The sequence below is a fragment of the Streptomyces sp. NPDC048516 genome (assembly GCF_043199875.1).
GTDB lineage: Bacteria > Actinomycetota > Actinomycetes > Streptomycetales > Streptomycetaceae > Streptomyces.
Map to the genome: position 1 here is coordinate 54,903 of NZ_JBICWS010000011.1, position 57,671 is coordinate 112,573.

At 70.3% G+C, this 57,671-nt stretch carries 48 protein-coding genes (2 of these 48 cut by a window edge); 14 read left to right on the forward strand and 34 right to left on the reverse strand.

The window, feature by feature from the left end; all coding sequences use genetic code 11:
- On the reverse strand, positions 1-1,001 hold the 5' portion of the coding sequence (gene mycP, locus ACGFR7_RS22340; protein ID WP_393321917.1) for a type VII secretion-associated serine protease mycosin. 172 nt of this gene lie to the left of the window's left edge; the window shows 1,001 of its 1,173 coding nt (coding positions 1-1,001); the start codon lies at positions 999-1,001; the stop codon falls past the left edge of the window.
- Positions 998-2,278, reverse strand: coding sequence for a hypothetical protein (locus ACGFR7_RS22345; protein ID WP_393321920.1), 1,281 nt, complete (start codon positions 2,276-2,278; stop codon positions 998-1,000). The genes mycP and ACGFR7_RS22345 overlap by 4 nt, the downstream gene beginning before the upstream one ends.
- A 235-nt stretch (positions 2,279-2,513) precedes the next feature.
- Between ACGFR7_RS22345 and ACGFR7_RS22350 the strand changes: the two genes are divergently transcribed.
- Positions 2,514-3,767, forward strand: a complete 1,254-nt coding sequence (locus ACGFR7_RS22350; protein ID WP_393321922.1) for an amino acid deaminase/aldolase — start codon at positions 2,514-2,516, stop codon at positions 3,765-3,767.
- A gap of 92 nt (positions 3,768-3,859) precedes the next feature.
- On the opposite strand, the gene ACGFR7_RS22355 is transcribed toward ACGFR7_RS22350, so the two are convergent.
- The 4 genes from ACGFR7_RS22355 to ACGFR7_RS22370 form a co-directional block, all read right to left on the reverse strand.
- A complete protein-coding gene (locus ACGFR7_RS22355) occupies positions 3,860-5,170 on the reverse strand; it encodes a haloacid dehalogenase-like hydrolase (protein WP_393321925.1) in 1,311 nt (436 codons plus the stop codon).
- Positions 5,171-5,292: 122 nt separating this feature from the next.
- Positions 5,293-6,078 carry a 3-oxoacyl-ACP reductase gene (locus tag ACGFR7_RS22360; protein WP_392377498.1) on the reverse strand — a complete coding sequence of 262 codons (786 nt, stop codon included), beginning with the start codon at positions 6,076-6,078 and terminating at the stop codon, positions 5,293-5,295.
- A complete protein-coding gene (locus ACGFR7_RS22365; protein ID WP_393321928.1) occupies positions 6,075-7,445 on the reverse strand; it encodes an aldehyde dehydrogenase family protein in 1,371 nt (456 codons plus the stop codon). Before ACGFR7_RS22365 ends, ACGFR7_RS22360 begins: the two co-directional genes overlap by 4 nt.
- A gap of 10 nt (positions 7,446-7,455) precedes the next feature.
- Entirely contained in the window at positions 7,456-8,823 is a 1,368-nt protein-coding gene (locus tag ACGFR7_RS22370; RefSeq protein WP_393321931.1) for a glutamine synthetase family protein, read from the reverse strand.
- Positions 8,824-8,896: 73 nt separating this feature from the next.
- Here ACGFR7_RS22370 and ACGFR7_RS22375 point away from each other — a divergent pair, with 73 nt between their 5' ends.
- The 3 genes from ACGFR7_RS22375 (at position 8,897) to ACGFR7_RS22385 (ending at position 12,057) form a co-directional block, all read left to right on the forward strand.
- On the forward strand, positions 8,897-9,628 hold the full coding sequence (locus ACGFR7_RS22375) for a FadR/GntR family transcriptional regulator (RefSeq protein WP_393321934.1): 732 nt from the start codon (positions 8,897-8,899) through the stop codon (positions 9,626-9,628).
- 132 nt (positions 9,629-9,760) lie between these two features.
- Positions 9,761-11,248 (forward strand): ethanolamine permease, encoded by a 1,488-nt coding sequence (gene eat / locus ACGFR7_RS22380; protein ID WP_393321937.1) that lies wholly within the window; start codon positions 9,761-9,763, stop codon positions 11,246-11,248.
- 110 nt (positions 11,249-11,358) lie between these two features.
- On the forward strand, positions 11,359-12,057 hold the full coding sequence (locus ACGFR7_RS22385; RefSeq protein ID WP_350249975.1) for a gamma-glutamyl-gamma-aminobutyrate hydrolase family protein: 699 nt from the start codon (positions 11,359-11,361) through the stop codon (positions 12,055-12,057).
- A gap of 78 nt (positions 12,058-12,135) precedes the next feature.
- Here the strand turns inward: ACGFR7_RS22385 and ACGFR7_RS22390 are convergent, their stop codons facing one another.
- A complete protein-coding gene (locus ACGFR7_RS22390; RefSeq protein ID WP_393321940.1) occupies positions 12,136-13,065 on the reverse strand; it encodes a LysR family transcriptional regulator in 930 nt (309 codons plus the stop codon).
- 86 nt (positions 13,066-13,151) lie between these two features.
- On the opposite strand from ACGFR7_RS22390, the gene ACGFR7_RS22395 reads away from it, so the two are divergent.
- Positions 13,152-14,366, forward strand: a complete 1,215-nt coding sequence (locus ACGFR7_RS22395; protein WP_393321943.1) for a TDT family transporter — start codon at positions 13,152-13,154, stop codon at positions 14,364-14,366.
- Positions 14,367-14,384: 18 nt separating this feature from the next.
- Here the strand turns inward: ACGFR7_RS22395 and ACGFR7_RS22400 are convergent, their stop codons facing one another.
- The 3 genes from ACGFR7_RS22400 to ACGFR7_RS22410 all read right to left on the reverse strand — a co-directional run bounded on the left by ACGFR7_RS22400 (position 14,385) and on the right by ACGFR7_RS22410 (position 19,064).
- Positions 14,385-15,122 carry a helical backbone metal receptor gene (locus tag ACGFR7_RS22400; RefSeq protein WP_393321946.1) on the reverse strand — a complete coding sequence of 246 codons (738 nt, stop codon included), beginning with the start codon at positions 15,120-15,122 and terminating at the stop codon, positions 14,385-14,387.
- 92 nt (positions 15,123-15,214) lie between these two features.
- The gene (locus ACGFR7_RS22405) at positions 15,215-17,824 is read right to left on the reverse strand and encodes an ABC transporter permease/substrate binding protein (RefSeq protein ID WP_393321949.1); all 2,610 of its coding nucleotides are present in this window, start codon (positions 17,822-17,824) and stop codon (positions 15,215-15,217) included.
- Positions 17,817-19,064, reverse strand: a complete 1,248-nt coding sequence (locus ACGFR7_RS22410; RefSeq protein ID WP_393321952.1) for a betaine/proline/choline family ABC transporter ATP-binding protein — start codon at positions 19,062-19,064, stop codon at positions 17,817-17,819. The genes ACGFR7_RS22405 and ACGFR7_RS22410 overlap by 8 nt, the downstream gene beginning before the upstream one ends.
- A gap of 227 nt (positions 19,065-19,291) precedes the next feature.
- On the opposite strand from ACGFR7_RS22410, the gene ACGFR7_RS22415 reads away from it, so the two are divergent.
- Both ACGFR7_RS22415 and ACGFR7_RS22420 read left to right on the forward strand, forming a co-directional pair.
- Positions 19,292-20,206 (forward strand): 5'-3' exonuclease H3TH domain-containing protein, encoded by a 915-nt coding sequence (locus ACGFR7_RS22415; RefSeq protein ID WP_393322390.1) that lies wholly within the window; start codon positions 19,292-19,294, stop codon positions 20,204-20,206.
- 48 nt (positions 20,207-20,254) lie between these two features.
- On the forward strand, positions 20,255-21,112 hold the full coding sequence (locus ACGFR7_RS22420; RefSeq protein WP_393321954.1) for a siderophore-interacting protein: 858 nt from the start codon (positions 20,255-20,257) through the stop codon (positions 21,110-21,112).
- Positions 21,113-21,392: 280 nt separating this feature from the next.
- On the opposite strand, the gene ACGFR7_RS22425 is transcribed toward ACGFR7_RS22420, so the two are convergent.
- The 11 genes from ACGFR7_RS22425 to ACGFR7_RS22475 all read right to left on the reverse strand — a co-directional run bounded on the left by ACGFR7_RS22425 (position 21,393) and on the right by ACGFR7_RS22475 (position 32,944).
- A complete protein-coding gene (locus tag ACGFR7_RS22425; RefSeq protein WP_393321957.1) occupies positions 21,393-24,209 on the reverse strand; it encodes a DEAD/DEAH box helicase in 2,817 nt (938 codons plus the stop codon).
- A 352-nt stretch (positions 24,210-24,561) separates the two neighbouring features.
- Positions 24,562-25,524: a twin-arginine translocase subunit TatC gene (gene tatC, locus ACGFR7_RS22430; RefSeq protein ID WP_393321960.1), complete on the reverse strand. Its 963-nt coding sequence runs from the start codon at positions 25,522-25,524 to the stop codon at positions 24,562-24,564.
- A gap of 62 nt (positions 25,525-25,586) precedes the next feature.
- Complete coding sequence (tatA, locus tag ACGFR7_RS22435) at positions 25,587-25,874, reverse strand: Sec-independent protein translocase subunit TatA (RefSeq protein WP_393322393.1); 288 nt, start codon at positions 25,872-25,874, stop codon at positions 25,587-25,589.
- Positions 25,875-26,090: 216 nt separating this feature from the next.
- Positions 26,091-26,294 carry a hypothetical protein gene (locus ACGFR7_RS22440; RefSeq protein ID WP_381646287.1) on the reverse strand — a complete coding sequence of 68 codons (204 nt, stop codon included), beginning with the start codon at positions 26,292-26,294 and terminating at the stop codon, positions 26,091-26,093.
- A gap of 17 nt (positions 26,295-26,311) precedes the next feature.
- The gene (locus ACGFR7_RS22445) at positions 26,312-26,572 is read right to left on the reverse strand and encodes a hypothetical protein (protein WP_393321963.1); all 261 of its coding nucleotides are present in this window, start codon (positions 26,570-26,572) and stop codon (positions 26,312-26,314) included.
- 58 nt (positions 26,573-26,630) lie between these two features.
- Entirely contained in the window at positions 26,631-27,581 is a 951-nt protein-coding gene (locus tag ACGFR7_RS22450) for a helix-turn-helix transcriptional regulator (protein WP_393321965.1), read from the reverse strand.
- Between the two features lie 16 nt (positions 27,582-27,597).
- Entirely contained in the window at positions 27,598-28,566 is a 969-nt protein-coding gene (locus ACGFR7_RS22455; protein ID WP_393321967.1) for a helix-turn-helix transcriptional regulator, read from the reverse strand.
- A 166-nt stretch (positions 28,567-28,732) separates the two neighbouring features.
- Positions 28,733-29,107, reverse strand: a complete 375-nt coding sequence (locus ACGFR7_RS22460) for an FKBP-type peptidyl-prolyl cis-trans isomerase (RefSeq protein WP_018087767.1) — start codon at positions 29,105-29,107, stop codon at positions 28,733-28,735.
- Positions 29,108-29,164: 57 nt separating this feature from the next.
- Positions 29,165-30,073: an FKBP-type peptidyl-prolyl cis-trans isomerase gene (locus ACGFR7_RS22465; RefSeq protein ID WP_393321970.1), complete on the reverse strand. Its 909-nt coding sequence runs from the start codon at positions 30,071-30,073 to the stop codon at positions 29,165-29,167.
- 237 nt (positions 30,074-30,310) lie between these two features.
- Positions 30,311-31,672: a Pup--protein ligase gene (pafA, locus tag ACGFR7_RS22470; protein ID WP_129297219.1), complete on the reverse strand. Its 1,362-nt coding sequence runs from the start codon at positions 31,670-31,672 to the stop codon at positions 30,311-30,313.
- Positions 31,673-31,681: 9 nt separating this feature from the next.
- The gene (locus tag ACGFR7_RS22475; RefSeq protein ID WP_393321973.1) at positions 31,682-32,944 is read right to left on the reverse strand and encodes an MFS transporter; all 1,263 of its coding nucleotides are present in this window, start codon (positions 32,942-32,944) and stop codon (positions 31,682-31,684) included.
- Between the two features lie 121 nt (positions 32,945-33,065).
- On the opposite strand from ACGFR7_RS22475, the gene ACGFR7_RS22480 reads away from it, so the two are divergent.
- Entirely contained in the window at positions 33,066-34,115 is a 1,050-nt protein-coding gene (locus ACGFR7_RS22480; protein WP_393321976.1) for a LacI family DNA-binding transcriptional regulator, read from the forward strand.
- A 70-nt stretch (positions 34,116-34,185) separates the two neighbouring features.
- Here ACGFR7_RS22480 and prcA read toward each other — a convergent pair whose 3' ends face one another.
- The 6 genes from prcA to arc all read right to left on the reverse strand — a co-directional run bounded on the left by prcA (position 34,186) and on the right by arc (position 40,325).
- Complete coding sequence (gene prcA, locus ACGFR7_RS22485; protein ID WP_393321979.1) at positions 34,186-35,058, reverse strand: proteasome subunit alpha; 873 nt, start codon at positions 35,056-35,058, stop codon at positions 34,186-34,188.
- 69 nt (positions 35,059-35,127) lie between these two features.
- Positions 35,128-35,973 carry a proteasome subunit beta gene (gene prcB / locus ACGFR7_RS22490; RefSeq protein ID WP_393321982.1) on the reverse strand — a complete coding sequence of 282 codons (846 nt, stop codon included), beginning with the start codon at positions 35,971-35,973 and terminating at the stop codon, positions 35,128-35,130.
- Complete coding sequence (locus ACGFR7_RS22495) at positions 35,925-36,227, reverse strand: endonuclease domain-containing protein (RefSeq protein WP_393321985.1); 303 nt, start codon at positions 36,225-36,227, stop codon at positions 35,925-35,927. The genes prcB and ACGFR7_RS22495 overlap by 49 nt, the downstream gene beginning before the upstream one ends.
- Before the next feature lie 135 nt (positions 36,228-36,362).
- Positions 36,363-36,581 (reverse strand): ubiquitin-like protein Pup, encoded by a 219-nt coding sequence (locus ACGFR7_RS22500; protein ID WP_088796879.1) that lies wholly within the window; start codon positions 36,579-36,581, stop codon positions 36,363-36,365.
- A gap of 189 nt (positions 36,582-36,770) precedes the next feature.
- The gene (gene dop / locus ACGFR7_RS22505; RefSeq protein ID WP_393321988.1) at positions 36,771-38,282 is read right to left on the reverse strand and encodes a depupylase/deamidase Dop; all 1,512 of its coding nucleotides are present in this window, start codon (positions 38,280-38,282) and stop codon (positions 36,771-36,773) included.
- Positions 38,283-38,558: 276 nt separating this feature from the next.
- Positions 38,559-40,325: a proteasome ATPase gene (gene arc, locus ACGFR7_RS22510; RefSeq protein WP_088796881.1), complete on the reverse strand. Its 1,767-nt coding sequence runs from the start codon at positions 40,323-40,325 to the stop codon at positions 38,559-38,561.
- Between the two features lie 249 nt (positions 40,326-40,574).
- Between arc and ACGFR7_RS22515 the strand changes: the two genes are divergently transcribed.
- Positions 40,575-40,868, forward strand: a complete 294-nt coding sequence (locus ACGFR7_RS22515; RefSeq protein WP_088796882.1) for a ferredoxin — start codon at positions 40,575-40,577, stop codon at positions 40,866-40,868.
- A 45-nt stretch (positions 40,869-40,913) separates the two neighbouring features.
- On the opposite strand, the gene ACGFR7_RS22520 is transcribed toward ACGFR7_RS22515, so the two are convergent.
- The 3 genes from ACGFR7_RS22520 to ACGFR7_RS22530 all read right to left on the reverse strand — a co-directional run bounded on the left by ACGFR7_RS22520 (position 40,914) and on the right by ACGFR7_RS22530 (position 43,950).
- A complete protein-coding gene (locus ACGFR7_RS22520) occupies positions 40,914-41,489 on the reverse strand; it encodes a hypothetical protein (RefSeq protein WP_393322395.1) in 576 nt (191 codons plus the stop codon).
- Positions 41,490-41,693: 204 nt separating this feature from the next.
- Entirely contained in the window at positions 41,694-42,620 is a 927-nt protein-coding gene (locus ACGFR7_RS22525; protein WP_393321992.1) for a tRNA (adenine-N1)-methyltransferase, read from the reverse strand.
- A 67-nt stretch (positions 42,621-42,687) separates the two neighbouring features.
- Entirely contained in the window at positions 42,688-43,950 is a 1,263-nt protein-coding gene (locus ACGFR7_RS22530) for a site-2 protease family protein (RefSeq protein WP_393321995.1), read from the reverse strand.
- Between the two features lie 174 nt (positions 43,951-44,124).
- On the opposite strand from ACGFR7_RS22530, the gene ACGFR7_RS22535 reads away from it, so the two are divergent.
- A complete protein-coding gene (locus ACGFR7_RS22535) occupies positions 44,125-45,099 on the forward strand; it encodes a RecB family exonuclease (protein ID WP_393321997.1) in 975 nt (324 codons plus the stop codon).
- Between the two features lie 55 nt (positions 45,100-45,154).
- The gene (locus tag ACGFR7_RS22540) at positions 45,155-45,826 is read left to right on the forward strand and encodes a response regulator (RefSeq protein WP_393322000.1); all 672 of its coding nucleotides are present in this window, start codon (positions 45,155-45,157) and stop codon (positions 45,824-45,826) included.
- A gap of 92 nt (positions 45,827-45,918) precedes the next feature.
- Here ACGFR7_RS22540 and ACGFR7_RS22545 read toward each other — a convergent pair whose 3' ends face one another.
- The 4 genes from ACGFR7_RS22545 to metH form a co-directional block, all read right to left on the reverse strand.
- Positions 45,919-47,517, reverse strand: coding sequence for an ABC transporter substrate-binding protein (locus ACGFR7_RS22545; RefSeq protein ID WP_393322002.1), 1,599 nt, complete (start codon positions 47,515-47,517; stop codon positions 45,919-45,921).
- 89 nt (positions 47,518-47,606) lie between these two features.
- A complete protein-coding gene (locus ACGFR7_RS22550) occupies positions 47,607-49,214 on the reverse strand; it encodes an ABC transporter substrate-binding protein (protein ID WP_393322005.1) in 1,608 nt (535 codons plus the stop codon).
- Between the two features lie 363 nt (positions 49,215-49,577).
- Positions 49,578-50,291 (reverse strand): HAD family hydrolase, encoded by a 714-nt coding sequence (locus ACGFR7_RS22555; protein WP_393322007.1) that lies wholly within the window; start codon positions 50,289-50,291, stop codon positions 49,578-49,580.
- A gap of 258 nt (positions 50,292-50,549) precedes the next feature.
- A complete protein-coding gene (metH, locus tag ACGFR7_RS22560; RefSeq protein ID WP_393322010.1) occupies positions 50,550-54,059 on the reverse strand; it encodes a methionine synthase in 3,510 nt (1,169 codons plus the stop codon).
- A 270-nt stretch (positions 54,060-54,329) separates the two neighbouring features.
- Between metH and ACGFR7_RS22565 the strand changes: the two genes are divergently transcribed.
- From ACGFR7_RS22565 to glpK, 3 genes are all read left to right on the forward strand, one after another.
- Positions 54,330-55,094, forward strand: coding sequence for an IclR family transcriptional regulator (locus ACGFR7_RS22565; RefSeq protein WP_393322013.1), 765 nt, complete (start codon positions 54,330-54,332; stop codon positions 55,092-55,094).
- A 229-nt stretch (positions 55,095-55,323) separates the two neighbouring features.
- Entirely contained in the window at positions 55,324-56,112 is a 789-nt protein-coding gene (locus tag ACGFR7_RS22570) for an MIP/aquaporin family protein (RefSeq protein ID WP_393322016.1), read from the forward strand.
- Between the two features lie 49 nt (positions 56,113-56,161).
- On the forward strand, positions 56,162-57,671 hold the 5' portion of the coding sequence (gene glpK / locus ACGFR7_RS22575; protein WP_311626713.1) for a glycerol kinase GlpK. 41 nt of this gene lie beyond the right edge of the window; the window shows 1,510 of its 1,551 coding nt (coding positions 1-1,510); the start codon lies at positions 56,162-56,164; its stop codon lies beyond the right edge, outside the window.

The window sequence follows — 57,671 nt, forward strand, 5'->3', positions numbered from 1 at the left end:
GGGGTGGGCTTGAGGTCCGCCGCGGCGTCGAGGGCGGCGGCGGGGTCGATCAGGCCGGCGCCGTAGTCGTCGTCACGGCCGCCCTCGGGGCTGTCCTGGGCGGTGGAGGTCAGCAGCCGGCGGATCTGGTCCGGGCTCAGGCCGGGATGTGCCGAGCGGATCAGGGCGACGGCCGCGGAGACGAAGGCGGCGGCGGGGCTGGTGCCCCAGCCCGAGAGGTAGCCGTCGTCGTTGTCGGCCATGACGATGTCGAAGCCGGGCGCGCTGACCGTGGCGTACCAGTGCCGGGTGGAGAACCGGGCCCGGCCGCCCAGATGGGTGACGGCGGTGGCGGCGATGACGCCCGGGTAGGCGGCGGGGTAGGAGACGTGGTTGCCCTTCTCGCCGCCGTTGCCCGCGGAGGCCACGACGGGGATGCCCTTGCCGAGGGCGTACTGGATGGCGGCGTCCTCGCGTGGTTCGGGGTGCGCGGATTCGCTGTCGTCGCCCAGCGACATATTGATCACGTCGGCGCCGTGGTCGGCGGCCCAGCGGATGCCGTCGGCGAGCGCCCCCGCCTTCTCGGTGCGGGCCCGCTCGCGCTGGGTGTCTTTGTCTTCGAGGATCACCCGGACCGGCAGGATCCTGGCGGCCGGGGCGAGCCCGAGCACGCCGTTGTCGCGGCCGCCCGCGCCGTGGCCGTGACCGGCGATGATGCTGGCCATACCGGTGCCGTGCCGGGCCCAGGCGGAGTCGCCCGGCCCGGCGCCGAAGCCGACCAGGTCCTGCTCGGGCAGCACCTGTCCCGCCAGGTCGGGGTGGTTGGCATCCACGCCGGTGTCCAGGACGGCGACGGTGATGCCCGCGCCCTTGGTGGTGCGCCAGGCCTGCTGGGCGTGGACGGCTTCGAGGGCCCACTCCTGGGCGCGGACGGCGTCGGCCCTGGCCGGGACGGCGGGCAGTACGGCGAGCACCGCCGAGGCCAGCGCGAGGGCGGTGCCGCGCCGCACGGACTTCGTCATGACGAGGCCTGCCTTGTCGGTGTCGGGCTGCCGGCCGCCTTGCGGAAGTCCGCCTCGATACGGTCCGCCAGGTCCTTCGCGTCGTGGCCCAGACCGGATTCGGCCGGGGCGGTGGTGGTGCCGGGCCGGACCGCGGCCTCGGCGGGCTGCGGCTCGGTGAACGTGCGGCCGTCGGCGAAACCGGAGACGGCGTAGACGACGGCCGGGATGTCGGTGAGCACCCGGACGGTCCAGCTGGCCCGCTGAGCGCGCCCGAAGTCCTCGGCCACGGTGCCCTTGGCCGCGTACGGCAGCGGCATCAGGTCCGTGCGGGTGCTCAGGTTCTTGCTGCTGAAGCGGGTGTTGAGGGCCATCATCGCGGCCGGGCCGGCCTTGGTGGTCTGCGCGCCGACCGTGATGACGGCGCTGCGGGTGGCATCGGCGTAGGTGGCGCGCAGCAGCCGGACACAGCCTGCCGGGGCGAGCGCGGCGGCGAGCTTGGAGTCGTAGGCGCCGGTGCAGCCGGCGTCGGGGGCGACGGCGATCCGGGTCCAGGCCCGGTCGGCGCCGCCGGGGCCGGCGCCCAGGCCTTTGACGGTGCGGGGGAAGAGCGTGTCGACGGGGGTGTCGTGCCAGACGTCACGGCCCTTGGCGAAGACGGCCTCGGCCGTGGGGGCGGCGCCGGAGGTGTCCTCGGTGAGCCAGCTGCCCGCCGCCGCACCGCCGATGAGCCCGATGCCGAGGATCAGGCAGGCCGCGGCGGCGAGCACCCGCGCGCCGGGGCGGCGGAAGGGGGCGGCCGGTGCACCGGTCCCGTGCGCGACTCCCTGGCGAGGGAGCGGAGTACGGGGCCACGGCACCGGTGACGGGCGCCCGGCGGTGCGTGCACCGGGGCCGCTCCACAGGTCCTGACTGCGGGCCAGGTGGAAGGCGGCGGTGTCACGGAAGGCGGTGGTGTCGCGGAAGGCGGTGGGCTGCGAGGGGCCGGGGGCGGCCGGTCCGGTGGGGGCCGGGGAGCCGGGGGCGCGGTCCGGGCGGGGCGGCAGCGGCGCGCCGGCGGCGGGTGGCTGCGCGCGGGGCGGGGCGGCAGGCCGGGGCGGTACGGGGTGCGGGCCGGTGGCGGCCGGGGCGGCGGGCGCGGACGGCGGCATGGGCGGCTCGGGCGGCACCCGGCGCAGCACGGCCGTCTGCGGGTCCTCGGCCGGCCCCGGTGCCGCGGCCGCGGCGGGCCGCCGGGGTGGCTGCGGGGGTATGGGCGGGACGGGTTGCGCATCGGCGAATTCCGCGTCGGTGCTCACCCGCGCTCCCCCTCGCGCCGCTGACCTCCGGGCCCGATCCGCAATCGGGGCACGGTGGTTCGTATCCGGACAACACTCCGCTGACCTGCTGGTTGCGGTGTTCGAGTCACTGTAAGCGCTGACGCCGTCGGTGCTCCAACCCATGTCCGCTCTGTCGCACAACTCCCCTCTACCCAGTGGTAGGGGCACCTCCCACGCCCTTTTGGCAGCGGGGAAGGTCTGGCAGGCTGCGGCCATGCCCCCGCACACAGTCGATACATATGGCGACAAGGCCCCTCCCCAGGCTCTCCACCCGGCCGGGGAGACCCCGTTCGACCGGGCCACCGCCCCTCTCGACGCGCCGCTGGCCGTCATCGACCTGCAGGCCTTCGATGCCAACGCCGCCGATCTGGTGCGCCGCTCCAAGGGCAAGCCGATCCGGGTGGCGAGCAAGTCGGTGCGCTGCCGGGCGCTGTTGGAGCGGGTGCTGGCGCGGGACGGCTTCGCGGGGGTCATGAGTTTCACGCTCGCCGAGTCGCTGTGGCTGGCGCGCTCGGGCTTCACGGACATCCTGCTGGCCTATCCGTCGGCGGACCGGGCGGGCTTCGCCGAGCTGACCGGCGACGCGCGGCTCGCGGCCGCGGTGACGGTGATGGTCGACGACCCGGCGCAGCTGGATCTGATCGATGCGGCCCGGCCGGCCGGCGGGGCGGGCGAGGAGGTGCGGGTGTGCCTGGAACTCGACACCTCCTACCGGCTGATGGGCGGGAAGGTGCGGGTCGGTGCCCGCCGTTCACCGCTGCGGACGCCCGACCGGCTGGCCGCGCTGGCCCGGGCGGTGGTGCGCCGCCCCGGTTTCCGGCTGGTGGGGCTGATGGCGTACGAGGGGCATGTGGCCGGTGTGGGCGACGACGTCGCCGGTAAGCCGGTGTTCTCGCGGGCGATCCGGATGATGCAGGCGGCGGCGCGCAAGGAGCTGGCGCAGCGCCGCTGGGAGGCGGTACGGGCGGTGCGGGCGGTGGCACCGCGCCTGGAGTTCGTCAACGGCGGCGGGACCGGCAGTGTCCAGCACACCGCGGCGGAGGCGGCGGTCACCGAGGTCGCGGCCGGTTCGGGGCTGTACGTGCCGCGGCTGTTCGACAACTTCCGTTCGTTCAGCGGGCGTCCGGCGGCGCTGTTCGCCCAGCCCGTGGTGCGCCGCCCGGGTCCCGGGGTGGTCACGGTGCTGGGCGGCGGCTATCCGGCGTCGGGGGCGGCGGGGCCCGACCGGCTGCCGGTGCCGTACCTGCCGGCCGGGCTGCGCTACGACCCGCAGGAGGGCCCCGGCGAGGTGCAGACGCCGCTGCTGGGTCCGGCCGCCGACGGGCTGCGGATCGGCGACAAGGTGTGGTTCCGGCACGCCAAGGCCGGTGAGCTGTGCGAGCGGTTCGACCAGCTGCAGTTGATCGACGGGGAGCGGGTGGTGGGGACGGTGCCGACGTACCGGGGAGAGGGGCACACCTTCCTGTAGGCGGCCTGTGCCGGTCACCGCGGCGAGGGCGCCCGGGGAGCCCGTCCGGCGGACCCCGTCCGGGAAATGCTCCCGGACGGGGTCCGTGCGCGTCAGCCGTGAATGCGGTCCTGCTGGTCGGGCACCGCGCTCCCGTCGGGGCGGCGGAGCGGCCCGAAGCTGCCGTCGGGGTTGTTGCGGCCCTCGGTGGCGCAGGGGTAGGCGCCGGACTTGCGGGGCAGCGGGTCGATGAACATCGGGTTCACCACCCAGCGGCCGTCGGCGTTGTCGTAGCCGCGGCACATCAGCTCGCTCTTGTTGCGGTTGATGGCCAGGTGTGCGCCGGTCGCGTCGTTCACGAAGGTCACGTCGGTGTCGGCGTCGCCGCCGCCGAGCGCGATGCGGTGCGCCGGGTCCTGCTGTCGCCAGGCCTTGGCGCCCTTGATCTTGAAGATCTCCTGGTTGATCCAGCAGCGCTTGCCGTCGATGTAGGGAATGACCTCGCCATGGCCGTCCTTGACATCGCCGCAGCCGCGGATGCCGGTGGTGAACCTGCCGTGGTGGACCATGCTGCGGACGCCGAGGGTGTGCGCGGCGTCCAGGCCGACGCCGCCGGACCAGGCCTCGGCCACGGTCTCCGCGGAGGCGGAGACGATATAGACGTCGAAGCCGGCCGCCTTCAGCGTGCGGATCAGGTCCTTCTGCTGGTCGTAGTAGCGGATGTAGCCGGCCAGCTTGTGGGTGCCGACGGTCTGCCGGGTGCCGACCGGTGCGGCAAGGTTCTCGGCGCGGGCCTTCTTCGCGTACGAGGTGAGCTGGGCGGGCCGCAGACCGGCGAACAGCTGGGGCACCCAGGCGTATTCGGGGACGGTACGGCGGTGGTTCCAGTGTCCGGCGAAGGCCTCGGCGCCGCTCATGGTCTTCGCCTCGCCGCGGATCTCCATGATCTCGTCGGTGCAGGCGGTGTTCTTCGCGGTGGGCAGCGGACGTCCGGCCGGGACGCCGGTGCCGCAGGCCTTGGTCAGCGCGCGGCCGGCGGCCGGGGTCAGCCAGGGGCTGGTGTCCCGCCAGCTCTTGGGCTGCAGGATCTTGTCGTGCCGCAGCGCCCAGGCGAGGGTGGCGTCGGAGATGTCGTTCTTGACGACGGTGTTGTCCCAGTCGAAGGCGGCGACCGGGCGGTGCGTGAACCGGCCGTCCGGGTGCGAGCAGAGCCCGCGCTCGTCGATCATCTTCTGCAGCTCGGCGCGGTTGTGGCCGTACCACGTGAGGTGCGTGGAGAGCTGGGGACAGGTGGCGCGTGCCGGGGCCTTGGCGGGGGCGGCAGCGGCAGCGGTGGCGGGCGCGGTGGCCGTGAGCGCCGAGAGGGTGGCGGCCCCGGCCAGTCCCAGGGCGAGGGCGTACCTCTTGGAGCCTGTGGTACCCATATGTCCTCCGTGATCAGGGGCGGGAAGCACGCCGGGACCGGCACGCGGTGGTGCCGGTCCCGGTGTGGAGGTCGGACTTTACCTGCGGTTCCCGCCCGTTCCCGAGGGGCGGGAGGTACGCGTCAGACGGGAGTGACGTAGGCGCCCGCGATACCGCCGTCGACCAGGAATTCGGCGGCGTTGACGAACGAGGAGTCGTCGCTGGCGAGGAAGGCGACGGCGGAGGCGATCTCCTCGGGCTCGGCGAACCGGCCGACGGGGACGTGCACCAGGCGGCGCGCGGCGCGCTCCGGGTCCTTGGCGAACAGCTCCTGCAGCAGCGGGGTGTTGACCGGTCCGGGGCACAGGGCGTTGACCCGGATGCCCTCGCGGGCGAACTGCACGCCCAGTTCACGGGACATGGACAGCACGCCGCCCTTGGAGGCGGTGTAGCTGATCTGCGAGGTGGCGGCGCCCATCACGGCCACGAAGGACGCGGTGTTGATGATGGAGCCGCGGCGCTGGTCGCGCATGTAGGGCAGCGCGTGCTTGCAGCAGAGGTAGACCGAGGTGAGGTTGACCTCCTGGACGCGCTTCCAGGCGTCCAGGCCGGTGGTGAGGATCGAGTCGTCGTCGTCCGGGGAGATCCCGGCGTTGTTGAAGGCGATGTCGACCGAGCCGTAGGTGTCGAAGGCGGTCTTGTAGAGCGCCTCGACCTGGTCGGAGTCGGTCACGTCGACCTGGACGAAGAGGCCGCCGACCTCGGCTGCGGCGGCCTTGCCCGCCGTCTCGTCGATGTCGGCACAGACGACGTTGGCGCCTTCGGAGGCCAGTCGGCGGGCGGTGGCCAGGCCGATGCCGCTGCCGGCACCGGTGATCACGGCGGTACGGCCGACGAGGCGGCGGCACACTGCGGTCTGCTCGGTCACTTGGTCTCCTCGGTGCTGATGAAGATGTTCTTGGTCTCGGTGAAGGCGGACAGGGCGTCCGGGCCCAGCTCCCGGCCGAGGCCGGACTGCTTGAACCCGCCGAAGGGGGTCCAGTAGCGCACGGCGCTGTGGGAGTTGACGGAGAGGTTGCCGGCCGCGACGCCGCGCGAGACCCGCAGGGCGCGGCCGACGTCACGGGTCCACAGCGAGCCGGCCAGGCCGTAGTCGCCGGCGTTGGCGAGCCGGACGGCGTGGGCCTCGTCGTCGAAGGGGAGGACGACAGCGACCGGGCCGAAGATCTCCTCGACGGCCGTACGGTCCTCGGGCCGGCCCTCCAGGACGGTGGCCGGGTACCAGAAGCCCTTCCCGGCAGGTGCCTCGCCGCGGATGGCGGCCGGGGCGTCCTCGGCGACGAAGGAGCGCACCCGCTCGCGCTGCGCGGCGGAGATCAGCGGCCCCATCTGGGTGGCGGGGTCCGCCGGGTCGCCGGCGGTGAACGCCTTGACGGCCGGTTCCAGCAGCTCCATGAAGCGGTCGTAGACGGAGCGCTGGACGAGGATGCGGCTGCGGGCGCAGCAGTCCTGGCCGGTGTTGTCGAGGAAGGAGCCGGGGGCGGCGGCCGCGGCGGCCTCGAGGTCGGCGTCGGCGAAGACGATGTTGGGGCTCTTGCCGCCGAGTTCGAGGGTGAGCCGCTTGGTCTGCGCCGCGCAGCGGGCGGCGATCTGCCGCCCGGTGGTGGTGGAGCCGGTGAAGACGACCTTGGCGACGCCGGGGTGGTCGACCAGCGCGGTGCCGGTGACCGGCCCCTCGCCGGGCAGCACCTGGAACAGGCCCTCGGGGAGCCCGGCCTCCAGGGCGAGTTCGCCGAGCCGGAGTGCGGTGAGCGGGGTGGTCTCGGCGGGCTTGAGGAGAACGGCGTTGCCGGCCGCGAGCGCGGGGGCGGTGCCCCAGGCGGCGATCGGCATCGGGAAGTTCCAGGGGGCGATGACGGCGACCACGCCCAGCGGCTCCTGGACGGTGAGGTTCAGGCCGCCGGCGACCGGGATCTGGGTGCCGGTCAGGCGCTCCACTCCCCCGGCCGCGTAGTGCAGCAGATCGCGGACGTTGCCCGCTTCCCACCGGGCGTTGCCCAGCGGGTGGCCGGCCTCCTTCAGTTCGAGGGCGGCGAGCGGTTCGATGTGCGCGTCGACGACGTCGGCGAAGCGGCGCAGGATGCGGGCCCGGTCGCCGGGTGCCACCGCCGCCCAGGACTCCTGGGCGGCCGCGGCACGGCGGACCGCCGCGTCGACCTCTTCGGGAGAGGTGGTGGGGACGGTGGCCACCACCTCCTCGGTCGCCGGGTTGAGAATCTTCAGCTCGTGCAACACGTGTGGTTCCTTACATGCGCTCGAAGGAGCGGAAGCGCTCCCAGTCCGTGACGGCGGCGTCGTAGGCGTCCTGCTCGACGCGGGCCATGTGGCGGTAGTGGTCGACGACCTCGTCGCCGAACGCCGCCCGGGCGATCGGGCTGTGCTCCCACAGCTCGGCGGCCTCGCGCAGGGTGGTGGGGACATGGGCGGCATCGCCGGTGTAGGCGTTGCCGGTGGTCGCCTCGGGGAGTTCCAGCTCGTGCTCTATGCCGTAGAGACCGGCCGCGACCATGCCGGCGACCGCGAGGTAGGGGTTCACATCGCCGCCGGGCAGGCGGTTCTCCAGCCGGTGCGCCCGGCCGTGGCCGACCACCCGCAGGGCGCAGGTGCGGTTGTCGGGTCCCCAGGCGACGGCGGTGGGCGCGAAGGAGCCGGGGCGGAACCGCTTGTAGGAGTTGATGTTGGGCGCGTAGAGGAGCGTGAAGTCACGCATCGCCGCGACCTGGCCCGCCAGGAAGTGCTGCATGGTCTTCGACATGCCGTACGGGCCGTCGTCGTCGGCCAGCACCGGGCGGCCGTCGGCGTCCTGCAGCGAGAGGTGGATATGACAGGAGTTGCCCTCGCGCTCGTCGTACTTCGCCATGAAGGTGAGCGACATGCCCTCCTGGGCGGCGATCTCCTTGGCCCCGGTCTTGTAGATGGCGTGCTGGTCGCAGGTGGTGAGCGCCTCGTCGTAGACGAACACGATCTCGTGCTGGCCGAGGTTGCACTCGCCCTTGGCGGACTCGACGGTCATGCCGGCCGCGCCCATCTCGTTGCGGATCCGGCGCAGTACGGGCTCGACCCGGCCGGTGCCGAGGACGGAGTAGTCGCCGTTCCACTGGTTGGCGGGGTTCATGTCGCGGTAGCCGCGGGACCAGCCGTCCTCGTAGGAGTCCTTGAAGAGCATGAACTCCAGCTCGGTGCCGGCGTAGGCGCTCCAGCCGTGCTCGGCGAGCCGGTCGAGCTGGCGGCGCAGGATCTGCCGGGGCGAGGCGGCGACCGGGGAGCGGTCGTGCCAGGCGAGGTCGGCGGTGATCAGGGCGGTGCCGGCGTTCCAGGGGGTGCGGCGCAGGGTGGCGGGGTCGCCGTGCATGGCGAAGTCGCCGTAGCCGCGCTCCCACGAGGACATCGCGTAGCCCTCGACGGTGTTGAGGTCGACGTCCACGGCGAGGAGGTAGTTGCAGCCCTCCGTGCCGTGGTCGAGGACGGTGTCGAGAAAGTATCGGGCCGCGAACCGCTTGCCCTGGAGCCTGCCTTGCATATCGGTGAAGGCGAGGACGACAGTGTCGATCTCCCCGGCGTCGACGAGGACCCTGAGCTCCTCGACGGAGAGTGGGGGCGTGCGGTCTGCCACGGTGTTGCCTCCTGTCACTGCATCCGGAGGTCATAAGGTAGGCACACGAACCATTGATTGGGAAGGGGTATCGATGGACGGTGCGGCGGACCGGCTGGCACCCGTACTGCGACCGGTGCGGGCGGGCAACGGTTTCGAGGAGGCGCTGGAGCAGATACTCCAGGTCGTCCGGCTCGGCCTGGTACCCCAGGGCGAACGGCTGCCCGCCGAGCGCGAGTTGGCCGAGCGGCTGCAGATCAGCCGGGTCACCCTGCGCGAGGTGCTGAAGGTGCTGCAGGACGAGGGCCTGGTGGAGAGCCGGCGCGGGCGCTACGGCGGCACGTTCGTCCGGGTGCGCTCGGAGAACCACGGCGAGGCCGAGCTGCGGCGCCGGATCGAGAAGGTCGACGTCGAGGACACGCTGCGCTTCCGTGAGGTGCTGGAGGTGGGCGCGGCCGGGCTGTGCGCGACCCACGGACTCTCCGACGAGCAGAGCGGCCGGCTACGCGAAGCGCTCGCCGCGACCCAGGACGCACCGCTCGCCGACTACCGCCGGCGCGACACCCTGCTGCATCTCACCCTCGCGGAGCTGTCCGGATCCGCGTCGCTGGCGGCGCAGTACGCGGCGGTGCGGGCGCGGGTGAACGATCTCCTGGACTGCATTCCGCTGCTGGTCAGGAACCTGGAGCACTCCCAGACCCAGCACACCGCACTGGTGGAGGCGGTGCTGGAGGGCGATGCGGACGGTGCGCGCGAGGTGATGCGCGAGCACTGCTGCGGGACCGCGGCGCTGCTGCGGGGATTCCTGACCGCACCGTCACCCTGAGCGCCCGCCCGGGGACCGTGCGCGCGTGTTCACCATTCTTTTACGCACAGGTCTTGCGCCGAGGCGACCTGCCAGCAAAGGTATGCGGCTAAACCTTTGCTCGTTATCCCCTCGGCGAGGCAGGAGCGGCTCATGGCCGACAGCACGGAATCGCAGACCGCACCGCCCACCGCGTCCCCGGGCGGCAGCTCCCCGGACGGCGGCGCATCATCCGACGAGAGCTATCTGGAGCGGCGCACGCTGCGCCGCGGCAGCGCGGGCCCCCTGCTGCTGACCGGCCTGGGCGTCGCCTATGTCGTCTCCGGTGACTTCTCGGGATGGAACAACGGTCTGGCACAGGGCGGCTTCGGCGGCCTGGCGATCGCCGCCGTCCTGATGGGCCTGATGTACACCTGTCTGGTCTTCGCGCTGGCGGAGCTGGCCTCGATCCTGCCGACCGCCGGCGGCGGCTACGGCTTCGCCCGGCGCGCCCTGGGCACCTGGGGCGGCTTTCTGACCGGCACCGCGATCCTGATCGAATATGTGCTGGCGCCCGCCGCGATCTCCATCTTCATCGGCGACTACGTCGAATCGCTCGGCCTGTTCGGTCTGCACTCCAGCTGGCCGGTCTATCTCGCCTGCTTTGCGGTCTTCATCGGGATCCATCTGTGGGGCGTGGGCGAGGCGCTGCGCTTCAGCCTGATCGTCACCGCCATAGCGGTCGCCGCGGTCGTCGTCTTCGCGATCGCCGCCCTGACCGACTTCCATGTGGACACGCTCAACGACATCCCCGTGAAGGCCGGCGCGTTCGGGGCCAACTCCTGGCTGCCGTTCGGCATCCTGGGGATCTGGGCGGCCTTCCCGTTCGGCATGTGGTTCTTCCTCGGCGTCGAGGGGGTACCGCTGGCGGCCGAGGAGACCAAGGACCCGGCCCGGTCGCTGCCCAAGGCGATGGCCGCGGCGATGGGCATCCTGCTGGTGCTGGCGCTGATCACCTTTGTCGCCGCCACCGGGGCACGCGGCTCGGCGGCGATCCAGTCGGTGGGCGACCCGCTGGTCCAGGCGCTGCAGCCGCACGGCACGCCGACCACCGTCAGCCGGATCGTCAACTACGCCGGTCTCGCGGGCCTGGTGGCCTCCTTCTTCTCCCTCATCTTCGCCGGCTCCCGCCAGCTCTTCGCCCTCTCCCGGGCCGGCTACCTGCCCCGTTTCCTCTCCCTGACCAGCCGCCGCAAGGCCCCCTACCTGGGGCTGCTGGTGCCCGGGGCGCTGGGCTTCGCGCTCGCCGCGGCCACCGGCGACGGCGCCCGGATGCTCAATGTCGCGGTCTTCGGCGCCACCATCTCCTATGCGCTGATGGCGCTCTCGCACCTCGTGCTGCGCCGCCGCGAGCCCGGGCTGCCCCGCCCCTACCGCACCCCCGGCGGCATGCTGACCTCGTCCGTCGCGTTCGTCCTGGCCTGCTCGGCGCTGGTGGCGACGTTCCTGGTCGACAAGGAAGCCGCCTTCATCGCCCTGGGCGTCTACGTCGTCGCGCTCGCCTACTTCGCCTTCTACTCCCGCCACCGGCTGGTGGCCGCGGCCCCCGAGGAGGAGTTCGCGGCGCTGGCGGCGGCGGAGGCGGAGCTCGAACGCGGCTGACCGGCACCCCCGGGACGCAGCCATGGCCGGCCGGGCATCCCCGGCCGGCGCCGTCCGTCCCCGCACTCACTCGGCCGAACCCACCCACACCCCACGGAGGACCGCACCCCATGTCCCAGCCCCTCATCGGCATCAGCACGTACCAGGAAGAGGCCCGGTGGGGGGTGTGGGCCCTGCCCGCCGCGCTGGTGCCCGCCGGTTATCCGAAGCTGGTGCAACGCTCGGGCGGGCTGGCCGCGCTGCTGCCACCGGGCGATCCGGACACGGCGGCCGCGGCCGTGTCCCGCCTGGACGGGCTGGTGATCGCCGGCGGCGCGGATGTGCAGCCGGCGCGCTACGGCGCGGAGCCGCACCCCAGGACCGGTCCGCCCGCCCTGGACCGGGACGCCTGGGAACTGGCCCTGATCGAGGCCGCGTTGGCGGGCGGCGTACCGCTGCTGGGCATCTGCCGCGGGCTGCAGCTGCTGAACGTGGTGCTGGGCGGCACCCTCGTCCAGCACCTCGACGGGCATGCCGGAGCCCCCGGAGTCTTCGACCGGCACGACATCAAGCCGGTCCCCGGGACGCTGCTGGGCCGGGCGCTGCCCGAGCCGGTCTCCGTGCCGACCTACCACCACCAGGCCGTGGACCGGATCGGCCGCGGGCTGGTGCCGTCCGCCTACGCGGAGGACGGCACCATCGAGGCACTGGAGCTGCCGGGCGCGTACGGCTTCACCCTGGCGGTGCAGTGGCATCCCGAGGCCGGGGAGGACACCCGGGTGATGGAGGCCCTGGTGGCGGCGGCACGCGAGGCATCCGCCGCCAAGTGACGGGGACGGGCCGGGCCGCCGACGGCCCGCACGCCCGGCGCCCTCAGGACGCCCCGGAAGGTCCCGGGCCCGCCACCCTCAGGACGCCCCGCGGGTCAGCCCCAGCAGCTCGCGGGCCGGGCCCGCGGGCCGCTGACCGGCGGGCCACACGGCCCGCAGCTCGCGGCCGAGCCGCAGCTCACGCACCGGAATCTCGACCAGCCGACGCGCGGTCAGCTCCTCGCCGATCGCGAGTTCGCTGAGGACGGACGGTGCCGCCTCGCTCACCACGGCCGCCTTCACGGCAGTGGTCGAGGCGAGTTCGAGGAGCGGTTCGGCCAGCCCGCCGTGCCCGGCGAGCGCCGCATCCAGCACCTGGCGGGTCCCTGAGCCCCGCTCGCGCAGGATCAGCGGGGTGGCGGCGAGTTCGGCGACGGTCAGCTCCCCCCGGCGCCGGGCCCACGGGTGCGACGGAGCGGCGACCACGACCAGCCGGTCCTGCCCGATGACCGTCCCGTCCAGCCCCGCCGGCACCTGCAGCCCCTCCACGAAGCCGAGGTCCGCGTCGCCGCCCAGCAGCCGCTCGGCCACCGCGCCGGAATTGCCCGCAAGCAGCGATACGGCGGTCCCTGGCCGCCGCGCGCGCAGGGCGATCAGCCACCCCGGCAGCAGATACTCGGCGATCGTCATGCTGGCCGCGACCCGCAGCCGTGAATCGCGCTGCCCCCGCAGCGCCTGCGCACCGGCGTCGAAGGCCTCGGCGGCCTCCACCACCCGGCGCGCCCAGTCCGTCACCAGGGCCCCGGCATCCGTCAACCGGGAGCCGCGCGGCGAGCGTTCGACCAGCGCCACTCCCAACTGCCGCTCCATGGAACGGATGCGGCTGCTGGCAGCGGGCTGCGAGATGCCCCGCGCCCGCGCGGCCCGCCCCAGACTGCCGAGCCGGGCGACGGCGAGCAGCAGCTCCAGCGCGCCGAGGTCCGGGACCCGGTGTGCCAGCGGTACGGCGGCCGGCCCTGCCTCACTCATAAGTCCCCCTGCACATAACCCCAGCTTATGCCCTCATAGACACGGGGTCCCTGGTGGCGGCCGTGCCGGGCGCCCACGCTGTTCTCATGGCATCTCCCGCGCAAGCACCTTCCCGCCCCGGCACCACCGCCGGAACCGCCGCCGGAACCGACCCCGACGCCGGTCCCGCCGCCGGCCCCGGTCCCGGTCCCGGTCCCGGCCCTCGCCCTGGCACACCCGATACCGCGCCCTCGGTCCGCCATCTCGGGCCGAACTGGTACGCCGTCGTCATGGGCACCGCGATCGTCGCCAACGCCGGCACACTCCTGCCGCTCACCGCCCCGGGCCTGCACGTCGCCTACCGGGTCGTGTGGGCGCTGTCGGCACTGATGCTGCTGACGCTGCTGGCCGCGCGGGCCGTGCACTGGGGCCGCCACCGCGACCAGGCACGCCGCCATCTGCTCGACCCGGCCGTCGCGCCCTTCTACGGATGTCTGTCCATGGCCCTGCTGGCGGTCGGCGGCGGCACGCTCGCCGTGGGCCGGGAGGTCATCGGCGAACCGGCCGCGGTGGCCGCCGACGCCACGCTGTGGATCCTGGGCACCCTCGTCGGCCTCATCTGCGCCGCCGGGATCCCGTACCTGATGGTGACCCGGCACCGCATCGAGCCCGGCAGCGCCTCGCCCGTCTGGTTGCTGCCGCTGGTCGCTCCCATGGTGTCGGCGGCGCTGGGCCCGGCCCTGGTGCCGTATCTGCCGGCCGGCCAGTGGCAGGCGGCCCTGCTGTTCGCCTGCTACGCCCTGTTCGGCGTCTCGCTGCTGGCCACGCTGCTCGTCCTGCCGCTCGTCCTGTCCCGGCTGATCCACCACGGCCCGCTCCCCCTCGCGCTCACGCCCACCCTGTTCCTCGTCCTGGGCCCCCTGGGGCAGTCCACCACCGCGGTGGCCAACCTCGCCCATGCCGCACCGGGCGTCGTGGACGCCTCCTCGGCGCACGCCATGGGCGCCTTCGCGGTGCTCTACGGCGTCCCGGTCATGGGCTTCGCCCTCCTCTGGCTGGCGATCGCCACCGCGATGGTGGTGCGCGCCGTCCGCAACGGCATGGGTTTCGCCATGACCTGGTGGGGCTTCACCTTCCCCCTCGGGACCTGCGTCACGGGCGCGGCGGGGCTGGCCCGGCGCACCGGCCTGACCGCCTTCGACTGGCTCGCGGTGGGCCTGTTCGCGCTCCTGGTGACCGCCGTGGCGGTGGCCGCCACCCGCACCGCCGCCGGCCTGGCCCGCGGACGCCTGCTCGCGCCGCCCCGGCCGGTCACGACCTGACGGCCGTACGCCGCTCCCTCACCGGGCCGCGGCCAGCGCCTGGGCCAGTTCGCCCGGAGCGCGCACCAGAGAAGGCCCGTACCAGGTCAGATACCGGCCGCTGACCAGCGCGGCGGGCAGGCCGGGGAACGCCTCGGGGCCGTCCTCGGCACTGAAGCGGTACGGCTCGTCGGGCAGCACCACGAGGTCGGCGGCGCAGGCGAGGAGCGCGTCGAGCGGGATACGGGGATAGCGGTCGGCATGGTCCGCGTAGTGATGGCGGACGCCCAGGCGGGCCAGGAGGTCACCGGCGAAGGTGTCCCGGCCCAGCACCATCCACGGGCGCCGCCAGACGGGCACCACCGCCGTCCGCCCCGCCGCCGGCGCCGGCAGTTCACGCCAGGCGGCCTCGGCGGCGTCCAGCCACGGGGGCCGGGCCAGCCCGCAGCCGTGGACGAGGACCCGTTCCAGCTCCCGGAACGCCTGCGGCAGGGTGCGTACTTCGGTGACCAGCACGGCGATCCCGGCGGCGCGCAGCGCGGCGAGGTCCGGCTCCCGGTTCTCCTCCTCGTTGGCGAGCACGAGGTCGGGGGCGAGGGCGGCGATCCGCTCCGTGTCCGGGTTCTTGGTGCCGCCGATGCGCACGACATCGAGCCCGGCCGGCTCGCTGCACCAGTCGGTGGCCCCCACCAGCAGCCCGGGGGCGGTGCAGGCGACCGCTTCCGTCAGCGAGGGCACGAGGGAGACCACGCGGCGCGCCGGAGTGCGGCTCATCATGGCGCCAGCCTCGCACGGAACGGACGGCCGAGCCCCGCCACCGAAGGATCCGGTGGCGGGGCTCGCCGCGGCGGCATGGGTGCCGATGAGGGTTACTTCACGGGTGCCATCTTGTCGACGATGCCCGGGTGGGCATCGATCCACTTCTGGACGCCCTTGTTCTCGTTGCCCTTGCCCGCGGCCTGGATGTCCTTCTCCAGGCTGCCGAGCTCATCGGCGCTCATCTTCCAGTTCTTCAACCAGCCGCTGAACTCCGGGAATTTCTCCGGGAAGCTCTTGTTGCCGATCGTCTTGATCTGGTTGTTGGCGCCCCAGGTGCCCTGCGGGTCCTTGAGCTTGGTGAGGTGGTACTTGCTGTACGCCCAGTGGGGGGACCACAGGACCACCGCGATGGGCTCCTTCTTGGCGTAGGCCCGCTCCAGCTCGGTGAGCATGGCGCTGGTCCCGGCCTCGGTGACGTCGAAGCCGTCCAGGCCGTACGCGGGAGACACCACGCTCTTGAGGCGCTTCATCTCGCCGGTGCCGGGCTCGATCCCGATGATCTTGCCGCCGAAGGTGTCCTTGTGCTTGCGCAGATCGTCCAGGGTCTTCACGCCCTTGACGTAGGACGGTACGGCGATCTCCAGGGAGGTCTTGTCGTACCAGGCCCCGACATCGACGAGATCCTTCTTGTACTTGTCCCAGTACTGCTTTTGCGCCACCGGAAGCCAGGCGTCGGTTTCGACATCGATCTGCCCCGTCGACAAACCGGTCCACATCGGGCCGACGTCGAGGTTCTGAAGCTTCGGCCGGTAGCCCCGCTTCTCCAGGATGTTCTTCCAGAGGTACGTGGTGGCGATGCCCTCGTCCCACGCCGGGTAGCCCATGGTCGGGGTCTTGCCCGCGTCCTTGCCCTTGGCGTAATTCGCCTTGGCGGACGGCGCCAGCTTGTTGACCATGCCCGGGTGCTGCTTGAGCCAGGCGCGCACGCCCTCCTGCTCATGCCCCGTACCGGCGTTCTTGACCGCGCTTTCGAGGCTGGTGAGCTGCTTCTCGTCCAGATGGAAGTTCTTCATCCAGCCGGCGACCTGGGGCTCGTCGTGGGAGAAGCCCTTGCGGCCCAGCATGTGCAGGCTGTCCCCGGAGCCGAAGGAGCCCTTGGGGTCCTTGAGCTTGGTCAGCTTGTACTTGTCGTAGGCCCAGTGCGGGGACCACAGCGTGACGGCGATCGGCTTCTTGTCATGGATCGAGCGGTCCAGCTCGGTGAGCATGGACGAGGTGCTGGACTCCACGACCTTGTACTCGCCGCCCAGGCCGTAATCCTTGAGGACCTTGTCCTTGAGGATCTTCATCTCGCCCGCGCCCGGCTCGATCCCGACGATCTTGCCGCCGAAGGTGCCGCCCTTGCCCTTGAGGTCGTCCAGGGTCTTGACGTCCTTCATGTAGGACGGGACCGCGATCTCCAGCGAGGTCTTGTCGTACCAGGCGCCCAGGTCCTCGAGCTTGTCCTTGTACTTCTTCCAGTACTCCGCGTGGGTCGTCGGCAGCCAGGCGTTGGTCTGTACGTCGATGTCACCACGGGCCTGGCCGGTGAAGAGCGGACCGGCGTCCAGGGCCTGGGCCCGGGGCTTGTAGCCGCGCTGTTCGAGGATCTCCTTCCACAGGAAGGTCGTGGCCTTGCCCTCGTCCCAGTTGACGTAGCCGAGGCTGACCGGCCGGCCGTTGCCGTCGGTGCTCCCCGCGCCGCTGCCGCTGTCCTTGCCGAAGACGCTCATCCCGCCGGCGACCAGCGCGAGCACGACCACGGCGACCGTCGCCAGGGAGGTCGCGGGCTTCCAGTGGAGGAACTTCAGGCCGCCGAGCGCGGCCTGCGCCTTGGCCAGCGCGCGCCGGCCGAGCGGGGAGACCCGCTGGTTGAGCGCGCTGGTCATCCGGTCCAGGTACACCGCGAGGATGACGACCGCGAGACCGCCCTCCGCGCCCAGCTTCACGTCGACCGAGCTGAGCGAGAGGTAGACGGTACCGCCGAGACCGGCCCCGCCGACCATGCCGGCGATGACGACCATGGACAGGGCCAGCATGATGACCTGGTTGATACCGGCCATGATCGTCGGCAGCGCGAGCGGCAGCTGTACGCGGAAGAGCGTGCGCCGCGGATGGGTACCGAACGCGTCGGCGGCCTCGACCAGTTCACCGTCGACCTGCCGGATGCCCAGTTCGGTCATGCGGACCGCGGGCGGCATGGAGAAGACGATGGTCGACACGATGCCGGGGACGGCGCCCAGGCCGAAGAAGAGGATGCCGGGGATCAGGTAGACCATCGCGGGCATCGTCTGCATCAGGTCCAGCACCGGACGCACCGCTCCGCTGACGGCACGGTTGCGGGCCGCCCAGATACCGAGGGGGGCGGCGACCGCGACCGTGATGATGCAGGCCACCAGCACCAGCGAGAGGGACTGCATGGTCTGGTGCCACTGCTCGATCGAATCGATCAGGGCGAAACCGATGAAGGTCAGCACGGCGGCCGGCAGACCCCGCAGCCACCAGGCGATCACCGCGAAAATGCCCGTCAGGAGCAGCGGTGTGGGGCCGGAGAGGACCGTGAGGATGCCGTCGTAGAAGCCGCCCAGCACGGTCGTGACGAAGTGGAAAAGCCACTCGGCGTGGTCCCGCAGCCATTCGACCAGGCTGTCGGCCCAACTGCCTATCGGAATCCTAGGCACCGGCGCTCACCTTGTCCTCGGGGTCATGGTCCGTGGACGTGTTCCCGGACGTGGGCTCGGAGGTCTTCTCCGCCGATGTCTTCTGCGCCGGCGTCTTCTGCGCCGGCGTCATCTGCGCGGCCGTCCCGCCGTCCGCCTCGGCCGGGACGGAGCCGGCCGGGGCCGGGCTCTGCTCCGCGGCCTCCCCGAGGACGGCCAGCAGCCGCTCGGCCGTGACGGCGCCGACCAGCGCGCCCTGCTCGTCGGTCACGGCGACCGGAACGCCGCTGCTCGAACAGGGCGTGAACAGCTCGACCAGCGGGGTGCCGACACCGACCACGGCGGGCGCCGCGGCCCGGAACTCCGCCGCGGTGGTGAGCTTGCCGCCCTCCGAAGTCGTGGCGCCGAGCACGGTCCCGACCTCGGTCATGATCGCGCCCGCGGTCAGCACCCGGGTGCGGTCCACGTCCTGCGTGAAGGAGGCGACATAGTCGTTGGCCGGCGTGACGAGGATGTCCTCGGCACTGCCGATCTGCACGATCCGGCCGTCGCGCATCACGGCGATCCGGTCGCCGAGGCGCATGGCCTCGTTCAGGTCGTGGGTGATGAAGACGATGGTCTTCTTCAGCGACTTCTGCAGCTCCAGCAGCTGGTCCTGCATATCGCGGCGGATCAGCGGGTCGAGCGCGCTGAAGGACTCGTCCATCAGCAGCAGATCGGCGTTGGTGGCCAGCGCCCGGGCCAGTCCCACGCGCTGCTGCATACCGCCGGACAGCTCGTCGGGCCAGGACTTCTCCCAGCCCTTGAGCCCGGTGAGTTCGAGCGCTTCGGTGGCGCGCGCGATGCGCTCGGCGCGCGGTACGCCCTGCACTTCGAGGCCGTAGGCGGCGTTCTCCAGCACACTGCGGTGCGGGAAGAGCGCGAAGTGCTGGAAGACCATGGAGATCTTCTGGGAGCGGACCTTGCGCAGCTCCTTGTCGCTGAGCGACGTCAGGTCCTGGCCGTCGAAGCGGACGGTCCCCGCGGTCGGCTCCAGCAGCCCGTTGAGCGTGCGCAGCAGCGTGGACTTGCCCGATCCGGACAGACCCATGACGACGAATATCTGGCCCTCGTCGACCTCGATCGAGGCGTCGATCACCGCGGCGGTGGTGCCTTCGGCCCGCAGCTCCTCCCGGTCGGCGCCGGCTTCGAGTTTGCGGACCGCGTCCTCGGGTCGTCTGCCGAACACCTTGTACAGGTGCTCGGCTTGCAGCCTGGCCACATATGCCTCTCTTGTCGATCGGAGGACGACCTGCCACCCCCGTAGCCAGGTCGCGGAGCGGCACGGGTTACGCCCGCCTTTACCGGTCGAAAGGTTGAATCTCGACCGGGTCCACTCCGGCTGCGCACCTGCCCTTCTTTATCTGGCTCAAACAAAGCTGTGTTTCAGCTCACATCGGTGTGACGTATGGGGCATACGGCAAGATGCGGGATGTGACTCGACGCCTGATGCTCCTCGACACCGCCTCTCTCTATTTCCGCGCCTATTTCGGGGTACCGGAATCGGTCAAGGCCCCGGACGGCACCCCGGTGAACGCGGTACGCGGCCTGCTGGACTTCATCGCCCGGCTCGTCCAGGACCACCACCCCGATGACCTGGTCGCCTGCATGGACTTCGACTGGCGCCCCCAGTGGCGGGTCGATCTGATCCCCTCGTACAAGGCGCACCGGGTCGCCGAACAGGCCCCGGCCGGCTCCGCGGAGCCCGACGAGGAGGAGATCCCCGACACCCTCTCGCCCCAGGTCCCGGTCATCGAGGACGTCCTGGACGCCCTGGGCATCGCCCGCATCGGGGCGGCCGGCTACGAGGCCGATGACGTCATCGGCACCCTGACCGCACAGGCGAAGGGCCCGGTGGACATCGTCACCGGCGACCGCGACCTCTTCCAGCTCGTCGATGACCGGCGCGGCATCCGCATCCTGTATCCGCTCAAGGGCGTCGGCACCCTCCAGATCACCGACGAGGCCCTGCTGCGCGAGAAGTACGGCGTGGACGGCCCCGGTTACGCCGAACTGGCGCTGCTGCGCGGCGACCCCAGCGACGGCCTGCCCGGCGTACCGGGGATCGGCGAGAAGACCGCCGCCAGACTGCTGGACACCTACGGCGACCTGGCGGGCATCATGGCCGCCGCCGACGATCCCGCCTCGAAGGTGACCCCCGCCCAGCGCAAGCGGCTGCTGGAGTCGCGGCCCTATCTCGCCGTCGCCCCGAAGGTCGTGAAGGTGGCCGCCGACGTGCCCGTCCCCGCCCTCGACCACACCCTCCCGGCCGAACCGGCCGACCCCGAGCGCCTGGAGGCACTGGCCGCGCAATGGGGTCTCGGCGGAGCCCTGCAGCGCCTGCTCCTCACCCTGAGCCGATGACCTGTTAGGTTAGGTAAACCTAATAAATATGCCTCAGGGGAGATTGCCGTGGCAGCAGAGCGTCCGTCCCGCAAGAAGCCCACCCTGCACCGCGCCCGGGTGCAGCGCACCGAGCAGCTCACCCCGCACATGGTCCGAGTGGTGCTGGGCGGTGACGGGCTGGCGGACTTCACGGCGGGCGAGTACTCCGACCATTACGTGAAGCTGGTCTTTCCGCAGCCCGGCGTGCGCTATCCCGAGCCGTTCGACATCGCGCAGATCCGCGCCGACTTCCCGCGCCACCAGTGGCCCAGCACCCGTACCTACACCGTCCGCGCCTGGGATGCCGGAACCCGCGAGCTGACCGTGGACTTCGTGGTGCACGGCGACGAGGGCCTGGCCGGACCGTGGGCGGCCACGGTGCAGCCGGGTGAGGAGATCTTCCTGCTCGGCCCCGGCGGCGGCTACGTCCCGGAGGCCGGCGCCGACTGGCACCTGCTGGCGGGCGACGAGAGCGCACTGCCCGCCATCGCGGCCTCCCTGGCCCGGATACCCGCGGGGGTGCCGGTGCACGCCTTCATCGAGGTGGCGGGCCCGGAGGAGCGCCAGGAACTGGAGGTACCGCACGGCGCCGAGGTCAGCTGGCTCTACCGCGGTGCCGCGCCGGTCGGCCGCGAACTGGTCGCCGCCGTACGGGCGCTGAAGTTCCCGTCCGGTCAGGTCCAGGCGTTCGTGCACGGCGAGGCCGGGTTCGTGAAGGAGCTGCGCCACCTGCTCCGCGTCAAGCACGCGATCCCGCGGGAGGCCCTGTCCCTCTCCGGCTACTGGCGCACCGGCCACAACGAGGACGGCTGGCAGGCCGCCAAGCGCGACTGGAACCAGCAGGTCGAGGCCGAACAGGAGTCCGCGGCAGCGGCGGCCTCCTGATCCTGCCGGTCCACGGCGCCGGGCCGGCGGGGGGCAGACCCGGCAAAGGGACAGCGCACCGGGCAGCCGGCCAGGGCCGTAAGGCGGGCGGCGTGCTCAGCCGCCGGCATCCGCTGACGCACCCGCGGAACGCCGGGTCGCAGCGGCCGGCGACGGTGGCCGCCGACGGCCGGCAGGCGCCGTAGCCGCCGCCCCTGCGCCGCAACAGCCGACGGCGCCGCACCCCGCGGTTCGGGGGTGCGGCGCCGTCGCACTGCCGGGCCGGTCCCGGCCCTGCCGCTCAGCCCACCGACGAATACGCCACCACGCCGCGCAGCACACCGTCCACGGCCTTGCGGGCGGTACGCGCCACCGTGCCGCCGGGCGGGGCCGCCGCGGCGATCTGGCCGAGGACGTCGACCAGCTGCTTGCACCAGCGGACGAAGTCACCGGCGGGCATCTCCGCCTCCCGCAGGACCTCGTCGAGGCCGAAGCCGGAGGCCCAGCGGTACGCGGCCCAGGCGAAGCCGAGGTCCGGCTCGCGCTGGCCGACGCCCTCCGCCTGGTTGATCTTGTGGTCCTCCTCCAGGGCGTCCAGCCGGCCCCAGATGCGGACCATCTCCCCCAGCGCGTCCCTGGCCTTGCCGGCCGGCAGCTTGGGTGCCACCGCGTCGTCCGCCTGCCGTGCCTCGTACACCAGCGCCGAGGCGCAGGCCGCCAGCTCCGCCGGGCCAAGGCCCTCCCAGACGCCGTCGCGCAGGCATTCGCTCGCCAGCAGATCCAGCTCGCCGTAGAGCCGGGCCAGGCGGCGGCCCTCGTCGGTGACCGTGTCACCTTCGAGGTAGTCCAGCTCGGTCAGCAGGGCGCAGATCCGGTCGAAGGTACGGGCGATGGTGTTGGTCCGCCCCTCGATCCGGCGCTCCAACTGGCGGGTGTCGCGCAGCAGTCGGTGATAGCGCTCCGCCCAGCGGGCGTGGTCCTCGCGCTCGGCACAGCCATGGCAGGGGTGCGCCCGGATCTCCGTCCGCAGCCGGGCGATCTCCCGGTCGTCGGCCGCCACCGAGCGGGGCTTGCGGTGCCGCGACGGCACCACATGGCCGGCCTTCGTCCGCAGTGCGGACGCCAGATCGCGGCGCGACTGCGGACTGCGGGCATTGAAGGACTTGGGGATCCGCATCCGGTCCAGCGCCTCGACCGGCACCGGGAAATCGATCGATCCCAGCCGCTTGACCTGCCGCTCGGCGGTCAGCACCAGCGGACGCGGGCCGTCCTGTGCCTCGAAGCCGCGATGGCCGTTGGTCCGCCCCGAGGGCATACCGGGGTCGAGGACCAGCGCGAGGCCCGCGTATTTACCGGTCGGCACATGGATGACATCGCCGGGCTTCAGCTTCTCCAGCGCCGCCGCGGCCGCCACCCGCCGCTGGGCCGCGCCCTGCTTGGCCAGCTCCGTCTCCCGCTCCTTCAGCTCCCGCCGCAGCCGGGAGTACTCCTCGAAGTCGCCGAGGTGACAGGTCATCGAGCCGCGGTAGCCCTCCAGCCCCTCCTCGTTCTTCTGCACCTGCCGCGTGATCCCGACCACCGACTTGTCGGCCTGGAACTGCGCGAAGGACATCTCCAGCAGCTCCCGCGAGCGGTGCCTGCCGAACTGCGAGACGAGGTTGACCGCCATGTTGTACGACGGCTTGAAGGAGGACCGCAGCGGATACGTACGCGTCCCGGCGAGCCCGGCCAGCGCGCCCGGGTTCATCCCCCGCTGCCACAGCACCACCGCATGGCCCTCGATGTCGATCCCGCGGCGCCCGGCACGCCCGGTCAGCTGGGTGTACTCACCGGGGGTGATGTCGGCGTGCTGCTCGCCGTTCCACTTCACCAGCTTCTCCAACACCACGGAACGCGCGGGCATGTTGATGCCCAGCGCCAGCGTCTCGGTGGCGAAGACGGCCTTGACCAGGCCCTTGACGAACAGCTCCTCGACGACCTCCTTGAACGTCGGCAGCATGCCGGCGTGGTGCGCCGCGATGCCCCGTTCCAGGCCCTCCAGCCACTCGAAGTAGCCCAGCACATGGAGGTCGTCGTCCGGGATTCCGGCCGTCCTCGCCTCCACTATGCGGCGGACCTCCTCACGGCCCTCCTGGTCGTTGAGCCGCAGGCCCGAATACAGGCACTGCTGGACCGCGGACTCGCAGCCGGCGCGGCTGAAGATGAAGGTGATCGCGGGCAGCAGGCCCTCGTTGTCGAGGCGGTCGATGACCTCGGGCCGGCCGGGCGTCCAGATCCGGGCACGCTGGCGCCGCTCACGCTCACGGTCCGCCTCGCGCAGATTGCGGCCCCGGCGCTTGTCCCGGCCGAACGTCGGCCGGCTGTTCTCCATCCGCGCCAACCGCTCCAGATCGGGATTGACCTCGCGGCGGCCGCCGCTCTGCCCGTCCCGCTCCTCGAACAGGTCGTATATCCGGCGGCCCGCGAGGACGTGCTGCCACAGCGGCACCGGGCGGTGCTCGGAGACGATCACGGCCGTGTCACCACGGACCGTGTCCAGCCAGTCGCCGAACTCCTCGGCATTGGAGACCGTCGCCGACAGTGACACCAGCGTCACCGATTCGGGCAGATGGATGATCACCTCTTCCCAGACGGCGCCTCGGAAGCGGTCGGAGAGGTAGTGCACCTCGTCCATCACCACATAGCCGAGGCCCTCCAGCGACCGGGAACCGGCATAGAGCATGTTGCGCAGCACCTCGGTGGTCATCACGACCACCGGGGCTTCGGAGTTGACACTGTTGTCGCCGGTCAGCAGACCGACCTTCTCGGCGCCGTAACGCTTGACCAGATCCTGGTACTTCTGGTTGGACAGCGCCTTGATGGGCGTGGTGTAGAAGCATTTTCGGCCCTGCTCCAGGGCCAGGTGGACGGCGAATTCGCCGACGATCGTCTTTCCGGATCCGGTAGGGGCCGCGACCAGCACGCCCTTGCCGGCCTCCAGGGCCTGGCACGCCTCGACCTGGAACGGGTCCAGACCGAAGTCGTACATCTCTCGGAAAGGGGCGAGTGCGGTGGCCTGCTCGGCCGCCCGGAGCTTGGCGGCGGCATAGCGCTCAGCAGGGGACATGTCCTCGGTCATCGTGCTTACGAGCCTACCGGCCACCTCTGACAACGACCGGATATTTATGCGCAGGCTTTGCCTGGCCCCTCGATCCCGCAATGACGGGTCGCTCGCACTGCTGAGGCCCGGGAGCGCCACATGAGCCCGTCACCGCACGGTCGGCAGAGGGGCAGCTCACAATGAAGGGCGGGGAGCCGCATCGTCGGCTCCCCGCCCTTCATCCTCTCGCACCACGACGACGCACCGGCCTCGCGCCACGAGAAGGGGGAGGCTCCTGTGGAGCCTCCCCCTTCTGGCGTTCCGGCGTTACGGGGCCGCACGCGCCGTCCGCGCCGGGCCCGGGTGCGAAGGCCTCGGCCCGCCGGCTTCGTCAGGTGACGTCGTCGAAGCCGCGGTGCCTCGCGTCGCCGTCTCCGCTTGCCTGTTCCGGCAGCGCCGCGGTCGCCGGCACCGGCTCGATCTCGCCGATGTCCTCAGGCGTCAGGTCGAGGTCGGAGGCCTCGTCGTCGGCCGGCCCCGACGCGAGCCGTCGCCGCCGCCGGGCATCGTTGGCCAGCGCAATTCCGACCGCACCGAAGTACAGCGCGACGATCGGGACCGCCAGGCCGAGCATGGTCACCGGGTCCGTACTCGGTGTCGCGATCGCCGCGAAGACCGTGATGCCCATGATCATCGCCCGCCACCAGCCGAGCATGCGCTTGCCGGTGATGACACCGGCGAAGTTCAGCATGACCAGGAGCAAAGGCAGCTCGAAGGACAGACCGAACACGATGACCATCCGCGCGATGAGGTCAAGCAGTTTGTCCAGCGTGAGAAGGTTGCCGATGCCGGCCGGGGTGAATTGGATGAGGACGTTCGCCGTGGTGGGCAGCACCCGGTAGGCGAAGTAACCGCCGGCCACGAACAGCGGAAAGCCCACGCCGACGAAGCTGAGCGCGTACTTCTTCTCGTTGCGGTGCAGCCCGGGGGCGAGGAAGGCCCAGAGCTGGTAGAGCCAGACCGGCGCCGACAGGATGAGACCGGCGACCATGGAGACCTTCAGCGCGAGGGTGAAGGGGCCGAGCAGGTCCATCATCACGATGCTTGCGCACCGCGACCCCTTCTCCTGCTTGGCGAGGTCGGTGAAGAGTGAGTCGCAGCCCACCGACTGCAGCACCGGCTTCGTGAAGAAGTTGATGATTGCTTCGTAGAAGAAGGCCGCGACGACCGTCGCAATGACGATGGCCAGCATGCCCTTGGCGAGCCGGTTGCGGAGCTCACGCAGGTGCTCCACGAGAGGCATCCGCCCCTCGGGGTCCTTCACCTTTTGCTTTTTGGGGGCAGACTTGAGCAACCCACGTCCTCATCTCATGCGACGGGCAGCGGCCCGCGCCACTGCCACAGTCAAGCCCTGGTTCAGCGCTGCACGCTGTGATCGTTCTCGGCGACCGGTCGACCGCCGTTCACGTCACCAGGCGCCGCCTTGATCGTCCGGGGTGCACTCTGCGCGTCGGGGTTCGGCGGGTCGGAGGGGGCTTCCTGCTGCTGGCCGCCCTCGGACTTCATCGCCTTCGCCTCGCTCTTGAGGATGCGGGCGGACTTGCCGAGCGAGCGGGCCATGTCGGGCAGCTTCTTGGCGCCGAACAGCAGGACGACGACGACGAGAATGAGAATGATCTCGGGAGCGCCGATCTTTCCGAACAACATAAGCGTCTACCTTCTCACCGAGGCGGCTGGGATGGAGCTACCTGACTTGGCCGGACATCCGTCCGCCCGCCGTGCTAGCAGCGATCGTAACGCTCACGGGTAAACGCTGGGCAACCCCCGTGCGCACTCCCGGTAGCGGGCCGCGCCGCATACTTCGGCCCTGCGGAACAGCCTACCGTCCACACGTACGAGAGCTTCGGCCCGTCACGCCCGCTACTCCGTTTCTCGCCACTGCGCCGATGCGGCCAGCGGTGCCGCCGCCCGCTCCAGGTCCTCGGCCGCCCGCTGGATCCGCTCCGAACTCGCTCCGACCTGGCGGGCGAGCCGCCGCACCTCGGCGAAGACACGTACGGCCAGGACGCCGAGCACGGCGATCCCGGCGAAGCCGAGGGCGATTGCGATCATGGGCCAGAGCATGGGGACGAGCCTATCGGTCAGCCCGTGTGGAGCCGCAGCGTGCGGACCCCGCCGCCGGTCAGCAGCTCGACGATCCGCTCACCGGCCGGTTTGCGCACCGCCCGGCGGCAGTCGGGGCAGGTGAAGGAGTAGAAGGTGGTGCGGCTGCTGGCGCCGATCGCCAGCCGGAAGGCGTCCGAGGCCAGCTCGAAGCGGCCCCGGCAGTCGGGGCAGGCCGCTTTGAAGAGCACCGGCGCGCTCATGCCCGCCAGGGTGGTGGTCACCATCGTGGTCGTCATCCTTCGCTGCCGTCTCCTGCTCCCTGCGCACGGCGGTGCGCCACCGGGTGCCCCGCCGTCACTCGCCGTACGCCGCGAGCGCCTGCTCGGCGGCCTGCCGCGCGCTGTCGGCGAGCTCCCGCGGCGCCACGATCCGGCCGTCCCGGCCCAGGCGCAGCGCCAGCCGCCGCAGCGAGGCCGGATCGGGGGTGCGCAGCGTGATGCGCAGTCCGCCGTCGGGCAGCTCCTCGGCGCTGTCGTGCGGGTAGTACTCGGCGACCCAGCGGCCGCCGGGCCCGACCTCGATGGACACCTCGGGGTCCTCGGCCGCGGGCTGCACCAGTCCCTCCGACAGATCGCGCAGTTCGACCGGCGGCGGGTCGGCGGGGGCGTCCAGCAGCTTGATCTCGGCGACCCGGTCGAGCCGGAAGGTCCGCCGGGCCTCGGAGAGCCGGCACCACGCCTCCATGTAGGTGTGGCCGACGGCGAACAGCCGGATCGGGTCGACCTCACGCTCGGTCAGTTCGTCGCGCGCCGGGGAGTAGTACCGCAGCCACAACCGCCGCCGCTCGGCGATGGCGCGGTCCACATCGGCGAAGACCCCGCCCTCGGACTCGAAGGTCACCGACAGCCGGGCACTGGCACCGGCCGCCTCGCCGGCCGCCGCCTCCAGCTTGGCGGTGGCCCGCAGCAGCGCCTGCCGGTCGCCCTCGCGCAGCCCGGGCAGGGTCGCCACGGCGCGGGCCGCGACCAGCAGCGCCGTCGCCTCGTCGGCCGCCAGCCGCAGCGGCTCGGCGACGTCGTCCGGGTTGTGCCACCAGATCCGGTCGCCGTCGGTGTCGATGTCCAGGAGGTCGCCGCCGCGGAAGCTCGTCCCGCACATCGGCAGGACGTCGAGGTCGCCGATCAGCTCGTCCTCGGTGATGCCGAAGGCGCGGGCGACGTCCCCGACGCGGGCGCCGGGGCGCTCGCGCAGATAGGTCACCAGGGACAGCATCCGGCGGGTCTGGTCGATCGCGTTCGTCGCCATGGGTCTCGTATCCCTCTCAGCCCTTGGCCACGGCACGCAGCCGGTCGATGACCTCGGCGCGCAGTTCCGCGGGTTCCAGTACGACCACATCGGGTCCGAACTCCACCAGCCAGGCGTCGAGGCCGTGGCCGTTGGGGATCTCCAGCTCGTCCCAGCCGCCGCCCAGCTCGCGGACGGTGAGCGCGCGGGCCCGCAGCGGATAGCCGTGCTCGGCGCGGAGCTTGATCCTGGCCGTGCCGGTCGCGGTCTCCCCCGCCCAGCTCTCGACGGTCTCGCGGACGGTGACGTGGTCGGGCACCGGCGCGGTGAACGCCCCTTGCCGGGAACGGACCTTGCCGGTGATCCGGGAGAGCCGGAAGACCCGCTCCGCCTGGCGCTCGCGGTCCCAGCCGGCGACGTACCAATGACCCCGCCAGCACTCCAGGATCCACGGTTCGACCTGCCGCTGCTCGGGGCGGGCGGCGTTCGACTTGCGGTAGTCGAAGACGACCGGGCGGCGGTCCCGGCAGGCCAGCATCAACGGTTCGAAGGCGGCTTCATGAGCGGGGATACGAGGTTCCAGGGCGCTGTGCGGCTGCCCGGCGTCGTAGTCCGCACCGTCCCCGGCCAGGGGCATTCCCGCCGCGCGCAGCTTTTGGAGCGCGCCGCTGGCGGCACCGGCCAGCCGCGCCTGCTGCCAGATCTTGGCGGCGAGCCCGAGGGCGGCGGCCTCCTCGGCATCCAGGGTGATCGGCGGCAGGCGGTTGCTGTCACGGCGGGCGAGGTAGCCGATGTCGCCCTCGATGCCTTCGACGGTCTCGATGACCAGGCCCAGCTCGCGCAGATCGTCCTTGTCGCGCTCGAACATGCGGTTGAACGAGTCGTCGCTGCCCGCCTCGATATAGGCCTCGATGGACGACCTCAGCTCACGCTTGGTCAGCGGGCGTCGCGTCCCCAGCAGGCACAGCGCCAGATTCATCAGCCGCTCGGCCTTGGCAATGGCCATCGACGCCCTTTCTCGTTGAACTCCCGATCGTTGACCGTACCGCTCGGGGAGGTCAGGGCAAAGCCGGACGGGTGAGCAGGCGGACACACACCCGAGGGCCCGCGCCATCACGGCACGGGCCCTCGGAAACGTCAGCGGCGGTCGCGCACCGCGACCGGCAACGGTCTCAGACGGAGACCAGGTCGCAGACGAAGATCAGCGTCTCGCCCGGGGCGATACGGCCGCCGCCGGCACCGCGGTCGCCGTACGCGAGGTGCGCGGGGATGGTCAGCCGGCGACGGCCGCCGACCTTCATGCCCTGCACGCCCTGGTCCCAGCCGGCGATGACCTGGCCGGCGCCCAGCTGGAACTGCAGCGGCTTACCGCGGTTCCAGCTCGCGTCGAACTCCTCGCCGGTGCTGAACGACACACCGACGTAGTGGACGGAGACGGTGTCCCCGGCCTTGGCGACCGGCCCGTCGCCCTCCGTCAGGTCCACGATCTCGAGCTCGGTGGGAGCCGGGCCCTCAGGAAAGTCGATCTCGGGCTTGTCGATGCTCACGAATGTGCTCCTACTTACGAATCTTTACGATTACGGCGCCAGTCTCGCAGATCTGCGTCAGTTGACGCTGAGCACGTCCACGGAGAACACCAGATCGGAGCCGATGGACTTCTGCTGCTGAGCGGTCAGCTTGCTCTTGGGCACCACGATCAGCACCCGGCTGCCGGCCTTCTTGCCCTTGAGGCCTTCCTTCCACCCCGGCAGCTGCGCGACCGGCACATCCTGGGCCCCGGGCTGCCCCGGCGCCCAGGTATCGGCGATCACCTTGCCGTCCTTCCAGGTGACCACCGTGTAGTTGGCACGCACGATGCTCTTCTCACTGATCGTCGCGCCCTTGCCCTGGATGATCGTCTCGCTCTTGACGTCCTTCGGCGCGTCCTGGCCCTTGGGCAGGGTGATCTTCGGCGCCTTGTCGTCGATGGCGGTCCCGACCTTGGGGAGATCGGAGTCGTTCTGCGCGACCGGCTTGCCCTCGATCTTGCTCGGCATGATCTTCTTGAGATCGACGACGAAGACCAGCGTGGAGTTGGCGGGAATGTTCTGCTGCGCCTGGGCGCCGTACCCCTTGTCCGGCGGGATGACCAACTCGACGCGGCTGCCGAGCTTCTGACCCACCAGCCCCTCGTCCCAGCCCTTGATGACCTTGCCGCTGCCGATCTCGAAGGTGGCCGGCGCGCCGCGGTCCCAGCTGTTGTCGAAGGCCTTGCCGTCCCAGGTCTGGCCGAGGTAGTTGGCGTTGAGGGCCTCGCCCTTCTTCACCTCCGGCCCGTCACCCTTTTTGAGGACCTTGACCTGAAGCTTCTTGGGAGGGTCGCCCTCACCCTTGTCGACCTTGGGCTTGGCATCCGCCTGGCCACTCACCGCCGGCGCGGAGCCGGCCTCGGATGAGTCGTCATTGCCGCAGGCCGCTGCAGAAACGAGAAGCAGGGGCACGGCGATCAGGGCTGCGATTGGGCGTCGGCGCACGTATATCCCTCAAAACGGGCTGCGATCAGTGAATGGACAGATCCACTCTAGCCACGCCACGCGACAATGGCGGGCCCGTGTCACACGGACCCGCCACTGTCCCATCCCACCGGCCCCTTCACCGGCACCACACGCCTGAGACACCGTTACGTGACCGGGCCGGAGTCCCTACCGTGAGTGACGCAGGGACCCGGCCCGGCACCGGCGGCGGCATGCTCCCGCATCCCGCGCATCCGGTCACATGCCTGCGATCAGCTTCTCCACGCGGTCGTCCACCGAACGGAAGGGGTCCTTGCACAGCACCGTCCGCTGCGCCTGGTCATTCAGCTTGAGATGCACCCAGTCGACCGTGAAATCACGGCGCTGCTCCTGCGCCCGGCGGATGAAGTCACCGCGCAGCCTGGCGCGAGTGGTCTGCGGCGGTACCGACTTGCCCTCGAAGATCTTCAGGTCGTTACAGATCCGCGCCGCTTGTCCCTTCCGCTCCAGGAGGTAGTAAAGCCCCCGGCGGCGATGGATGTCGTGATACGCGAGGTCTATCTGCGCCACCCGGGGGTGGGACATGGTGATGTTGTTCTTTGTGCGATACCGCTCGATCAGCTGATGTTTCATCACCCAGTCGATCTCGGTGGAGATACGGTCGAGCTCCTCCTCCCGGATCGCCTCGAGCGTACGGCCCCACAGCTCCAGGACCCGCTCGACGGTGCCCGTACGAATTCCGCGGCGGTCGCAGAAATCCACGGCCTTTTCGTAGTACTCCTGCTGCACCTCGAGCGCCGAGGCCTCGCGCCCGCTGGCCAGCCGCACCTTGCGCTGCCCGGTGATGTCATGGCTGACCTCGCGGATGGCCCTGATCGGGTTCTCCAGCGTCAGATCCCGCATGACCGTGCCCGCCTCGATCATGCGCAGCACGAGATCGGTGGCCCCGACCTTCAGCATCATGGTCGTCTCGGACATGTTGGAGTCACCCACGATGACATGCAGCCGGCGATAGCGCTCGGCGTCCGCGTGCGGTTCGTCGCGGGTGTTGATGATCGGCCGGGAACGGGTCGTCGCCGAGGAGACCCCCTCCCAGATGTGCTCCGCGCGCTGGCTGACGCAGTAGACGGCGCCCCGCGGAGTCTGCAGCACCTTGCCCGCGCCACACAGCAGCTGACGGGTGACGAGGAACGGAATGAGGATGTCCGCGAGCCGGGAGAACTCACCATGCCGGGCCACGAGGTAATTCTCGTGACACCCGTAGGAGTTTCCCGCCGAATCGGTGTTGTTCTTGAAGAGATAGACGTCGCCCGCGATTCCCTCCTCGTGCAGGCGGCGTTCGGCGTCGACGAGCAGGCCCTCGAGAATGCGCTCGCCGGCCTTGTCGTGCGTGACCAGCTCGGTCACGTTGTCGCACTCGGGAGTTGCATATTCCGGGTGCGAACCCACGTCCAAGTACAGGCGGGCACCGTTCCGCAGGAAGACATTGCTGCTGCGGCCCCATGACACGACACGGCGGAAGAGGTACCGCGCCACTTCGTCAGGCGACAGTCGGCGCTGTCCCCTGAACGTGCACGTGACGCCGTACTCGTTCTCCAGCCCGAAAATGCGGCGGTCCATGACTGAACATTACGCCTGACGGCCTGCTCTGAAACCGGGTTCGACGGCCCCGTTTCGATCATTTTCCGCCGGGGCCGCATCCGCCGTACGCAGCACGGGATCCCCGAGGAATCGCTTCGTCGACAAAAGGACGAGCAGCGCGGCGATCCCACCGGCTCCGGCCACCGCGAAACCCGCCACCGCACCGCCGCCTTCCACGGCCGGGCCCACCACGGAAGCGCCCACCGCCGATCCGACCCCGAACGTCGTCACCAGCCAGGAAAACGCCTCCGTCACGGTGCCCCGGGGCGCATGACGGTCCACCACCACGAAGGCACAGGCCAGCGCCGGCGCCAGGAACACCCCCGCGACCCCGGTCAACACCGTCATTCCGGCCACCCCCGGCACCAGCACCAGCGGCAGATAGCCCAGCGCCAGCAGCCCGATCAGCAGCCGCAGCCGGCTCTCCGGCCGCCCCGGCCACTCGCGCGCGCCGTAGCCGAGGCCACCGATCAGCGCGCCGACGCCCAGCGCGGACAGCAGCCAGCTGGAGATCACCGTCCCCCCGCCGCGCTCCTCCGCATACGCCACCGCCGCGACCGCGATCGAGCCCAGGGCCAGCCCCACGAAGAAGAACGCCCCGATCAGCACCCGCATCCCGGCCGAGCGCAACGCACCCAGCCAGTGCGCCTCACGCGGCCCGCTGCGCCACTGCCGGGACGGTTCGGAGACCACGACGGAGAGCGCCCCGAGGACCCCGAGCAGGTTGATCACCAACAGCGCCGCCCCCTCCGACCAGGCCGCCACGCACAGCGTCACCAGCAACGGTCCCACCGCGAACATGACTTCCTGCGCCACCGCGTCCAGCGCATAGGCGGCGTGCACCCGGTCCGCGCGCTTGAGGACCCCGGGCCACAGCGCCCGCAGGCCGCCCTCCAGGGGCGGGGTGAAGAACCCGGCGATCACCATGGCGGCGTAGGCGAGCCACAGCACGTCCAGGCCGACGGCCGCGAGCAGCGCCATCCCGAGCGCGGAGAGCACCGCGCCGGGCAGCATCACCCGCGGCTGACCGTAGAGGTCCACCGCACGGCCCAGCAGCGGCTGGCCGATGGCGTTGCAGACGCCGTAGACCGCGGAGAGCGCGCCGGCCAGGGCGTAGCTGCCGCCCTCGGCGCGTACGAAGAGGACCACGGCCAGTGCCGCGGTGGCGTTCGGCAGTCTGCCGACCAGCGTCCCCGCCAGAAGCCGGGCCGCGTGCCGGGTTCTGAGCAGGTCCGCATATCCCGCGGCCATCCCTGTCCCCTTTTCCGTCCGGACCGGCCGGACATGTTACGTATAACCTTCGCCGTTATACGTATCATGACCCTCATCCTCAGTCCACCCGCCATCGCCGTGCGCAAGGAGCGAACCCCCGGTGACCAGCAGCGAGACCAGCACACCCGGCCGGCGCCCGGCCACCGCGCGCACGACCAGCCGGGACGTGGCCCGTGCCGCCGGAGTCTCCCAGGCCACCGTCTCGCTCGTCCTAGGCGGCAAATGGCGCGGCCGGGTCTCCCCCGCCAAAGCCGAAGCCGTCCGCACCGCCGCCCGCGAGCTGAGCTACCGCCCCAACCTCGCCGCCCGCAGCCTGCGGATGGGCCGCACCCGCACCGTCCTGCTGGTCGTCCCCGCCCTGACCACCGAATTCTTCGCCCGCGTCTACACCGGCGCGGCCCGGGTCGCCGCCGAGCACGACTTCGGAGTGGTCCTCTACCCCTCCCCCGAGGGCATCGGCCCGGCCCGCGACCCCTTCGACTCCGCGGCGGCCACCCTGGACGGCGTGATCGCCTCATCGATGGCCGCCGAAGCCCTCACCGCGCTCCGCGACGCGGACCTGCCGCTGGTCATGCTGGACAGCGACCCCGACGACGACCGGGCCACCGCCACCGTCAACCTCGACATCGCCGACGGCGTCCGGCAGATGACCAGCCATCTGACGGCCCTCGGCCACCGCCGCATCACCCACCTCGCCGCCGATGTGGACTCCTGGACCTTCGATCTGCGCGCCCGCGCCGTCGCCGGAGCCCTGGGGGGCACCCCCGGCGCACTGCTGCGCCGGCAGCCGTCCGCCTTCGGTGTCGACGCCGGGCTGCACGCCGCCCACGCCGCCCTGACCGCCCCGGGCCCCCGCCCCACGGCCCTGCTCTGCGACGACGACATCATCGCCGCGGGCGCCTGCAAAGCCGCACGCCGACTGGGCCTGCGGGTGCCCGAGGACGTCTCCGTCACCGGCTTCGACGACCTGGCCCTCGCCCTCGCCGTCGAGCCGGAACTGACGACCGTACGGCTGCCCGCCGAGGAGTTCGGCGAGGCCGGGATGCGGGCCCTGATGAGCGTGCTCGACGGTCACCCGGCCGAGGCCCCCACCCTGCCGGTGGAACTGATCACCCGGGGCTCCACCGCCGCGGCCGCGGACACCCCGTGAAACGCGGCGCGCCCCGGCGGGCAGTGACCCACCGGGGCGCGCGACCGGGGACACGCCCCGCAGCATGACGTCAGAGCAGGGGCTCCCCGTCGGAGCCCTCCTCGCCCGACGCTCCCTTGCCGTTGTCCTTCTTGCTTTCCTTGTCCTTCGCGCCCTTGTCGCCGCTTCCCCCGGCGGTGGACCCGGACTCCCCGGCACCGGCGCCCTCATCCGCGTCCGCCGCCTCCCCGGTGTCCGCCCCGCCGCTCTCGTCCAACAGCCGGGACAGCTGCCGCCCCAGGATCCGCTTGAACTTGCGCTGCTGGGGACGCGTGCGGTCCAGCGTCGCGACCTCCAGCTGCTCGGCGGTCAGCCGGCGCTCGCCGCCGTTGTTGTCCCGCGACAGCGACTCCACGGCCAGCTTGAGCGCCTCGGCCAGCGTCATACCGTCGCGGTGGCGCTGGTCGAGATAGCTGCTGATCTGGTCCGCGTTGCCGCCGACCGCCACCGAGCCGTGCTCGTCGACGATCGAGCCGTCGTGCGGCAGGCGGTAGATCTGGTCGTCCTCGGGGGCCGCGCCGACCTCGGCGACGATCAGCTCGACCTCGTAGGGCTTCTCGGCGGCGCTGGAGAAGATCGTGCCGAGCGTCTGGGCGTAGACATTCGCCAGGCCCCGCGCGGTCACATCCTCACGGTCGTAGGTGTAACCCCGCAGATCGGCGTAGCGCACCCCGCCGATCCGCAGGTTCTCGAACTCGTTGTACTTGCCGACCGCCGCAAAGGCGATCCGGTCATAGATCTCGCTGACCTTGTGCAGGGCGCGGGAGGGATTCTCGGCGACGAAGACCACGCCGTCGGTGTACTGCAGCACCACGACGCTGCGCCCGCGCGCGATGCCCTTGCGGGCGTACTCGGCGCGGTCCGCCATGGCCTGCTGGGGTGAGACATAGAACGGCGTCGACACCGGCTATCCGTCCCTTCCTGTCAAAAGCTCTCTCGGTAGCTGGGGGAGCATTGCGGAACATCCGTCCCGTCAGAGCAGCGCGGCGCGCGGGCCGTCGGGCTGTTCGAGGCGGCGCTCGTGCACGGCACGGGCGATCTCGGCGACCTCGTCGTCGGTGAGCCGCTTGAAGCCGTCTTCGGTGATCACCGTGACGATGGGGTAGATCCGCCGCCCCATATCGGGCCCGCCGGTCGCCGAATCATCGTCAGCCGCGTCATAGAGCGCCTGGACGACGGCGGTCGCGGCCTGATCCTCCGTGAAATCTTCCCGGAAGAGCTTCTTCAGCGCACTGCGCGCGAAGACCGAGCCGGAACCCGTCGCCGCATAACCGTGCTCCTCCGACCGCCCGCCGGTCACGTCGTACGAGAAGATACGGCCCTTCTCGCGGTCGAGGTCGTATCCGGCGAACAAGGGCACCACGGCCAGACCCTGCATGGCCATGCCCAGGTTGCTGCGAATCATCGTCGACAGACGATTCGCCTTGCCCTCCAAGGAGAGTTGGGCACCCTCGACCTTCTCGAAGTGCTCCAGCTCCAGCTGGAAGAGTTTGACCATCTCCACCGCGAGGCCCGCGGTACCCGCGATGCCGACCGCCGAATACTCGTCGGCCGGGAAAACCTTCTCGATATCACGCTGCGCGATGACATTGCCCATGGTCGCCCGCCGGTCGCCCGCGAGCACCGCGCCTCCGGGGAACGCCGCGGCGACGATCGTCGTGCCGTGCGGCGCCTCGATGGCACCCTGCACCGGCGGCAACGGGCGGTTGCCCGGCAGCAGCGTGGGCGAGTGCTCGCCGAGGAAATCCATGAAGGACGAGGATCCAGGCGTCAGGAAGGCAGCTGGCAGACGCCCGGTGATTCGGGTATTGGCTTCCACACGTTTCCTTCCAGATACTCGGCCGCCCGCCTCAATACGTCCGGCCGATCCTTGAATTGACCCAAGGCTGCACTGCGACTGAAGCACAGTACGCCTCGGACCTTACCCGTCTCGTGATCGTGATCCACCTGCACGGGGGCGGCAGTGCTCGCGGCCGGCCGGTACATGCACGCGCGGCCGGAGGCTGCGCCCCTTGGCCGGCTGACGAGCCCGGTATGCCGATGCGCACCCCCGGCAGTGGACCCGCAGCCCATCAGGCATCGCCCTGTTCCCTGCGAAGGCTGTCCGCGGCTTGTCCTCCGTGCCCGCGGACAGCGCTTCACACCTGACTCTTCTGACACTCGAAGCCCCCGCCGCCCGCAAGCCTTCGCTTCTATGGGAATCGCGGCCTACTGCCCGCCCTTTTGAACGAAGGAGCGCACGAAGTCCTCTGCGTTCTCCTCGAGGACATCGTCGATCTCGTCCAGCACCGAGTCCACGTCGTCCGACAACTTCTCCTGGCGTTCCTTGAGGTCTTCCGAGGCCTGCGCGTCCTCTGTCTGCTCCTCGACCTCTTCCGTGGAACGCGTGGCCTTCGCCTGTCCGCCGCCGCTGTCCTTGGTCGCCATGTCCCTCACCCCGCTCGGTTCGCCCCGCTCGATGTGACCTTCAAGATCCGACCCTACAAGCAGGGTCCGACATCGGCCCTGCAGTTGCTGCAACGCCCGGGAGTCACCTCATTGATTCCCGCACCGCGGCGATTTCAGCCGCGGATCGGCTGTGGATCTTGAGGAATTCTGTCGTGCACCTGCCGAAGCTCAGCGTCCGGACAGCGTCCTCACCAGCTCCTCCGCGGTACGGCAGCGGTCAAGAAGCTCCTTGACGTGTTTCCGGGTCCCCCGCAGTGGCTCCAGCGTGGGAACCCGTTGCAGGGAGTCACGCCCGGGCAGATCGAAGATGACCGAATCCCATGAGGCGGCCGCGACATCGTCCGCGTACTGCTCCAGACAGCGGCCGCGGAAGTAGGCCCTGGTGTCCTCCGGAGGCTTCTGCTCGGCCCGCTCGACCTGGGACTCGTCCAGGAGCCGCTTCATCTTCCCGCGGGCCGCCAGACGGTTGTACAGCCCCTTCTCGGGACGCACGTCGGCGTACTGCAGGTCGATGAGGTGCAGCCGGGCCGCGTCCCACTCCAGGCCGTCACGGCGCCGGTAGCCCTCCATCAGCTCCCGCTTGGCGACCCAGTCCAGCTCGCCGGACAGGCTCATCGGGTCGTTCTCCAGCCGGCCGAGCACGTCCTCCCACCGGGTCAGGACGTCCTTGGTCTGCTCGTCCGCATCCGCTCCGTAGCGGTCCTCGACGTATTTGCGGGCCAGCTCGAAGTACTCCATCTGGAGCTGTACGCCGGTGAGCGTGCGGCCGCTGCGGAGCGTGATCAGATGTTGCAGGGAGGGGTCGTGCGAGACCTGGTGGAGGGTGCGCACCGGCTGGTCGACGGCCAGGTCGACGGCGATGAAGCCGTCCTCGATCATCGAGAGCACCAGGGAGGTGGTGCCCAGCTTCAGATACGTCGAGATCTCGGAGAGGTTCGCGTCCCCGATGATCACGTGGAGCCTGCGGTACTTCTCCGCGTCCGCGTGCGGCTCGTCGCGGGTGTTGATGATGGGCCGTTTGAGCGTCGTCTCCAGCCCGACCTCCACCTCGAAGTAGTCGGCGCGCTGGCTGAGCTGGAAGCCGTGCTCGTGGCCGTCCTGGCCGATTCCGACCCTGCCGGCGCCGGTGACCACCTGGCGGGAGACGAAGAACGGCGTCAGGTGCCGCACGATGTCCGAGAAGGGCGTCTCCCGCTTCATCAGGTAGTTCTCGTGCGTCCCGTAGGAGGCGCCCTTGTTGTCGGTGTTGTTCTTGTAGAGGTGGATGGGCTGGGCGCCGGGGACCTGGGCGGCCCGTTCGGCCGCCTCGGCCATGATCCGCTCGCCGGCCTTGTCCCACAGCACGGCGTCACGCGGGTTGGTGACCTCGGGGGCGCTGTATTCGGGGTGGGCGTGGTCGACGTACAGCCTGGCGCCATTGGTGAGGATCACGTTCGCCAGGCCGATGTCCTCGTCCGTGAGCTGGCTGGCGTCCGCATTCTCGCGTGCGAGGTCGAAGCCGCGGGCGTCCCGCAGCGGGTTCTCCTCCTCGAAATCCCAGCGGGCACGGCGTGCCCGGTGCATCGCGGCCGCGTAGGCGTTGACGACCTGGGACGAGGTGAGCATGGCATTGGCGTTCGGGTGACCGGGGACGGAGATCCCGTACTCCGTCTCGATTCCCATTACTCGCCGTACGGTCATGCGGCCCTCCTTGCCCGGCGGCGCCCCCGGATGGGGTCGGCGCTCAAGTACCGCTGTGCCTCCGGTCCGTGCGCGTGCCCCGCGCCCGCACAGGGTGACGCAGCGGTACCGAAGAGCCTAGAACGCCTTTGCGGCGCTGGGGAGATCATTACAGTCATTGCTCCAGTCCGGTTTTCCCTGATGCACCGCGCCCTTATGGGGTGCGGTTCCGGCGCCTCCGGAAAAGCGTCCGGCTGCGGACGCCCCGTGCAGGACATCCGCAGCCGGAGAGCGGTGTTACAGGTATTGGCCGGTATTCGCCACCGTATCGATGGAGCGACCGGTGTCCGCGCCCTGCTTTCCGGTGACGAGCGTACGGATGTAGACGATCCGCTCGCCCTTCTTACCGGAGATACGGGCCCAGTCGTCCGGGTTGGTGGTGTTGGGCAGGTCCTCGTTCTCCTTGAACTCGTCCACACATGCCTGGAGGAGGTGGGAGACGCGAAGCCCCTTCTGATTGTGTTCGAGGAAGGCCTTGATGGCCATCTTCTTTGCGCGTCCTACGATGTTTTCGATCATCGCACCGGAGTTGAAGTCCTTGAAATAGAGGACTTCCTTGTCACCATTGGCGTAGGTGACCTCCAGGAAGCGATTTTCCTCGGATTCCGCGTACATCTGCTCCACGACGGATTGGATCATTCCGCTCACTGCGGCCTTCCGCGAGTCGCCGTGTTCGGCGAGGTCGTCGGAGTGCAGCGGAAGATTTTCCGTGAGGTACTTCGAGAAGATGTCCTTGGCGGCCTCCGCGTCCGGTCGCTCGATCTTGATCTTCACGTCGAGACGGCCGGGGCGCAGGATCGCCGGGTCGATCATGTCCTCGCGGTTCGAGGCACCGATCACGATCACGTTTTCCAGGCCCTCGACACCGTCGATCTCGGAGAGCAGCTGCGGGACGATGGTGTTCTCCACGTCCGAGCTGACACCGGACCCCCGGGTGCGGAAGAGGGAGTCCATCTCGTCGAAGAAGACGATGACGGGGGTGCCCTCGCTCGCCTTTTCCCTGGCCCGCTGGAAGACCAGCCGGATGTGCCGCTCCGTCTCACCGACGTATTTGTTGAGCAGCTCGGGGCCCTTGATGTTGAGGAAGAAGCTCTTCCCCGCGGGCTGCCCGGTCACCTCGGCGACCTTTTTGGCAAGGGAGTTGGCGACCGCCTTGGCGATGAGCGTCTTGCCGCAGCCCGGCGGGCCGTAGAGCAAGACGCCCTTGGGCGGACGGAGTTCGTGCTCCTTGAAGAGGTCGGGGTAGAGGTACGGAAGCTCGACCGCGTCCCTGATCAGTTCGATCTGGCCGCCCAGACCGCCGATCTTGGTGTAGTCGATGTCCGGGACCTCTTCGAGGACGAGCTCCTCGACCTCGCTCTTCGGGATGACCTCGTAGACGTAGCCGGAACGGGGCTCGAGGAGCAGGGCGTCGCCGGGGCGGATGGTGATGTCCAGCAGCGGCTCGGCGAGCCTGACCACCCGTTCCTCGTCGGTGTGCCCGATCACCAGGGCACGCTCGCCGTCCTCCAGGATCTCCTTGAGGGTGACGATGTCGCCGGCGCTCTCGAACTCCATGGCCTCGACCACGTTGAGCGCTTCGTTGAGCATGACCTCTTGGCCCCGCCTGAGGTCCCCCGTCTCCACACTGGGGCTGACATTCACCCGGAGCTTTCTGCCTCCGGTGAAAATGTCGACCGTGTCGTCCTCGTTCGCCTGCAGGAAGACACCGAAGCCGGCCGGCGGCTGCGCGAGCCGGTCGACCTCCTCCTTGAGCGCCACGATCTGGTCGCGGGCCTCGCGGAGAGTATTGGCGAGACGCTCGTTCTGCGCCGAGACGCCGGCCAGGTTGGTCTGCAGCTCGACGATCCGCTCTTCGAGAATCCTCGTGTGACGCGGAGAGTCGGCGAGCTTGCGTCGCAGGACGGCGATCTCCTGCTCGAGATAGGCAACCTGGCCGGCGGGATCTTCAGACCCCCGCCCCGGCCGGATGCCGCGGTTGATGTCGTCGTCGTGGGCTGCCACGGTCCTCACCTCCTCCAAGGAGCTGGACGCTTCCTGACCCTACCTGGGCCGGTGCAGGTTGAAACCCCTAGATCGAAAAGACTGTCGGGGCGTGTCCGATCTTCACCCTTGCGCACGTCCTCACGCCAAGGGAATACCCACCCATCAACATCGGAAAGCGAGCGGTTGTATCGTCGAGTCGGTCAACACCCGTCAGGGCTGGCGCCACTTAGACAAAAACGGTTCACGTACGCAGGAACGGCAGGCGAGATGACCGCGCAGGACGAAGCCCCAGAGCTGGAAGTGTGGATCGACCAGGATCTGTGCACCGGGGACGGCATCTGTGCGCAGTACGCGCCGGAGGTCTTCGAGCTCGACATCGACGGGCTGGCTTATGTGAAGAGCACCGAGGACGAGCTGCTGCAGGACAAGGGGGCCACAACCCCCGTCCCGCTGAAGCTGCTCGATGACGTCCGGGACTCCGCGAAGGAGTGCCCCGGGGACTGCATCCACGTCCGCCGCGTCAAGGACCTGGTCGAGGTCTACGGCCCGGACGCGGAGTAGCCGGCGCGGCGCGGACCGCGCCGGCCGGACACATGATGTGACAGATCACAAACCCTGGGTGCTCATGGCCTCGGGAAGTTCGCTCTGGATGAACTTCCCGCCCTTCCACTGCCACTTGACGCTCTGGTGCACATCGGGGCAGCAGCGCGGGACGTCGAGCGTGGAGTAGCCCAGCAGGGCCGCTGAGATCCCGCCATCCTTGACCGTGAGGGTTTGGACGGTGCGGCGGCGGGCGGGGGCGAGGAGGGTCGCCACGATCCGGGGTGCGGCCTTGGGGCCGGACGGCCGCGCGAGCACGTAGACGCCACTGGGCGGGGTGCCGGTCTGGCTGTGGCAGCGGACCACGGCAACGGTCTCGGTCGTCCCGTCACCGTCGAGGTCCCCGGAGGCCTTCTTCACCACGTCGAGGCGGTTGGGGCCGCAGTCGACAGGAAAGGTCACCTTGCCCGGGTCGGGGGCGGCCGCGCGGCGGGGGCCGGCCGCGGCAACGGGGGAGGTCGTGGCCTTGGCGTCGGGGGGCTGGACGAAGGACGCGGCCGCCACTACTGCCGAGATGGCGGTGGCCGTGGCGAGCCAGTGCATGGGGCGCGGCTGGGTGTGCAAAAGGTCCTGGCCTGCCATGGGCTGCACGCGGGATAACTCCTGTGAAGTGCTGTACCGGTGGGAGTGCCCAGCATCGTTCCACAGGAGGGTGCGCCAAGGAACCGGCCGGGCCGGAGTTTTCCGTGCAGATCCGGTGGGGGGGAAAGGAAGGAGCGCCGCCGGCGGTTCCCGGGAGGGAACTCGTCGGCGGCGCCTGGCGATTCGGTGGCCGGATCCGGGCGGTCAGCCGCGCTCGGCGGAGCTGCCCTGGGAGGCGGCCGCCTGGTCCTTGCCCGGTCCTGTGTAGTCCTCGCCGTAGGCGCCCTTGGCGGGACGGCGGCGGCGCAGCGGGGGCTCGACCCCGTCGGCGAGCCGGCGGGCGGTCAGCAGGAAGCCGGTGTGGCCGATCATGCGGTGGTCGGGGCGGACGGCCAGGCCCTCGACGTGCCAGGTGCGGACCATGGTTTCCCATGCCGAGGGCTCGTTGAAGGTGCCGTGTTCGCGGATCGCCTCGACCGTGCGGGCCATCTGCGTCGTCGTCGCGACGTAGGCGCAGAGGATGCCGCCGGGGACCAGGGCCTTGGAGACGGCCTCCAGGCACTCCCAGGGGGCGAGCATGTCGAGGATGACGCGGTCGACGTCGGTGTCGGAGAGGTTGTCCTGGAGGTCACCGACGGTGAGCGTCCATGCGGGGTGCGGGCCGCCGAAGTAGCGCTCGACGTTCTGGGTGGCGATCTCGGCGAAGTCGGCGCGGCGCTCGTAGGAGTGCAGCATGCCGTCGTCGCCGATGGCGCGCAGCAGGAAGCTGCTGAGCGAGCCGGAGCCCACACCGGCCTCGACGACGCGGGCGCCGGGGAAGATGTCGGCCATCGCCAGGATCTGCCCCGCGTCCTTGGGGTAGACCACGGCGGCACCGCGGGGCATGGACAGGACATAGTCGGGGAGCAGCGGGCGCAGCGCGAGGTAGGCGACGTTCCCGGTGGTACGGACAACGCTGCCCTCGGGAGCACCGATCAGCTCGTCGTGGGGGAAAGCTCCCTTGTGGGTGTGGAAGCTTTTTCCCTCTTCGAGCGTGAAGGTGTAGTGGCGTCCCTTGGGATCGGTGAGCTGGACCTGGTCCCCGACCTTGAAGGGCCCGCGACGGCGGGCGGCACCGGTCGGTTCGGACATGTGACCAGCCTACCGGCCCGTCGGGACGCCGCGGACCAGTGGGCGGCCGGAGACGGCCGGCGCGGGGTCAGGCCTTGCGGGCCATGGCGGAGACGAAGGCCCGCTCGACGTCGGCGGTGGACAGGACGCCGTAGATCTCGCCGGTCTCCTCGATGACGAGGTATTCGGTGGCGGGGGTGGCGCGCAGGTACTCCAGAAGGTCCTCACCGGCGAGTTCGGCGGAGACCCGCATACCGTCCTTGAGATCCTGGGCGAGGGTGCCGACGGCGACCCAGGGGCGGCGGTGGTCGGGGACGCCGATGATGGCGGCCTCGCGGACGAGGGCGGTGGGGGTGCCCTGGCGATCGACGACGACCAGGGCGCGGGCGCCGGCGTCGTTGGCGCGGCGCAGTGCCTCGGAGAGCGGGGTGTCGGTCTCGACGGGGACGGCGCGCCGGGTCAGGGTGCGGGCGGTGAGGTCGGGGAGCCGTTCCCGCAGGCGGGCCATGCGCAGGCTGTTGCCGGCGCCGGTCCAGATGATCGCGGCGAGGATCGCGGCGAGCAGGGCGTCGGTGAGCGAGTCGGCGCCGCCGATCTCGGGGCGGGCGGTGCCGAGGACGCCGGTGTGGGTGAGCAGCGGCAGGCCGATGAGGACGGTGACGGCGAGCGCGCGGCCGACCCAGGCGGCGGCGATGGTGCCGCTCATGGGCTTTCCGGTGATCTTCCAGACGATGGCGCGCAGCATCCGGCCGCCGTCCAGGGGGAGCCCGGGCAGCAGGTTGAAGATCGCGACGATGAGGTTGGAAACCATCAGGCCGGTGAGCAGGACGCCGGGGACGGTGTCGGGTTCGACCAGCTGCATACCGGCGTAGAAGACCCCGGAGAGGACGAGGGAGAGCAGCGGGCCGACGAAGGCGAGGACGAACTCCCTGCCGGGGGTCTCGGTCTCCTTCTCGATCTCCGAGACGCCGCCGAAGAACTGCAGCTGGATGCGCCGTACGGGGAGCTTGAAGCGGAGCGCGGCAACGGTGTGGGCCAGCTCGTGGACGAGCACCGAGGCGTAGAAGGCGACCGCGAAGAACAGCGAGACGAGGTAGCGGGCGGCGCCGAGCTCGGGCAGTACGCGCTCCAGCTGGCCGCCGAAGACCCAGGTGATCAGGGCGGCGACGAGGAACCAGCTGGGCGCGACGTAGACGGGCACGCCGAAGGGACGGCCCATCAGGATGCCGCCACCGCCGGGCTTCCTCTTGCCCGGCGTGGGTGCCTTGGGCCCGTTGCTGCCCTCGGGCGGCTCGGGCGGCTGGGGCCGCACGGACTCCTCGGGGTCCTGCGACTTCCCGCTCTCGTCCACGGCGTCCCCTCATCGAATACGGCATTCGCCCCTGCTCGGCCTGATATCTCGATCATGCAGGGCGCAGGGGTCCGGCGTCGATGGTATGCGGAGTGCCCCGGCCCGATCCGCTGCGGGGCCCTCGCGCGGTGACCCGTCCGCGCCTGTCAGTGGCGGGCCGTAGGGTTTTGTGGCATGGGATGGAGCACGGAGCAGGCCGGGGCGGGCACACAGGGCGGGGAAGCCGGGGCGGGCACGGTGGCTGCCCGGGCGGGCACGAAGGCTGCCGGGTCGGGGGCGCCGGGCCGGGAGCAGTCGCCGCGGCCGCCGGTGGCGCTGTCGCCGTCGCGGGCGAGCGATTTCATGCAGTGTCCGTTGCTCTACCGGTTCCGGGTGATCGACAGACTGCCCGAGAAGCCGAGCCCGGCGGCGACCCGCGGCACGGTCGTGCATGCGGTGCTGGAGCGGCTCTTCGACGCGCCGGCGGCGGAGCGTACGGCCGTCGGGGCGCGGGCGATGGTCCCGGGCGAGTGGGAGAAGCTGCTGGCCAAGCGGCCGGAGCTGGCGGAGCTGTTCGCGGACGACGCGGAGGGTGAGCGGCTGGCGCAGTGGCTGGCGGAGGCCGAGGCGCTGGTGGAGCGGTGGTTCTCGCTGGAGGATCCGACGCGGCTGGAGCCGGCGGACCGCGAGCTCTACGTCGAGACGGTGCTGGATTCGGGGCTGCAGCTGCGGGGGTTCATCGACCGGGTGGATGTCGCGCCGACGGGTGAGGTGCGGATCGTCGACTACAAGACCGGCAAGGCGCCGCGGCCGCAGTTCGCCGAGGGCGCGCTGTTCCAGATGAAGTTCTATGCGCTGGTGATGTGGCGGCTGCGGGGTGTGGTGCCGCGGCGGCTGCAGCTGGTCTATCTGGGCAGTGGCGATGTGGTGACGTACGACCCGGGTGAGGCCGATCTGCGGGCCGTGGAGCGGAAGTTGCTGGCGCTGTGGGAGGCGATCTTGCTGGCGACGGAGACCGGCGACTGGCGGCCGCGGCCGACCAAGCTGTGCGGCTGGTGCGACCACCAGGCGCACTGTCCGGAATTCGGCGGCACTCCCCCGGTGTATCCGCTGCGGATCCGCCCGCCGGAGGGCGGTGGGGTGCCGCAGGGCAGAATGGGGGACATCTAGCGCAGTTGCCCTACCAGGCGCCGATCGCCCGGACAGGCCTGTCAAAGGAGAGCTTGTGGCCATCCGCGTCCTGCTGGTCGACGACCAGCCCCTGCTGCGTACGGGATTCCGGATGATTCTGGAGGCGGAGCAGGATCTGGCGGTGGTCGGGGAGGCCGGTGACGGTCTGCAGGCGCTGGAGCAGGTGCGGGCGCTGCAGCCCGATGTGGTGCTGATGGACATCCGGATGCCCCGGATGGACGGCGTCGAGGCGACCCGGCAGATCACCGGGCCGGCGAAGAACGGCCCGGCGAAGGTGCTGGTGCTGACGACGTTCGATCTGGACGAGTACGTCGTCGAGGCGCTGCGGGCGGGGGCGAGCGGCTTTCTGCTCAAGGACGCGCCGGCCCATGAGCTGGTGCAGGCGATCCGGGTGGTGGCGGGCGGCGAGGCGATGCTCGCGCCGAGCATCACGCGCCGGCTGCTGGACAAGTACGCCGGGCATCTGCCGTCGGGCGAGGAACCGGTGCCGGACACGCTGCACACCCTCACCGAACGCGAGGTGGAGGTGCTGAAGCTGGTGGCGCGCGGGTTGTCGAATGCGGAGATCGCCGCGGATCTGTTCGTGAGCGAGACGACGGTGAAGACGCATGTGGGTCACGTGCTGACGAAGCTGGGGCTGCGCGACCGGGTGCAGGCGGCGGTGTACGCGTACGAAAGCGGGCTGGTGCGCCCCGGCGCCCAGTAGGCCGGCGCGGGCCTGACGGCCCGGCAGACGGACGGCGGCGGGCCGGCCCGGGAAACTCCCCGGGCCGGCCCGCCGCCGTGTGACAGGTCCGGTCAGGTCTCGGCCGACTTGCTGATCTCCCAGAACCGGAAGACGGTCGAGGGGTCCAGGGTCCATTCCAGGCCGGAGACCCCTTCGCGGGCCACCGCGTACTGCTTGCCCTGCCAGAGCGGGATCATCGGCACGTCCTGCGCGACGATGTCCTGCAGCTGCCGGAACTCGGACTTGGTGGCGCCCCGGTCCGGCTGGTCGGCCGTCTTGGGCAGCAGATGCCCGGTGATGGTGGGCGAGCTGTAGTGGTTGGCCACCACGCTGTCCTTGCCGAAGAACGGCGCGGTGAAGTTGTCGGGGTCCGGATAGTCGGGGATCCAGCCCTTGACGTAGACACCGAACCGGCCGGAGGCCACGCCCTGCTCATACTGCTTGGTGGGCAGGGTGCGCACCTTGGCGTCGAACAGGCCGCTGGTGTTCAGCTGTTGGGCGATTTTTTGGAAGGCCGGGACGGTGCCGGGGCCGAAGCGGTCGGGGGTGGCCCACAGGGTGAGCGGCACCTTGCCGTTGAAGCCGGCCTGGCGCAGCGCGTCCTTCGCCTTATCGGGCTTCGGGCTGTCGCCGTAGGTGTTGAAGAAGGAGGTGCTGTGGCCGGTGATGCCGGCCGGGACGATCGAGTACAGCGGCACCGCGGTGCGCTGGTAGACGTCCCGGACCAGGCTCGAGCGGTCCAAGAGGTAGGCGATCGCCTTGCGGACACCCAGTTTGCCGGCGACCGGGTCCTTGAGGTTGAAGACCAGGTGCATGACCTCGGCGCTGGCGCCCTCGACGACCTGGGTGCCGTGCTGCTGGTCCAGCGAGGCGTTGTCGAGTGCCGCGAGGTCCTTCATGGACAGGCCGCGGTAGGCGACGTCGACATCGCCCTTCTCGACGGCCGTCTTGAGCTTTTCGGGGCGGTTGAAGAACTTCACGGTCATCCCGGAGTTCTTGACCTTGGCGGGGCCCTTGTACGAGCCGTTGACCCCGAAGACGGCCTTCTGGGAGCTGTACTCCTTGAGGGTGTAGACGCCGGAGCCGGTGGCCTTGCCGTCGGCGCGCAACCGGTCGGCGGGGTAGTCGGCGTGGTCGACGATCGAGCCGGCGCCGGAGGCTATCTTCATCGGGAAGGTCGCGTCGGGCGTCTTCAGCCGGAAGATCACGGTTTTGGCGTCCGGCGCCTCGACCCTGTCGAGCGCGGAGAACATCACGGCGGGGCCGTCACGGTCCTTGATGCGCCGGGTGCGGTCGAAGGAGTACTTGACGTCCTTGGAGGTCAGCGCGTCACCGTTGCTGAACTTGAGGCCGTCCTTGAGGGTGCAGCGGTAGACCTTGCTGTCGCCGTCGGTGAAACCGCAGCGTTCGGCGGCCTCCGGCTCGGGGGTGGTGCCTCCCTTGGGGAAGCTCAGCAGGGACTGGAAGACGTTGTTGAACAACAGCCATGATCCCGGCTCGTAGCCCGATGCCGGGTCGGTGGACTGGACCTTGTCCGTCATTCCCATGACCACGGGCTCGCCGGTGCCGGCCGCCCCCGAGTCGTCCGTGCCGCACCCGGCGACCGCGAGCAGAGCTGTGGCCAGCCCCGCTCCGATCGGGGCGGCCAGCCACTGGTCACGCTTCCTCACTAAACGGTCCTCACGTTCTGGGTGGTGCCTGTCGGGCCGCGGCGGGAAGGCCGTGGCGGGGGTGTACTGCATCGGCCGGAACCGCGGGCTCAGTCGGCGACGCCGCGGCCGAGCTCCCAGATCTGCAGCGACGAGGAGGAGTTGAGGGCCCACTCGATGCCGGTGACGTCATCGCGGGCGACCACGTACTGCTTGCCCTGCCACAGCGGGAGGAGCGGTACGTCGTCGGCGATGAGGTCCTGCGCCTGCTTGAAGTTGGCCGCGGCGGCGTTGCGGTCGGTCTGCTGCCGGCTGTCCGGGATCAGCTGCGACTCGATCTTGGGGTTGCGGTAGGGGGAGCCGAGGAAGTTCTGCTTGCCGATGAACGGCGCGATGTAGTTGTCGGGGTCCGGGATGTCCGCGAACCAGCCCATGTTGTAGACGCTGTACTTGCCGTGCAGGGAGTCGGTCCGGAACTGCTGCCAGCTGTCGACGCCCTTGACGCTGACGTCGAAAAGCTTGGTGCTGTTGAGCTGGCGCTGCAGCGCACGGACTTCCTTGGCGGTGCTGGAGCCGTAGTGGTTCGTGGTGTAGGTGAGGGTGAACTTCACCGGGGTGGTGACGTTCGCCTGCTGCAGCGTCTTGCGGGCCGCGGTCACACTGGGGTTCCCGTACTTGGTGAAGAACGAGTTGATGTGACCGGTGAGGCCGGTGGGGACCATCGAGTAGAGGGGGTCGCCGGTGTAGGAGTAGACGTCGCGCACCAGCTCCGAGCGGTTGACGATCTGCGCCATCGCCTTCCGCACGGCCTTGTTGGAGACGGCCGGGTCCTTGGTGTTGAAGGCGAGGTAACGGATCTCCTGCCCCGGCATCTCCTGGATCATGATGTGCTTGTCCTGGGAGTTCTGCAGGCCCCTGATCTGGTCGGGCGACAGCCCGCGGTACATCAGGTCGACATCACCCTTGCGCAGCGCCTGCTCCGTGGCCTTGGTGTCGACGAAGAAGCGCATCTCGATCTTGTCGTTCTTCACGTTCACCCCGCCCTTGTAGTTGGGGTTCTTGGTGAAGGTGGCCTTGGTGATGCGGTTGTTCTTGCGTTCCGTCTTCAGCGTGTACGGCCCGGAGCCGACCACGTCGTACCCGCTGTAGAGGCGGCCCTTGGGGTACACCTCGCTGTCCACGATGGCCGCGGCGGGGGTGGCGAGCTTCTGCGGGAAGGTGGCATCCGGCCGGCGGAGGTGGAAGACCACCTCCTTGTCGCTGGGCGCCTCGACCTTGTCGATGTCGTCGAGCAGCGCGACCGGACCGTTGGTGTTGTTGATGGTCCGCATACGGTCGAGGGAGAACTTGACGTCCTGTGCCGTCAGGGCGTGCCCGTTCGAGAACTTCAGGCCACTGCGCAGGGTGCAGCGGTACTGCTCGTTCTGGGTGTCGCGGAACCCGCAGGACTCGGCGGCCTCGGGCACCGGCGCGGTGCCGGTCCTGGGCAGCCGCATCAGCGTCTGGAGGGTGCCGCGCAGCATGTTCCACGCATCGACGTCATAGGCCTGCGCCGGGTCGAGCGGCGCGGGCGCCGCCTTGGTCGCCTCGATCTCGGTGGAGACTCCCACGACGATCGGATCGCCGCCTTCGCCCGCGCCGTCCGTGCTGCCACAGGCTGCGAGAACGGGGGCGAGGAGACCGGCCAGCGCCGGCAGCACCAGGGTCTTGCGATTCATCGTCGGCAGGTTCCTTATCAGCGCAGAGGTGTTGCTCGCGTCGACATTAGTAGGAACGGCCAGCCACTCTCGGACACAAAGGAGTTGATTCGATATGGGCTCCGGATAACGACGGGCGGGTGATCGATATCCGGACGGTGGAACGATTCGCGCGTTGCTCCACCAATCCGGACACTTACCCCCGCTCAAACCCCCCGGCAGCCCCTCTGGAACACCCATGGGTTCCACTGTCGACGGCCCGGCACGTGAGAAACGTCACGCGTTCAAGGATCCGCGGCGAGGCCGGAATTCAGTCAGCGCATTCGTCACGGAAAATGAGCGGGCCGCTGCCCTCGGTTCTGAGGGGCATTCTCCGGGACACGCTCAGTGCACGACTCCGCGGCTTTCCGTGATGAGCGTACGGAGAAATGGCAGATCGACTTCTTCCAGCGAGGGCACGACCGTACGGCCGGCGGCCGGCGGGATCGGCGTCACCGAGGGCACCGCGACGACCGGGCAGCCCGCGGCCTCACCTGCGGTCACACCGGTCAGCGTGTCCTCGATGACCGCGCAGCACGCCGGGTCGGCCCCCAGGCGCGCGGCGGCCGTCAGGTACGGGTCCGGGTGCGGTTTGGTGCGCTCCAGGTCGTCGCCCGCCAGGGTCAGCCGGAAGTTCTCCGGGCCCAGGGAGTGCAGCATCTGGTCGACGATGGCGCGGTGCGAGGCCGAGACCAGCGCGGTCGGCACCTCGTGGGCGGCGAGCTCCGCCAGCAGCCTGCGGGCGCCCGGCATCAGGGGGACGCCGCGCCCGATCCGGGCCAGGAAGGCGGCGTTGAGCAGCACGCTGAGCTCGGTCAGGCTGATGTCGACGCCGGTGGCCTGAATCAGATACCCGGCGCTGCGGGTCATCGGGCCGCCGACCACGACCTCGCGGTGGCCGTCGTCGAGGATGTGGCCGAGCTCGGCAAAGACTTCCGCCTCCGCCTCCCACCAGAATCCCTCGGTGTCGACGAGCGTGCCGTCCAGATCGAGGAATACGGCTTGGAGGGTCGCGGCTTCGGCCGTTCGGGTGCCGACTGCGGGGATGCTGCTGGTCATCCATCCACCTCCGTTGCGACGTCCCCGAAGGGACGAAAGGGCCGGTCGCCATCCCCGGCTGGGGAAACGACCGGCCACTACCGGACCGATAAGTGTACGACGGTACGGGCCGGAATGCGTGGTGACGGAGGTCAGAGCCGTTCCGGAGGGTTTCCGGAGCGGCTCTGATCCGCTCACGCCGGATCACCGGGCGTCACGACGCCCCGTGGTGCTCCCGGGCCTCCCGGTTCGCTTCGGGTTCGCGCCGGGTTCGCCCCGCTACCGGGCGTTGAAGTACTTCGCCTCCGGGTGGTGGATGACGATGGCGTCGGTGGACTGCTCGGGGTGCAGCTGGAACTCCTCGGAGAGCTCGACGCCGATCCGCTCCGGCTGCAGCAGGTCGGCGATCTTGGCGCGGTCCTCCAGGTCGGGGCAGGCGCCGTAGCCCAGCGAGAAGCGCGCGCCGCGGTACTTGAGCGCGAACATGTCCTCGACGTCGGCCGGGTCCTCGCCCGCGAAGCCCAGCTCGGCGCGGACCCGGGCGTGCCAGTACTCGGCGAGGGCTTCGGCCAACTGGACGGACAGGCCGTGGAGTTCGAGGTAGTCGCGGTAGGAGTTGGCCTCGAAGAGTTCGGCGGTGGCGCCGCCGATCTTGGAGCCGACCGTGACGACCTGGAGGCCGACGACATCCCTCTCGCCGGTCTCCTCGGGGCGGAAGTAGTCGGCCAGGCACAGGCGCCGGCCGCGGCGCTGGCGGGGGAAGGTGAAGCGGGTGCGCTCGGTGCCGTCCTCGTGCAGCAGGATCAGGTCCTCGCCCTTGGACACACACGGGAAGTAGCCGTGCACGACGGCGGCTTCCAGCAGGTTCTCGGTCTGGAGCTTGTCGAGCCAGCCGCGCAGCCGGGGGCGGCCCTCGGTCTCCACCAGCTCCTCGTACGTCGGGCCGTCGCCGGTGCGGGCCTGCTTGAGGCCCCACTGCCCCTTGAAGAGGGCGCCCTCGTCCAGCCAGGACGCATAGTCGGCGAGCTGGATGCCCTTGACGACGCGGGTGCCCCAGAACGGCGGCTCGGGGACCGGGTTGTCGATGGCGACGTCGGAGCGCACCGCGCCCTCGGGCTCCTCGACCTCCAGCACGGCCGTGTCCCGCTTGGGCACCCGGCGCTGCTTGAGTTCGGGGAGGGTGGCGCCGGGCACACCGCGCTTGACGGCGATCAGGGCGTCCATCAGGCGCAGGCCCTCGAACGCGTCGCGGGCGTAGCGGACCTCGCCCTCGTAGATCTCGTGGAGGTCCTGTTCGACATAGGCGCGGGTCAGCGCGGCGCCGCCGAGGATGACGGGGAAGTCGGCCGCCATCTTGCGCTGGTTGAGCTCTTCCAGGTTCTCCTTCATGATCACCGTGGACTTGACCAGCAGGCCGGACATCCCGATGACATCGGCGCGGTGTTCCTCGGCGGCTTCCAGGATCGCCGAGACCGGCTGCTTGATGCCGAGGTTGACCACGTTGTAGCCGTTGTTGGACAGGATGATGTCGACGAGGTTCTTGCCGATGTCATGCACGTCGCCGCGGACGGTGGCCAGCACGATGGTGCCCTTGCCCTCGTCGTCCGACTTCTCCATGTGCGGCTCCAGGTAGGCCACCGCGGTCTTCATGACCTCGGCGGACTGCAGCACGAACGGCAGCTGCATCTGCCCCGAGCCGAACAGCTCACCGACGACCTTCATGCCCTCCAGCAGGGTGTCGTTGACGATGTCGAGGGCCGGACGGTCCTGCAGGGCCTCCTCCAGGTCCGTGTCGAGGCCGTTCTTCTCACCGTCGATGATGCGCCGCTTGAGGCGCTCCTCCAGCGGCAGGGCGAGAAGTTCCTCGGCCCGCCCGGCCTTCATCGACTTGGTGTTGACGCCCTCGAACAGCTCCATCAGCTTCTGCAGCGGGTCGTAGCCCTCGCTGCGCCGGTCGTAGACGAGGTCGAGGGCGGCCTTGACCTGCTCCTCCTCCAGCCGCGCGATCGGCAGGATCTTGCTCGCGTGCACGATCGCGGAGTCCAGGCCGGCCTTGACGCACTCGTGCAGGAACACGGAGTTGAGGACGATGCGCGCGGCCGGGTTCAGGCCGAAGGAGATGTTCGACAGACCGAGCGTGGTCTGGACGTCCGGATGGCGCTTCTTCAGCTCGCGGATCGCCTCGATGGTGGCGATGCCGTCACCCCGGGACTCCTCCTGGCCGGTGCAGATGGTGAAGGTCAGGCAGTCGATGAGGATGTCCGACTCGTGGATTCCCCAGTTGCCCGTCAGGTCCTCGATCAGCCGCTCGGCGATGGCGACCTTGTGCTCGGCGGTGCGGGCCTGCCCCTCTTCGTCGATGGTCAGCGCGATCAGCGCCGCGCCGTGCTCGGCGGCCAGCGCGGTGACCTTCGCGAAGCGCGACTCGGGTCCGTCGCCGTCCTCGTAGTTGACGGAGTTGAGGACCGCGCGGCCGCCGAGCTTCTCCAACCCGGCCTGGAGGACGTTCAGTTCCGTGGAGTCCAGCACGATGGGGAGGGTGGAGGCGGTGGCGAACCGGCCGGCCAGCTCCTCCATGTCCGCGACGCCGTCGCGGCCCACGTAGTCGACGCACAGGTCGAGCATGTGCGCGCCCTCACGGATCTGGTCGCGCGCCATCTCCACGCAGTCGTCCCAGCGGCCCTCCAGCATCGCCTCCCGGAACTTCTTCGACCCGTTGGCGTTCGTCCGCTCGCCGATCGCCAGATACGAGGTGTCCTGGCGGAACGGCACCGTCTGGTACAGCGAGGCGGCGCCCGGCTCGGGGCGCGGCTCACGGGCGGTGGGGGCGGTGCCGCGGACCCGCTCGACGACCTGCCGCAGATGCTCCGGCGTCGTACCGCAGCAGCCGCCGACCAGGGAGAGGCCGTACTCGGCGACGAAGGTCTCCTGGGCGTCGGCCAGCTCCTCGGCCGTCAGCGGATAGTGCGCCCCGTTTTTGCCCAGCACCGGCAGCCCCGCGTTCGGCATGCACGCCAGCGGGACACGGGAGTGCCGGGCCAGGTAGCGCAGGTGCTCGCTCATCTCGGCGGGGCCGGTGGCGCAGTTCAGGCCGATCATGTCGATGCCCAGCGGCTCCAGCGCCGTCAGCGCGGCACCGATCTCCGAACCGAGCAGCATGGTGCCGGTCGTCTCCACGGTCACCGAACAGATCACCGGCAGGTCGGTGCCGGTGGCCTTGAGCGCCCGGCGGGCGCCGAGAATGGCGGCCTTCGTCTGCAGGAGGTCCTGGGTGGTCTCCACCAGCAGGGCGTCCGCGCCGCCGGCGATCATGCCCTCGGCGTTCTGCTGGTAGGCGTCACGCAGCGTGACATACGGGGCGTGGCCCAGCGTCGGCAGCTTGGTGCCGGGCCCCATGGAGCCGAGGACGTAGCGCTGCTGCCCGGTGGAGGCGGTGAACTCGTCGGCCACCTCACGGGCGATCCGCGCACCGGACTCCGACAGCTCGAAAACCCGTTCGGGGATGTCGTACTCCGCGAGCGCGGCGAAATTCGCACCGAAGGTATTGGTCTCCACGCAGTCGACACCGACCGCGAAGTACTCCTCGTGCACCGAGCGCACGATGTCGGGCCGGGTGATGTTGAGGATCTCGTTGCAGCCCTCCAGCTGCTGGAAGTCCTCCATGGACGGATCCTGCGCCTGCAGCATGGTGCCCATCGCGCCGTCCGCGACGACCACCCGCGAGGCCAGGGCCTCACGGAACGATTCGACGCGGGTCGTGCTGATGGGCGATGGCGTGTTCGAGGCCATGGAGATGCTCCCGTGGTTGCGACGGCTGTCGGCTTTGCACCCACCTTCAGAGGGCGCACCCGGCCAGCGTAGCTGCCGGTCCGGTACACGTGTTCCCCGTTCCACGCCGTGGACAGCACTGCTCCGCCCCCCTTCCACCCCCCTGCGCGCACCTTCCGTGATCGTTGGCAGACTCCGTTCGCCCAGCAAAAGGTCGCGGAACGCTGACTCCAGTCGGCATGGACCGATATCGTTCAGCATTGTCGAACCGCACACTTCGGAGGTTGCCCGATGGCACGCACCATCCAGTCGCTGGAGCGCGCCGCAGCGATGCTGCGGCTGCTCGCAGGAGGGGAACGGCGACTGGGGCTCTCCGACATCTCCTCCTCGCTGGGACTGGCCAAGGGCACCGCCCACGGAATCCTGCGCACCCTGCAGCAGGAGGGCTTCGTCGAGCAGGACGTCGCGTCCGGCCGCTACCAGCTGGGCGCGGAGCTGCTGCGGCTGGGCAACAGCTATCTGGACGTGCACGAGCTGCGCGCCCGGGCCCTCGTGTGGACCGACGATCTGGCCCGCTCCAGCGGCGAGGCCGTCTACCTGGGCGTCCTGCACCAGCAGGGGGTGCTGATCGTCCACCACGTCTTCCGCCCGGACGACAGCCGGCAGGTGCTGGAGGTGGGCGCGATGCACCCGCTGCACAGCACCGCGCTGGGCAAGGTGCTGTCGGCGTACGACCCGGTGGCGCACAGCGAGATCGTCGAGGCGGACCGGACGGCGTTCACGCCGCACACGGTGACCGGGCTGGGGGACTTCGAGCGGCTGCTGGACCTGATCCGGGCGCGGGGCTGGGCCGCGGACGTGGAGGAGACCTGGGAGGGCGTGGCGTCGGTGGCCGCGCCGATCCATGACCGGCGGCGCATGCCGGTGGGTGCGGTGGGCGTCACCGGGGCGGTCGAGCGGGTCTGCCAGGAGGGCGATCTGCGGCCGGAAATCATCGCGGCTGTGAGGGATTGCGCACGCGCCGTGTCCCGGGATCTTGGCGCAGGGCGATTCTGACCGTATTCACCCCATAAGTTCACCTAAGTTTTTCGCCACGGAACCCTTGACGGGGTTCTACCGGTGAACAAAACTGCCGTTCGTCGGTCGGCATTGTCGAACACCTAACGGCAATATTCGCTATGGTGGGGCATTGCCGCGGGCCGACCATCGCCCTCTCGGAGGGCGCGGACCACCGGACGGGACCCGGGGTTCGTCTTCCCCTGGACGAAGGACAAAGGAGTCGCGGGTGTCCAGCTCCGACATCTTCATCAGCGAAACCATCGGTACCGCTGTTCTGATCTTGCTCGGCGGTGGCGTCTGCGCCGCCGTCACCTTCAAGCGCTCCAAGGCGTTCAACGCCGGATGGGTCGCTATCGCCTTCGGGTGGGGCTTCGCCGTCCTGACGGGTGCCTACATCGCCGCGAAGTCCGGCGCACACCTCAACCCCGCGGTCACCATCGGTATCGCCATCCAGGGCGGCATCGAGTGGAACCAGGTGCCGGTCTACTTCGGCGGCGAGATGCTCGGCGCCATGATCGGCGCGGTGCTGGTGTGGATCACCTACTACGGGCAGTTCCAGGCCCATCTGAGCGATCCCGAGGTGCTGGCCGACCACACCGGCGAGGAGGGACTGGTCGACCAGTCCACCGCCCCGTCGGCCGGACCGGTCCTCGGCATCTTCTCCACCGGCCCGGAGATCCGGAACGCGGTGCAGAACCTGGCCACCGAGATCATCGCCACCACCGTGCTCGTGCTGTCGATCCTCACGCTCGGTCTGAGCGACAACGGGAAGGGCGTCGGCGTCATCGGCACCCTGCTGGTCGCGCTGGTCGTCACCGGCATCGGCCTGTCGCTCGGCGGTCCGACCGGGTACGCCATCAACCCGGTCCGCGACCTCGGCCCGCGCATCGTGCACGCGCTTCTGCCGCTGCGGAACAAGGGCGGTTCAGACTGGGGCTACGCCTGGGTCCCGGTCGTCGGCCCGCTCATCGGCGGAGCCCTCGCCGGTGGTATCTACCAGGTGGCGTTCGCCTGAGCCGCCTGACCGCCCCGACTCCGCCCGCACCGATTTCTTGGAGCACACCATGAGCGACACCCCCAGCACCGCCTCGCACGGCCACGGCCCGTTCATCGCGGCCATCGACCAGGGCACCACGTCCAGCCGCTGCATCGTCTTCGACAAGGACGGCCGGATCGTCTCGGTCGACCAGAAGGAGCACGAGCAGATCTTCCCGAAGCCGGGCTGGGTCGAGCACGACGCCACCGAGATCTGGAACAACGTCCAGCAGGTCGTCGACAGCGCCGTCCACAAGGCCGGGCTCACCGCCGCCGACGTCAAGGCGATCGGTATCACCAACCAGCGCGAGACCACCCTCCTGTGGGACCGCACCACCGGTGAGCCGGTCCACAACGCCATCGTCTGGCAGGACACCCGCACCGACGCGCTCTGCAAGGAGCTCGGCCGCAACGTCGGCCAGGACCGCTTCCGCCGCGAGACCGGCCTGCCGCTGGCCTCGTACTTCGCCGGCCCGAAGATCCGCTGGCTGCTCGACAACGTCGAGGGCCTGCGCGAGCGCGCCGAGCGCGGCGACATCCTCTTCGGCACCATGGACTCCTGGGTCATCTGGAACCTGACCGGCGGGGTCGACGGCGGCGTGCACGTCACCGACGTCACCAACGCCTCGCGCACCATGCTGATGAACCTCCACCGCCTGGAGTGGGACCCGAAGATCCTCACGTCGATGGAGATCCCGGCGGCCGTCCTGCCGGAGATCAAGTCCTCCGCCGAGGTCTACGGCCGCACCACCAGCGGTGTGCTGGCCGGTGTCCCGGTCGCCTCGGCGCTCGGTGACCAGCAGGCCGCGCTGTTCGGCCAGACCTGCTTCGAGCAGGGCGAGGCCAAGTCCACGTACGGCACCGGCACCTTCATGCTGATGAACACCGGCCACGAGCCGGTGAACTCCTACAACGGCCTGCTGACCACGGTCGGCTACCGCATCGGCGACCAGCAGCCGGTCTACGCCCTGGAAGGCTCCATCGCCGTCACCGGCTCGCTCGTCCAGTGGATGCGCGACCAGATGGGCCTGATCAACAGCGCGGCCGAGATCGAGACCCTGGCCAGCACGGTCGAGGACAACGGCGGCGCGTACTTCGTGCCGGCCTTCTCCGGCCTGTTCGCCCCCTACTGGCGCTCGGACGCGCGCGGCGTCATCGCGGGCCTGACCCGCTACGTCACCAAGGCGCACATCGCGCGCGCCGTGCTCGAGGCCACCGCCTGGCAGACCCGCGAGATCACCGACGCCATGACCAAGGACTCGGGCGTCGAGCTGACCGCACTCAAGGTCGACGGCGGTATGACCTCCAACAACCTGCTGATGCAGACCATCTCGGACTTCCTGGACGCCCCCGTGGTGCGCCCGATGGTCGCCGAGACGACCTGCCTCGGCGCTGCCTATGCGGCCGGACTGGCCGTCGGCTTCTGGTCCAGCACCGACGAGCTGCGCGCCAACTGGCGCCGGGCCGCCGAGTGGACCCCCCGGATGGATGCGGCCACCCGTGACCGCGAGTACAAGAGCTGGCTCAAGGCTGTGGAAC

What these genes read in the sequence shown, in the direction of transcription:
- ACGFR7_RS22450 (WP_393321965.1), bottom strand. Translation starts at nt 27,581, where the DNA reads ATGGCGACGAACGCGATCGACCAGACCCGCCGGATGCTGTCCCTGGTG.
- ACGFR7_RS22520 (WP_393322395.1), bottom strand. Translation starts at nt 41,489, where the DNA reads ATGGCAGGCCAGGACCTTTTGCACACCCAGCCGCGCCCCATGCACTGG.
- ACGFR7_RS22495 (WP_393321985.1), bottom strand. Translation starts at nt 36,227, where the DNA reads ATGGGCTGCGGGTCCACTGCCGGGGGTGCGCATCGGCATACCGGGCTC.
- ACGFR7_RS22445 (WP_393321963.1), bottom strand. Translation starts at nt 26,572, where the DNA reads ATGACGACCACGATGGTGACCACCACCCTGGCGGGCATGAGCGCGCCG.
- ACGFR7_RS22425 (WP_393321957.1), bottom strand. Translation starts at nt 24,209, where the DNA reads ATGACCGAGGACATGTCCCCTGCTGAGCGCTATGCCGCCGCCAAGCTC.
- ACGFR7_RS22550 (WP_393322005.1), bottom strand. Translation starts at nt 49,214, where the DNA reads ATGAATCGCAAGACCCTGGTGCTGCCGGCGCTGGCCGGTCTCCTCGCC.
- ACGFR7_RS22555 (WP_393322007.1), bottom strand. Translation starts at nt 50,291, where the DNA reads ATGACCAGCAGCATCCCCGCAGTCGGCACCCGAACGGCCGAAGCCGCG.
- ACGFR7_RS22375 (WP_393321934.1), top strand. Translation starts at nt 8,897, where the DNA reads ATGGACGGTGCGGCGGACCGGCTGGCACCCGTACTGCGACCGGTGCGG.
- ACGFR7_RS22350 (WP_393321922.1), top strand. Translation starts at nt 2,514, where the DNA reads ATGCCCCCGCACACAGTCGATACATATGGCGACAAGGCCCCTCCCCAG.
- ACGFR7_RS22390 (WP_393321940.1), bottom strand. Translation starts at nt 13,065, where the DNA reads ATGAGTGAGGCAGGGCCGGCCGCCGTACCGCTGGCACACCGGGTCCCG.
- ACGFR7_RS22565 (WP_393322013.1), top strand. Translation starts at nt 54,330, where the DNA reads ATGGCACGCACCATCCAGTCGCTGGAGCGCGCCGCAGCGATGCTGCGG.
- ACGFR7_RS22475 (WP_393321973.1), bottom strand. Translation starts at nt 32,944, where the DNA reads ATGGCCGCGGGATATGCGGACCTGCTCAGAACCCGGCACGCGGCCCGG.
- pafA (WP_129297219.1), bottom strand. Translation starts at nt 31,672, where the DNA reads ATGGACCGCCGCATTTTCGGGCTGGAGAACGAGTACGGCGTCACGTGC.
- eat (WP_393321937.1), top strand. Translation starts at nt 9,761, where the DNA reads ATGGCCGACAGCACGGAATCGCAGACCGCACCGCCCACCGCGTCCCCG.
- ACGFR7_RS22440 (WP_381646287.1), bottom strand. Translation starts at nt 26,294, where the DNA reads ATGCTCTGGCCCATGATCGCAATCGCCCTCGGCTTCGCCGGGATCGCC.
- ACGFR7_RS22400 (WP_393321946.1), bottom strand. Translation starts at nt 15,122, where the DNA reads ATGATGAGCCGCACTCCGGCGCGCCGCGTGGTCTCCCTCGTGCCCTCG.
- ACGFR7_RS22535 (WP_393321997.1), top strand. Translation starts at nt 44,125, where the DNA reads ATGGGATGGAGCACGGAGCAGGCCGGGGCGGGCACACAGGGCGGGGAA.
- ACGFR7_RS22395 (WP_393321943.1), top strand. Translation starts at nt 13,152, where the DNA reads ATGGCATCTCCCGCGCAAGCACCTTCCCGCCCCGGCACCACCGCCGGA.
- ACGFR7_RS22455 (WP_393321967.1), bottom strand. Translation starts at nt 28,566, where the DNA reads ATGGCCATTGCCAAGGCCGAGCGGCTGATGAATCTGGCGCTGTGCCTG.
- dop (WP_393321988.1), bottom strand. Translation starts at nt 38,282, where the DNA reads ATGACCGTACGGCGAGTAATGGGAATCGAGACGGAGTACGGGATCTCC.
- ACGFR7_RS22385 (WP_350249975.1), top strand. Translation starts at nt 11,359, where the DNA reads ATGTCCCAGCCCCTCATCGGCATCAGCACGTACCAGGAAGAGGCCCGG.
- ACGFR7_RS22525 (WP_393321992.1), bottom strand. Translation starts at nt 42,620, where the DNA reads ATGTCCGAACCGACCGGTGCCGCCCGCCGTCGCGGGCCCTTCAAGGTC.
- ACGFR7_RS22415 (WP_393322390.1), top strand. Translation starts at nt 19,292, where the DNA reads ATGCTCCTCGACACCGCCTCTCTCTATTTCCGCGCCTATTTCGGGGTA.
- ACGFR7_RS22515 (WP_088796882.1), top strand. Translation starts at nt 40,575, where the DNA reads ATGACCGCGCAGGACGAAGCCCCAGAGCTGGAAGTGTGGATCGACCAG.
- ACGFR7_RS22355 (WP_393321925.1), bottom strand. Translation starts at nt 5,170, where the DNA reads ATGGGTACCACAGGCTCCAAGAGGTACGCCCTCGCCCTGGGACTGGCC.
- ACGFR7_RS22500 (WP_088796879.1), bottom strand. Translation starts at nt 36,581, where the DNA reads ATGGCGACCAAGGACAGCGGCGGCGGACAGGCGAAGGCCACGCGTTCC.
- metH (WP_393322010.1), bottom strand. Translation starts at nt 54,059, where the DNA reads ATGGCCTCGAACACGCCATCGCCCATCAGCACGACCCGCGTCGAATCG.